We start from the raw sequence: 57,671 nt of genomic DNA, 5'->3' as shown, positions 1-57,671 counted from the left end.
TTGTCGCCGGAGCCGCCGTTGTCACCGCCGCCGGAGTTGTCGCCGCCGCCGGAGTTGTCGCCGCCGGTCGAGTCGCCGCCGCCGATGACGCCGCCGATGGACACGGTGCCGCCGCCGTCGGTGGAACCACCATCGGTGGTGCCGCCGTCGGTCGTGGTGCCGCCGTCCGTCGTCGAGCCGCCGTCCGTGGTGCCGCCGTCGGTCGTGGCGCCGCCATCGGTCGTCGAGCCGCCGTCGGTGGAACCGCCGTCGGTGGAACCACCGATCACGCCGACGGTGGCACCGCCGTCGCTGGTGCCGCCGTCGGTGGAGCCGCCGTCGGTGCCGACGTTGACGCCGACACCGATGTCCAGGGCGGAAGCGGCGCCTGCGGCGGTCAGCGAGGCACCCGCGGCGATCACGGCGCCCGCGGCTATCCGCGCGACGCGGATCCGCGTCTTCTTCGTCATATGTGTGCTACCCCCAGTAGCTGATCGTCAGTAGGGCGGCGCTCGGGGCCGTGATCGACGGAGACAGCTACGAAGCCCCCCGGTTCACATGCGCCCCAGAGATACGCATGCCACGCTTTACCCTTCCGATTTTTCAAAGCAACGTCAAGGCCGTTGCGTGCGCAATGTCCACTTGCGTCTCGTTTACAGCGACTTGGAACCTGTGAGTGTGATGTAAAACCCAGACAAACGACCAACTGCCGCCACAGGGGCGGCAGTTACCAAGTCGACAAATGCACTCGGGGAGGTTACTTCTCCTGCTGCTTGCGCCAGCGAATTCCGGCCTCCAGGAACCCGTCGATCTCGCCGTTGAACACGGCCTCCGGGTTGCCGACCTCGAACTCGGTGCGCAGGTCCTTGACCATCTGGTACGGGTGCAGGACGTACGAACGCATCTGGTTGCCCCAGGAGTTGCCGCCGTCGCCCTTGAGGGCGTCCATCTTGGCCTGCTCCTCCTGCCGGCGCCGCTCGAGCAGCTTGGCCTGGAGGACGTTCATCGCGGTGGCCTTGTTCTGGATCTGCGACCGCTCGTTCTGGCAGGAGACCACGATGCCGGTGGGCAGGTGGGTGATGCGCACCGCGGAGTCGGTGGTGTTGACGCCCTGGCCGCCGGGGCCGGAGGAACGGTAGACGTCGATGCGCAGTTCGGACTCGTCGATGTCGACGTGGTCGGACTGCTCGACGACGGGAAGGACCTCGACACCCGCGAAGGAGGTCTGGCGGCGGCCCTGGTTGTCGAAGGGCGAGATGCGCACGAGGCGGTGGGTGCCCTGCTCGACGGAGAGGGTGCCGTAGGCGTACGGCACGTGCACCGCGAAGGTGGTCGACTTGATGCCGGCCTCTTCCGCGTACGACGTCTCGATGAGCTCGGTCTTGTAGCCCTTGCCCTCCGCCCAGCGCAGGTACATCCGCTGGAGCTTCTCGGCGAAGTCGGCGGCGTCCACGCCACCCGCCTCGGCGCGGATGTTGACCAGCGCCTCCCGGGAGTCGTACTCACCGCTCAGCAGCGTCCGGACCTCCATCTCGTCCAGCGCCTTCTTGACGGCGGTGAGCTCGGACTCGGCCTCGGCACGGGTGTCCGGGTCGTCCTCCTCCTCGGCCATCTCGAAGAGCACGGCGAGATCGTCGATCCGCCCGCGCAGCGCCTCGGCCTTGCGGACCTCTGCCTGCAGGTGGCTCAGCTTGCTGGTGATCTTCTGCGCCTCGTCCGGGTTGTCCCACAGGGACGGCGCGGCCGCCTGCTCCTCGAGCACGGCGATGTCTGCCCTCAGCTTGTCGAGGTCCAGAACGGCCTCGATCGACTCCATGGTCGAGGAGAGGGACTTGAGCTCTTCGGATACATCGACGACTGCCACGCCCTCCAGCCTAACGGCTCCGCCGACGGACCGACGCCGGGTGACCGCGCCCCCCCCCAGGGCACCCGGCTCCGGTGCGGGCCACGCCGAACACCGGACCTCTACGTCACGGAGACGCCGGTGCCGAGTGCTTCGGGTCCTGCGGTGCCGCGCCCGCCCCGTCCCCCGAGGTCGCCCACCACGTCCCGACCCCGACCGCCGCGACCAGCGCCACCGCACCGGCCCCGAGCGCGATCCGCCTGCGTCGCGTCACCGCACGGTGCCGTGCCGATCCCGGCCTCGGCGCCCCGGCCGCCCGCGGCACCCGGGCCGTACCCCGGGCCCCGCCCGCCAGCTCGTCCGGCCCCGGCACCCGCATCGACGTGTGGGTGTCGCGGTTGGAGTCGGCCGGCTTCGCGCCCGGCACCAGGGGCACTGCCCCCCGTCGGCGCGCCGGCTCCCCGGCGCGCACCGCGGCCGGCGCCTCCTCGGTCTCCTCCGCGGGCTCCACGTCCGGCTCGTCGACGTCCAGGGGCGGCATCCCGGCGATCAGCGGCAGCAGCTCGCGCAGCCGCGCCCCCAGCTCGGAGGCCCGCAGCCGGGAGGCCGGTGCCTTGGCCAGACACTGGACGATCAGCTGCCACAGCTCGTCGGGGATGCCCGGCAGCGGGGCCACCGTCTCCGTGACATGGCGGCGCAGCACCGCGCCGGGGTGTCCGCCGCCGAACGGGGTGAAGCCCGCGAGCAGCTCGTAGAGGACGGTCGCGAGGGCGTAGATGTCGACCGCGGCCCGTGGCGGCAGACCCTCCACGATCTCCGGGGCCAGGTAGTCCGGCGTCCCGATGATCTTCGTGGCACGGGTCCGGCGGGGCGTGTCGATCAGCTTGGCGACACCGAAGTCGGTCAGCAGGGCCGGGTGCGCGCCGCCCGGGCCCAGCGGGCCCTGCATGTCGAGGAGGACGTTCTCCGGCTTGACGTCGCGGTGCACGACGCCCGCGGCGTGGGCGGCCGCCAGCCCGTCCGCGACGTCGGCGACGATCGCGACCGCGGCCTCGGGGGCGAGCCGCCGATCGCGGTCCAGGCGGGTGCGCAGATCGGTGCCGCGGACCAGGTCCATGACCAGCGCGAGGTCGTTGCCGTCCACGACCAGGTCGCGGACGGAGACGATGTTCGGGTGCTCGAGGCCGAGCAGCGCCGTGCGCTCCTGCACGAAGCGTCCGACGAGTTCCTGGTCGGAGGCGAGATCCTCGCGCAGCAACTTGATGGCGACGGGCCCTTCCGGCCCCTCGCCCAGCCACACCGTGCCGGCGCTGCCCCGCCCCAGGATCTGGTTCGCGGTGTACCGGCTGCCGATCTTCCGTCCCAAGACTGCTCCTACCGACGCGTGTTAGTCGCTAAAACTACGCGTCCGAGGAGCCAACCTTCACCGCGGAGACGGAAATCACCCGCCAGCTGTCGACAAATCCCCAAACTCGCGGACGGTGGTCAGTTGCTGCTGCCGGACTTGCTGTTCAGGTCGCCGATCCAGCCGCTGACGTTGTCGTACCAGTGCTTGAGCTCGGAGAAGTAGCCCCGGCCCGTGCCGATCCAGTCCTGCAGCGGGGTGAGCTCCCAGACCAGCCATCCGGCGACGAACAGGATGACGATCATGAACAGGCAGCCCTTGAGGCAGCCGAGCCCGGGGATCTTCATCCGGTTGGGGCTGGGCTGGCGGGGCTGCCGGGGCTCACGGACGGGCCGCTGCGGCTCCGGCGCGGGCGCGTACCGCTGGGGCTGCTGGTGCTGCGGGGCGTACTGCTGGGGCTGCTGCTGCGGATAGCCGTAACCCTGCTGCCCGCGCTGCGGCGGCCGCTGCTGCTGTTGGGGGCGGGGCTGCTGCTGCGGCCGGGCCACCTGGCGTTGCGGGCGCCGGCGCAGCGGATCCTCGTTCGGGTCGAGGTACTGCACCTGCGTCTGCTCGTTGCGGTCGCGGGCGGCGCGCAGCTGGCTCTGCCAGGGGTGTGGCTGCTCGGGCTGCTGCTGCCCCGGCTGCCCCTGGCCCACCGGCGGCATGACCGCGGTCGGGTCTGCGGCCGACGTGTTGGGCAGTACGGCGGTGGGGTCCGCGGCGCCGACGGGGCCCGGGCGGCCGGTGGTCGGCATGACGTTCGTCGCGGCGTTCGGGTCGAAGCCGACCGCGGTGTGCGGGAGGACCTGCGTGGGGTCGGCGGAGCCGGGGACCGCGGCCGGGGCCGGGTCGGGGGCCAGCAGGGCGGCGACGTTCTCCGCGGCGGCGATCTGCGCGGAGTTGGCGTGCACGCCGATGCCCTCGGCGACCACGCGCAGGGCGCGGGCGAGGTTCTCGGCGCTGGGCCGTTCCTCCGGGTTCTTGCGCAGGCAGCGCTCGATGACCGTCCACAGGGGGTCGGGCACCGTGGACGGGCGGCGCGGCTCGGCGCTGAGGTGCTGGTGGAGGACTTCGAGGGCGGAACCGCCGTTGAACGGCGGACGGCCGGTGACCAGCTCGTACAGCAGGATTCCGGCGCCGTAGACGTCGACCGCGGAGGTCTGCGGGCGGCCCTCGGCGGATTCCGGCGCCACGTACGCGGGCGTGCCGACGAACTCGTGGGTGCGGGTCAGCCCCGGGGAGTCGGCCAGACGGGCGATGCCGAAGTCCGTGAGCATCGGGTGCATCCGGTCGCCGTACCGGGCGAGCAGGACGTTGGCCGGCTTCAGGTCGCGGTGGACGACGCCGTCGGCGTGGCTGGCGGCGAGCGCGTCGGCGATCTGTGCGGTGAGCAGGGCGGCGCCGACGGGGCTGAAGGGGCCGTTCTCCCGCAGGTAGCGGTGCAGGTCGGGGCCCTCGACGAGGTCCATGACGAGCGCCAGCAGATCACCCTCCACGACCAGGTCGCGGACCCGGACGATGTTCGGGTGGGTCAGGCGCAGCAGGACGGAACGCTCTCTGAGGAACCGCATGACGATGTCGGCGTCGCTCGCGAGCTCCTCCTTGAGGACCTTGATCGCGACCGTCTCGCCGGGCTGACCGGGCACGGCCGCCTCGGCCCCCGCGGTCTCTCGCTGGCGGGCTCGCCAGACGGTGCCCGTGGCGCCGCGTCCGAGCGGCTCCTCGAGCAGGTATTTGCTGCCTACCGGCCGCACGTCATGCGCTCCCTGCTTGCTTGCCTGTGTTCCGGTCCACTGTAGTGCCGCCGCGCCCGGCGGCATCCTGTCCGCTTGCCCGGCTTGCGCCGCGCGTCGTCGTGTGCGCGGTTCTGTGCGCCGTCTGTGCCTCTTACGTTCCGGTTCCCGTCCGTGTTCGAAGGAAAGACGCTCGGTTCGAAGGAAAGACGCTCGCTCCGGTCGGCCGGTTGCCCGCGACCTGACGTGACCGATCTCAACTGATCGCCGACGCGCCGACGGTCAGGCACTTTTAGGGGCAGAGCTGACCAATCAAGATCACTTGGGACCGGGGCATGGGCGTGTTGTCAGTGGCAGGTGCGAGGATGCCTCCAGTACTGGCCGACGTGCTCGTGTGGGGTGGGGGGATTCCGCGCCGCCCGCGCAGAAGGGACCGCTGACGGCGATGCAGATCCGGCTGACCGTCGTAGACCCGCTGGGCCCGCCCGACAAGGCGCGGGGCCGCGCAGCGAGCCGCGACGTGCTGGTCACGGCACCCGCCGGCACGGCCCTGGCCGCGGTGGCGTCGGCACTGGCCTCGGCGGTCTCCGGTGACGCCGGCACGGCCTCCGGAAGCGGCGCGGTCGTGCTGTACGCGGACGCGCAGCGGCTGGACGACCAGCGGTGCACGCTGGGCGAGCCCCCGCTCATCGACGGCGCCGTGCTGTCCCTGGGCGCCCCCGCCGAGCCGGAAGCGCACCCCGAGCTCGACGACGCCCCGACCCAGCTGCACGTCGTCTCGGGCCCGGACGCGGGCGGCGTCCACCTCCTGCACGGCGGCGAGATCCGCATCGGCCGCTCCGCCGACGCCGACGTCCCGCTCGACGACCCGGACGTCTCCCGCCTGCACTGCGCGGTGACGGTCGCCGCCGACGGCCGTGTCTCGGTCGCCGACCTCGACTCCACGAACGGCACCACCCTGGACGGCACCCGCCTGACCACCCGCCCGGTCCGCTTCACCCCGGGCGCACTGCTGCGCATCGGCGAGTCGGCCCTGCGCCTGTCACCGGCCGGCGGGCCGGGCGCACGGGTGCCGACGGTCGCCGACGGTGAGGGCTGCGTGCGAGTCCCTGCCGGGGGCGAGGCGGCGGGAGCACGGCCCGACGCGGGTGCGGACGGACACGTGTCGGTTCGGTCCGCGGGCGCGGACGGGCCGACCGCCGTTCCCCACGCGCGCGTGGCCGACGGCGAGGACACCGTCTCCGGTTCCCGGGGGACGCCGCACACCCCGGGACGCGCCTCCGCCGAACCGCCGGTCGTGCCGGGGCAGGGCCGAGCACCGCGGATCGAGAGCCGGGGCGACGGAGCGGGCGACACACACGCGGGACGGTCCGGCGCGCCGGCGTGGAACCCGTCCGGCACCGAGCCGGTCGCGCACGCCCCGACGCCCGACGAGGAACCCTCCGGTGCGCGCACCCGAGGAGCCGCCGACGAGGAGACCACGGTCCCCGGCCCCGGAACCGGCCGCCGCAAGGGCACGCCCCTGCGCGGCACGGACGTTCCCCAGGGTGTGCGCAGGCGCGGCGGGCTGTCCTCGTGGGCGCGGAAGCTGACCGGCGGACGCGCGGAGCAGAGCACGTCGACGCCCGCGGCGTACGGCGACTCCCCCGCCCCGGCCGCCGCGCCCGCCCCGTACTCCGGTACGCAGATGCCGGAGACCTGGCCGGACCCCGCCGCCCTGCTGCTGACCGCGCTCGGACCGGGCCCACGGCTCTGGGAGCGCGGCCCAGGGCATCCGGAGGCGCTCACGGTACGGCTCGGCACGGCGGACCGGCCGGCGCCCGACGGCTCCGGTCTGCTGCCCGCGGTGCCGGTGACGGCGAATCTGCGCGAGGTCGGCGCGCTGGGCCTGGCCGGTCCGCGCGCGCGGCTGTCCGGACTGGCCCGCGCGGCCATCGCCCAGCTCGCCGCCCTGCACTCGCCCGAGACCCTGGAAATCGTGCTGATCAGCGCGGATCGCTCCCGCCCGGTGGAAGAGCGCACGGCGGAGTGGTCCTGGCTCGGCTGGCTCCCCCACCTGCGCCCCGCCCACGCCCAGGACTGCCGCCTCCTGCTGGCCTACGACCGCGAACAGGCGACGGCTCGCACGGAGGAACTGCTGCGCCGCCTGGAGGACCAGCAGACGGAGGCCACAAGCGGGACAGCGACTCGCACACCCCGCCTCGCGCCCGCCTTCACGTCCGCCGAGCACGGCACCTCTCCGGGAGCGGACGGCTCGGCAGCGACGTACCCGACCGACGGGGCTCGCACGGCACGCCCGGCCGGTGACGACCGCCGCCCCCCGGCGCGCGGCGCTCTCCACCGGCCCTCCTGGGCCCGGGACGACGACGGCGTTGACGGACCGGAGGGCTTCGCGGGGCCGTACACGGTGGTCGTCGTGGACGGCGACCCCGGCGGCGCCGACGTACGTGAGGCCGTGGCGCGGCTGGCGGTGGAGGGACCGGACGCCGGCATCCATGTCGTGTGCCTCGCCGAGACGGCCCCCGCGTCGCCCGCCTCGCCGCTGACGGAGACGTACGAGGCGGCGTGCGAGGCGGCGCCGACCTTCCGGGAGTGCGGCGCGGTCGCGCTGCTGAGCGGCGACGTGGCGACGGCGCTGCGGCTGATGCGGGTGGCGCGGGCCGGCACGGCGCCCGGAAACCCCACCGACACCTCAGGATCCACCCGGCCCGGCGCCGACGTCCGCCCTCCCGCCACCGGCACCAGCACCCGAAGCGCCCCCGCGCACGCGTCCACCGCGCCCAACCCCTCCCCCCAGAGCGCCACTTCCGCCGTCCACCCACCGCACGCCGGCCTCATAGCCCCCGGCACGGTCGCGGCCGTGGACGCCGTCTCGTCGGCCTGGGCCGAGCGGTTCGCGCGGGCGCTGGCGCCGCTGCGGCCCGACGGCTCCGGCGTCGACCGGCAGCCGCGGGTGTCCGTGCCGCTGCCCCAGACGGCGCGGCTGCTGGACGAGTTGGGTCTGGCCAGAGCCACTCCTGCGTCGCTGATGGCGCGCTGGGCGGACGCGGCGGACGACCCCGAGTCGCTCGGCGGCCGGGCCTGGGCCGTGCTCGGCACAGGGCCCCGCGGCCCGGTCAGCGCGGACCTCGCCGCCGACGGACCGCACCTGCTGATCGAGGGCCCGGCGGGCAGCGGCCGTACGGAGCTGCTGCGGGCCGTGGTCGCCTCGCTGGCCGCGGCCGAGCGCCCCGACCGGCTCGGCATCGTCCTGGTGGACGGCCGGGACGGCGTCGGCGCCGCGGCGGGCGCTCACGGCGAGGGCCTGCGCGTGTGCACGGACGTTCCGCACGTCACGACCCACCTGACCGCCAACGACCCCGTACGCATGCGGGAGTTCGCCCAGTCGCTGAGCGCCGAACTGAAGCGCAGGGCGGAGTTGCTGGGCCGCTCCGACTTCGCCGAGTGGCACACGGGCCGTGAGCTGTCGGGCCGGATGGTGTCCCAGCGGACCACGGCGGTACGCGGCGCCCCGGCCTCCGGTACGAACGGCGCCGGCGACCTGGACAGCCCGCCCAGTTCGACGATGCGGTTGCGTCCGGGGGCGTCCCGCCGGCGCACGGAGGCGGCGCCGCCGCTGCCCCGACTCGTGGTGGTCGTCGACGACTTGGACGCGCTGGTCTCCCCGGCGCTCGGCTCCCCCGGCCGCCCGGCGGCGGGCTCGGTCGTGCGGGCGCTGGAGGCGGTGGCCCGCGAGGGCTCGCGCCTCGGCGTCCACCTGGTCGCCGCGACGGGCCCGGGCGGCCGTACGGCCGAGACGGAACCGGCACGGCTGGCGACGATCCGAGTAACCCTGGAACCCCCGGGTTCCGGCCCGGAGGAGCCGTCCCCGGGCCGCGGACGCCTGACCGTGGCGGACGGCCGGACGACTCCGTTCCAAGGCGGCCGCGTCACGGGCCGCATCCCGAGAACGGCCACCCTGCGCCCCACGGTCGTCCCGCTGGACTGGCAGCGCATGGGCGACCCGCCGGCCCGCCGGCCCGTACGCGAACTGGGCAACGGACCGACGGACCTGGCTCTCCTGGCCAGCGCGCTGGAGCGGGCGGCACGCGAGGTCTCGGCATCGGAGGTGCCGTCACTGCTGTAGCCGACGGTTCGCTTCCGCTCGGAGCCGACACCTAGTCACGACGTGGTCACGATCCCTGGGTTGACACGGGACGCACACTTGCCGACCCCAGGCCTCAGGCGTAGACCAGATCACACGGGACAGCGCTCGACGTTCGACGAGAACCGAAGAACGGGGCAGTGATGCGCAGCACGAGCAGCAAGAACCGGAAACTCAGGGCCGCCAAACCGGCGGCCGCTCTCCTCGCGACCGCTCTCACGCTCGCGTTGGCGGGCTGTGGCGGCGGCGGCAACGACAACAAGAGCGGCGGCGGGGGCAGTTCGGAGAGCAGCAGTGGCCTCAAGCTCCCCAAGCTCAACGGCCAGACCCTGGAGGTCGCCGCCGTCTGGACCGGCGCGGAGCAGGCCAACTTCATGAAGGTCATGGACGAGTTCAAGAAGCGCACCGGCGCGAAAATCAACTTCGTCCCGACCGGCAACAACACCTCCACCTTCCTCGGTACCAAGATCCAGGGCGGCAAGCCGCCGGACGTCGCGTTCCTTCCCCAGGTGGGCGTGCTGCACCAGTTCGCGGACAAGGGCTGGCTCAAGCCGCTCGGCGCGGACGCCAAGGCCCAGTTGACGAAGAACTTCTCCAAGGGCTGGGTGGACCTGGGCGCCTCGAAGGGCACCCAGTACGGCGTCTACGCCAAGGCCGCCAACAAGTCCCTGGTCTGGTACAACACCCAGGCCTTCGACTCGGCCGGCATCAAGGACACCCCGAAGAGCTGGAAGGACTTCCTGACCACCGCGCAGACGCTGTCCGACGCCGGGTCCCCGGCCGTCTCGATCGGCGGCGCGGACGGCTGGACGCTGACCGACTGGTTCGAGAACGTCTATCTGTCGCAGGCCGGCCCGGACAAGTACGACCAGTTGGCCGCGCACAAGATCAAGTGGACGGACCCGTCCGTCAAGCAGGCCCTGACCACGCTCGCCCAACTCTGGGGCAAGAATGACCTGATCGCGGGCGGCACCAAGGGCGCGCTGAACACGGAGTTCCCGAAGTCGGTCACCCAGACCTTCTCCGGCTCCACCCCGGCGGGCATGGTCTTCGAGGGCGACTTCGTGGCCGCCAACATCAACGGCGACACGAAGGCGAAGCTGGGCACGGACGCCAAGGTCTTCCCGTTCCCGGCGGTCGGCAGCCAGGCCCCGGTGGTCAGCGGCGGCGACGTCGCCGTGGCGCTGAAGGGCGGCACCGGCGCCCAGGCGCTGCTGACGTTCCTGGCCTCGACGGACGCGGCGGAGATCTGGGCGGCGCAGGGCGGCATCCTGTCGCCCAACAAGGAGATGGACATGTCCAAGTACAAGGACGCCATCACCAAGCAGATCGCCCAGCAACTGCTCGCGGCCGGCGACAACTTCCGCTTCGACATGTCCGACCAGGCCCCGGCGGCCTTCGGCGGCACGGCGGGCACCGGCGAGTGGAAGGACCTGCAGGACTTCCTGCGCAACCCGAAGGACGTCGCCGGCGCCCAGCAGAAGCTGGAGGCCGACGCGGCCAAGGCGTACGGCTCGGGCTGACGGTCCGGCGATGACGTCAGTGGCGAACGCGACGGAGGGCGCCGGCGCACTGCCGACGCCCTCCGCCCAACCGCGCAAGGGTGTCACGGGCACACGGCTGTGGGTGGCGGGGCTGTTCCTGCTGCCCGCGTTCGTGCTGCTCGGGGCGCTCGTGGTCTACCCCATCGGGTACTCGGTCTGGCGCAGCCTCTACGACGCCGACGGGTCGGGCTTCGTCGGACTGAAGAACTACGGCGACATCTTCTCCGACGACGCCACGCTGACCGCCGTGCGCAACACGGCGATCTGGGTGGCGGTCGCGCCCGCGGTCGTCACCGCGCTCGGTCTGATCTTCGCGGTGCTGACCGAACGGGTGCGCTTCGGTACGGCGTTCAAGCTGATCGTCTTCATGCCGATGGCGATCTCGATGCTGGCGGCCGGGATCATCTTCCGTCTGGTCTACGAGCAGGACCCGAACCTGGGCGCCGCCAACGCGGTCGCCAAATCCATCCACGACACCTTCGTGTCGTCGTCCGTCTACCCCAACGCCCGCCCGAACGCGACCGTCAGCGACCTCAAGCCGTCCGGCGGCGGGTCGTTCACCAGCACGGGCACCGTCCACGCGGGCACCCCCGCCCTGCTCCCCCTGGTCGGCATCGCCCCCACCAAGCTGCCCGGCACCCCCGAGAACGCGAGGACGCCGTCCGGGTCCGGTATCACCGGCACCGTCTGGCTGGACTTCAAGCTCGGCGGCGGCGGGACGAAGGGCAAGGTCGACCCCGGTGAGAAGGCGCTGAAGGGCGTGAAGGTGGAGGCCGTCAAGGGCGGCAAGGTGGTCGCCTCCGCCAAGAGCGGCGCGGACGGCACCTTCACCCTCCCGGCGAAGGCCGAGGGGGCGCAGCTACGGCTGCCCGCCTCGAACTTCTCGGCGCCGTACAACGGCATCGACTGGCTCGGCCCGACCCTCGTCACCCCGGCCATCATCGGCTCGTATGTGTGGATGTGGGCGGGCTTCGCGATGGTGCTGATCGCGGCGGGCCTGGCGGGCGTGGACCGCAATCTGATCGAGGCCGCGCGGGTCGACGGCGCCAACGAGTGGCAGGTGTTCCGGCGGATCACCGTGCCCCTGCTCGCGCCGGTCCTGGTCGTCGTCCTCATCACGCTGATGATCAACGTGATGAAGATCTTCGACCTGGTCTACATCATCGCCCCGCAGCCCAGTCAGGACGACGCCAACGTCCTCGCCCTGCAGTTGTTCCTGTCGTCGTTCGGCGGTGGCGGCAACGAGGGCGTCGGCAGCGCGATCGGCGTGATCCTGCTGCTGCTCGTCCTGCCCGTGATGATCGTGAACATCCGGCGACTGCGAAGGGAGCGGCAGCGGTGACGACGCTCGACACGACCGTGCGCGCCAAGCGCTCCCTCGCCGCCAGGGTGGCGAGCGGCGCGGGCGGCGGCGCCCTGCGCGTCTTCCTCGTCCTGGTGGCGGTGTTCTGGCTGGTGCCGACCTTCGGCCTGCTGGTGTCCTCCTTCCGCGACCCGACCGACATCGCCACCTCGGGCTGGTGGAAGGTGTTCAGCGCGCCGGGTCAGCTGACGGCCAAGAGCTACAAGTCGCTCCTGGAGAACGACGCGATCACACACTCGCTGTTCAACACCATCTGGATCACGGTCCCGGCGACCCTGCTGGTGGTGTTCTTCGGCGCGATGGCCGGATACGCCTTCGCCTGGATGGACTTCAAGGGCCGCGACTGGTGGTTCCTGGTCGTGGTGGCGCTGCTCGTCGTCCCCGTCCAGGTGGCGCTGATCCCGCTCGCCGACCTCTTCGGCAAGATCGGGATCTTCGGCGACATCATCGGCGTGGTCCTCTTCCACGTCGGATTCGGCCTGCCGTTCGCCATCTTCCTGCTCAGGAACTTCTTCGCGGAGATCCCCCGCGAACTGCTGGAGGCGGCACGGCTGGACGGCGCCGGCGAGACCCGGCTGTTCCTGACGGTCGTCCTTCCGCTGGGCGCGCCGGCGATCGCCTCGCTGGGCATCTTCCAGTTCCTGTGGGTGTGGAACGACATGCTGGTCGCGCTGGTCTTCTCCGACTCGCAGTCGCAGCCGCTGACGGTCGCACTGCAGCAGCAGGTACGGCAGTTCGGCAACAACATCGACGTACTCGCGCCCGGCGCGTTCATCTCGATGGTGATCCCGCTGGTCGTGTTCTTCGCGTTCCAGCGGCAGTTCGTGTCCGGCGTGATGGCGGGCGCGGTCAAGTAGCCGCCGCGCCAAGCCCCCAGAGGGGGACACCCGTTCGCCCGGTGTCCCCCTTATGCCGTACGAAACCGTAACCAAGTCACTCCATCGGCCGTTCCCGGGCAAGGCCCCGTCGTCCGCGCCGACCCCATGGATGTGCCTTGCCCAGGTTCAGTGTCATCGTCCCCGCGTACAAGGTCCAGGCGTACCTGAGCGAATGCCTGGACTCGGTGCTGACGCAGTCGTGTCCCGACCTGGAGCTGATCGCGGTCGACGACTGCTCGCCCGACGGATCGGGCGCGATCATCGACGAGTTCGCGTCCCGCGACCCGCGCGTGCGCCCCCTGCACCTGCCCGAGAACCGGGGCCTGGGCGGCGCCCGCAACGCCGGCATGGAGCAGGCGAAGGGCGACTACCTGGTGTTCCTGGACGGCGACGACACCCTCACCCCGCACGCCCTGCGCGCGATCGCCGACCGCCTGAAGGAGACCGGCGAGCCGGAGGTCCTGGTCTACGACTACGCGCGCACCTACTGGTCGGGGGAGACCGTCCGCAACGTGGTCTCCGTCCAGCTGACCGAGCAGGGCCCGAAGCCCTTCCGTCTGGAGGACCGCCCGGGTCTGCTGCACCTGCTGATGGTGGCCTGGAACAAGGCCTACCGGCGGGAGTTCGTGGAGCGCGAGGGCTTCGCCTTCCCGCCCGGCTACTACGAGGACACCCCGTGGACGTTCCCGGTCCTGATGGCCGCCGAGTCGATCACCACCCTGGACCGGGTCTGCGTCCACTACCGCCAGCGCCGCCAGGGCAACATCCTCTCCACCACCAGCCGTAAGCACTTCGACGTCTTCGAGCAGTACGACCGGGTCTTCGCGTACGTCGACCAGCGGCCCGAACTGGCGCGCTGGCGGGCGGTGTTGTTCCGCCGCATGGTCGACCACCTGACGAAGATCCTCGCCCGCCGCGATCGCCTCCCGCGCGGGTCGCGCGCCGAGTTCCTGCGCAGGGCCCGCGTCCACTACCGCCGTTACCGGGTCCCCGGCTCGCCCGTCCCGTTCAGCGCCAGGCTGCGCCACGCCCTGATCCGCTGGGGCCTGCACCGCACGTACCGGGCCTTGCAGTCGGCGGCGGCCGCCCGCCGCCGTACGCTCAAGCTGACCGTCAAGCTGGTCCGCGCCCTCCGGGCAGGCGCCCTGCGCCTGCACTACCGCGTGCAGCTCCGGCTCCCCCTGCGTGCCGACCGCGCCGTCTTCGCCTCCTGCGAGGGCGGGAGGAACGGCGGCAACCCGGGCGCCCTGGCGGAGGCGTTCCGCACCTTCGCCCCGCACATCCGCACGGCCTGGCCGGCCCGGCCCGACACGGCCGGCTACTGGACGGCCCTGGCCCGCTCCAAGTACCTGGTCAGCGACACCGACTTCGAACCCCGCCTGCTCAAGCGCCCCGGACAGGTGCTGATCCAGACCCAACAGGGCACGCCTCTGGGGCACATGGGACTGGACCTCCAGGAACGCCCGGCCGCCGCACGGGACATGGACTTCGAGCGGCTGCTCAGGGGCGTGGACCAGTGGGACTACGTGCTGTCGGCCAACCGCCACTCCACCCTCGTCTGGGAACGCGTCCACCCGGGCACGTACACCACCCTCGAATACGGCCTGCCCCGCAACGACCGCTTCCAGAAGGCCACGTCCGCCGATGTCGCCCGGGTCCGCCAGTCGCTCGGCATCCCCGACGACGCGGTCGCGCTCCTGTACACGCCCGCCCGCCGCGACTACCGCCGCACCCAGCACTCCCCCCTCGACCTGGAGCGCGTCCTGCGCCGCCTGGGGCCCCGCTACGTCATCCTGGCCCGCCCGCACGGCCCCGTGCCGCAGGACGCCCGGATCATCGACGTCACCGGCCATCCGAGCGTCGAGGAACTCGCCCTCGCCTCGGACGCGTTGATCACCGACTACGCGCCCCTGATGTTCGACTACGCCAACCTCGACCGCCCGATCGTCATCCACGCCCACGACTGGGAGGCGTACGACGCGGCCCGCGGCACCTACTTCGACCTGCGCGCCTTCCCGCCGGGCGCGGTCGCCCGCAGCGAGGACGAGCTGATCGACATCTTCGCCACCGGCCACTGGTGCGGCTCCCGCTCCACCCAGCTGCGCACCGCGTTCCGCGAGCGCTTCTGCCCGTACGACGACGGGCGCGCCGGCGAACGGGTGGTGCGGCACGTGGTGCTGGGCGAACGGGGACTGCCGCCGGTCGTCCCGCCGGCCGACCGCCACCCCGTCCCATCGGCCGCCGCGACCCTCACGCGCTCCCCGCAGGCCACCGTGCCGCAACCCACCGGCCCCCTGACCGTCACCGACAGCCTCTGAACACCGTTCTCACTCCGGGGAGTTCGCATGCCCTCCAGCCCGTCGCGGCCCACGCCGAGCCGCCCGTCCACCTGGCGTCCCGCGGGGCGGCCCGGCCGCCTCGGCTGAGGCCCGCCCGCGGCTCCCGCCGACTCTCGAGAGAAAGAGCAGAATGCCCCGCTTCAGCATCATCGTCCCGTCCCATGGGGTGGCGGGCCGGCTGTCCCAGGCGCTGGACTCCGTCCTCGCGCAGTCCTACGGCGACTTCGAGCTGATCCCGGTCTGCGACGGTCCCGACGCGCCCGCCGCGGACGTCGCCGCCGGGTACGCCGAGCGGGACACCCGCGTGGCCCCCGTGCACTCGCCCCCGTCGGCAGGCCTCGCCGGGGCGCGCAACACCGGTACGCGGGCGGCGACGGGCACGTATCTGCTGTTCTTCGACGGCGACGACGTCCTGGTGCCGGGCGCGCTGGCGGCACTGGACGCCCGCCTCGCGGAGACGGGCGACGTCGACGTGCTGTACGCCGAGCACGAGCGCGTCCCCTGGTGGGAGGGCGAGCCGACCAACCCGGCCGCCCTGCTGCTGCCGAAGACCCCCGAGGGCGCCTTCGCCCCCGACCAGGTCCCCCGGCTGACCGGCGTACAGCTCCCGGCGTGGAGCGCGGCCTACCGTCGCGCCTTCCTCACCGACCACCGGATCGGCTTCCCCGACGGGCACTTCACGGACGTCGGCTTCGGCGGTCTGGTCGCGCTGCGGGCGGAGAAGGCGGCGGTGCTGCGCGAGGTCGTCGTACGGCATCTGGTGCGGCGGCAGGGCAGCCGGCTGAGCCTGCCCGGTGAGCACCAGCTCCAGCTGCTCGACCAGGTCGAGCTGGTCCTCACCCACGCCGCCAAACTCGGCGTGCACGACGAGCGATCGACGCCCCTCTTCGACCACCTCTTCGGCGCCGTCCTGAAGACGGCCGCCCACCCCAGGCGCCTGACGACCGGGCGCCGCGCCTTCTTCCGCCGGGCGAGCAGGCTGTACCGGCGGCACCGCCCGGCCGGTTTCCGCACCCCGGCCGGCAGCCTCGGCGTCCAGCACCGGCTCCTCGCGAGCGGTGCCTACACGGCCTTCCGTGCCCTGCGCGGCGCCAACCAGTCGGCCGTGCGCGTCCTGGAGGTCCTGCCACGCCCCCAGGGCCTGCGCACCCGGCTGCGCTACCGCCGTGCCCTGCTCCGCCCCATCGATCCCAACCTGGCCGTGTACTGTGCCTATTGGGGCCGCGGCTACGCCTGCAACCCGGCCGCGATCCACGCCAAGGCCCGCGAACTGGCCCCGCACATCCGCTCGGTGTTCCTGGTCGAGCCGGACCAGGCGCACACCGTGCCGAAGGACATCGAGTACGCGGTGATCGGCAGCGCGAAGTACTGGGACGTGCTGGCCCGCGCCAAGTACCTGGTCAACAACGCCAACTTCGCCGACGCCGTCGTCAAGCGCGAGGGCAGCGTGCACCTGTCCACCCAGCACGGCACCCCGCTGAAGAAGATGGGCGTCGACCAGGCCACGTACCCCGTGGTGGCCGCGGCGACCGGCAGTTTCGCCAAGCTGCTGGCCCGCGTCGACCGCTGGGACTACAACCTCACCTCCAACCGCCACTCGACCGAGATGTGGGAGCGGGCCTTCCCGGCCGCGCACGAGACGCTCGAGTACGGCTATCCGCGCAACGACGTCTACTACGCGGCGACGGCCGACGACGTCGCCCGTGTCCGGCGGGAGCTGGGCGTCCCGGAGGGCAAGACGGCCGTCCTGTACGCGCCCACGCACCGCGACTACCACACCGGTTTCGAGACCGGGCTGGACCTGGAGGCCTTCTGTGAGGAGGCCGGCGAGGACGTCGTCGTCCTGCTGCGCGCCCACTACTTCTACGACCAGGGCAGGGCGCGGAACACCGGCCGGATCATCGACGTCACCGCGCACCGCTCCGCCGAGGACGTGTGCCTGGCCGCGGACGCCCTGATCACCGACTACTCGTCGATCATGTTCGACTACGCCAACCTCGACCGGCCCATGGTCGTGTACGTCGACGACTGGGACGTCTACCGGGAGACCCGGGGTGTCTACTTCGACCTGATGGAGCTGCCGCCGGGTCCGGTGGCCCGCACGCCCGAGGAGCTGGCGCGGGTCTTCCGTGACGGCTCCTGGGCGGGCCCGGAGTCCAGGGCCGCGCGGACCGCGTTCCGGGAGCGGTTCTGCCAGTTCGACGACGGGCGCGCGAGCGAGCGGGTCGTACGCCGGGTGCTGCTGGGCGAACCACCGGAAGCGATCCCGCCGGTGATCCCCCTCGCCGAGCGCCTGCCCGCCCCCGCCGCGACTACCCTCGCAAGGAGCTGACGTGCCCCGCTTCAGCATCATCGTCCCCGTCTTCAAGGTGCAGGGCTACCTGCGCGAGTGCCTCGACTCCGTGCTCACGCAGTCGTACCCGGACTTCGAGGTGGTCGCCGTCGACGACCGCTCGCCCGACGGCTGCGGCGCGATCCTCGACGAGTACGCGGAGCGCGACGAACGGGTGCGCGTGCTGCACCTGCAGGAGAACGTCGGCCTCGGCCGCGCCCGCAACGCGGGCCTGGAGCAGGCGCGCGGCGACTACGTCCTCTTCCTCGACAGCGACGACTTCTACACGCCGGGCCTGCTGGCCGCCGTCGCCGACCGGCTGAAGTCGGCCGAGGACCCGGACATCCTGGTCTTCGACCACGTACGCACCCACTGGTGGGGCCGGGGCGGGCCGAGCGACGCCTCCGCGCTGCTGGCCGCGGCCGGGCAGGACGTCTTCAGCCTCCGCGAGAGCCCGCAGTACGTCCACCTGTTCCTGGTCGCCTGGAACAAGGCCTACCGCCGGGACTTCTTCCAGGAGCACGGGCTGCGGTACGCGCCGGGCCTCTACGAGGACGCCCCGGTCACCTACCGGTCGATGGTGCTCGCCGAGCGCATCGCCTGCCTGAACCGGATCGGCGTCGAGTACCGCCAGCGCCGGCAGGGTGCGATCACCAAGACGCCGGGGCGCAAGCACTTCGACATCTTCGCGCAGTACGAGGGGCTGTTCGCGTTCCTGGAGGAGCGCGAGGACCTCGCCTGGGCTCGTCCGCTGCTGTTCGAGCGGGCCATGGACCACATGTTGTACGTCATCGCCCGCGAGGACCGGGTGACCCCCTCCGACCGGGCCGCCTTCCACCGCGAGATCCGTGCCTTCCACCGCCGCCACTGCCCCGAGGACTTCACCCCGCCCGAGGGTCCGCGCGGCACCGAGATGCGGCTGCTGGCGAGCACGCCCTACGCCTCGTACGCGGCCCTGCGCGGGGCGCGCGGGGTGCGCAGGCTCGCCGGGGCGGGCAAGCGGCGGGTGGCGGCCAAGGTGTCGGCGTCGGCGCAGAGCGCCTGGTTCGCGGCCCAGTCGCGGCTGCCGCTGGATCCGCATCTCGTCGTCTACTCCTCCACGCACCACGCGGGTGTCTCGGGCGACCCGGCCGCGATCCACGCCAAGGCCCGCGAGATCGCGCCGCAGCTGCGCGGGGTGTGGGTGGTGCGCGAGGAGTCGGTGGCCGACGTGCCGCCCGGCATCGACTTCGTGACGCCCGGCTCCCGGCGCTACCACGCGGTCATGGCGCGGGCGAAATACTGGGTGAACAACGTCAACTGGCCCGGCAGCCTGGTCAAGCGGCCCGGCCAGGTGCACGTCCAGACCCATCAGGGCACCCCGCTCAAGTACATGGGCGCCGACCTGCTCGGCAAGCCCGGCGCCCGGCACGGCTTCAGCGTGCCGAAGATGCTGCACCGCGCCGACCGCTGGGACCTGAGCCTGGTCGCCAACCGGCACTCGGAGCTGGTGTGGGAGCGGGCCTACCCGTGCCATTTCACGTCACTGCGGACGGGCAGCCCGCGCAACGACGTCCTCGTCGGCGCCCCGGCGGACCGCGGCGCGGCCGTCCGCGCCCGCCTCGGCATCCCCGCCGGCGACACGGTCGTGCTGTACGCGCCGACCCGCCGGGAGTACCGCCGGGGCGGGCACGTCGACCGGATCGACCTGGCCCGGTTCGCCGCGGACCTGGGCCCCGGCCACACCCTCGTCGTACGCCTGCACCCCTCGCTCGCCTCCGGTACGGCGCGCGGGCTCGGGCTGGCCGATCTGCACGGGCGCGGCGTGCTGGTCGACGCGACGGACGAACCGCACGTCGAGGAGCTGCTGCTCGCCTCCGACGTGCTTGTCACCGACTACTCGGCCCTGATGTTCGACTACGCCAACCTCGACCGGCCGATCGTCGTCCACGCCGACGACTGGGGCGCGTACGCGGCGAGCCGGGGCGCCTACTTCGACATCACCGCCGAGGCGCCGGGCCATGTGTCGCGCTCCTACCGGGAGTTGGCCTGGCTGTTCGCCTCGGGCACCTGGCGTGACGAGGAGTCGGCGGGGCTGCGGGCCGCGTTCCGGGAGCGGTTCTGCGAGTTCGACGACGGGCGGGCCGCCGAGCGGGTCGTACGGCAGGTGCTGCTGGGCGAGTCGGCGGGCGACGGCGAGGGGGCGGCCGTGAGCATTCCCCGGGCGGCCGACGGCTCGGCCCGGCTGCCTCAGTACAGCTGACCTTCGGGCGCCGCGAGCCGGCGTTCCGCGCGAGGGGGGAGGACCGCGGTGTCCTGCCCCTTTCGCGCGCGGCGCCCGGCGTGGCTCTCGATCAGCAGCGGGATGCCGCACACGGGCAGCAGGCTCGCCATGACCAACAGCCGTGGCCCCATGGCCGTTTCGGGGTGCCCGGCCTGGTTGGCGAACCCGGCGACGGCGACGCCGACGACCAGCAGGGCGAACGGGCGGTGGTACCGCAGGGCTCCCCAGGCCCCGGCCGCGAGCAGCAGCAGGTTCAGGGGCTGTACCAGCGCGCCGCGCAGCCACTCCCGCCAGAAAGCGAGGCTCAGGCGGAGGAACTGGTGCAGGAGATGCGGGGGCACGGGCCTGCTGTAGTGGACGGCCAGGAGTTCCTGGAGGCTGGCCCGGGTGCCGGGCAGCGCGCATACGGCGATCACGAGCTGAAGCGCCACGGTGAACAGGCCCGTGACCGCGAGGAGCGTCCCTTCGGGCCGCGGGAGTTCCCGCGTTCGGCCCCATCGCACGCACAGGTACAGCGCGAGCACGCCGGCGATTCCGGCGACGGCGAGCAGGGTCTGCGCGTATTTCACGCAGGCGGCCGCGGCGAACGCGGCGACGGAGATCGCCGTACCCGACCTGATGCGGCCTTCGAGTACGCGGACGCAGCCGAGGATTCCGGCGAGGAGAAGGCACAGCAGCAGTCCCTCGCACATGGGCTGCATGGATTCCGTGCCGGTCGGCAGCGCGTAGTAGAGCACCTGCCCGAGCAGGGCGAGGGGGGCGGAGACGCCCAGGCGGCGCAGGATCAGCACCACGAAGCCGCTCCCGAGGACGGTCACCGCGATTTCGGCCGCCCACAGCCCGCGGACCAGGCCGAACGCGCGCACGAAGGGGATGGTGAAGGCCGGGTATCCGGGCCTGGTCGCGAAGATCTCGGAGACGCGCGGGTCGCTGAACAGCGCCCGGTAACCGGTGATGTCCGTGCGCCGGGCGGCGCCCGCGATGATGCGTTCCCCGCGTGCGAGGCAGTCCCGGTAGGCGGAGTCCCCGCCGTCGTGATTCCGGTACGTCGCGAGGTCCGCGCTCGCGTGCCGGGCGGCGGCCACGCGCGCGCTGTCGCAGAAGTACTCCAGCGCACGCCGGGAGGCCTCTTCCCGGCCGACCCCCTGCAACATGTACGCGTGCGCCACGTACTGGCGGGTGTCCATACGGGCGCGCCCCTGGATCTCGGCCGACTGGGCGGCGGCGAAAACCAGGGCGATGAGGGAGAACCAGAAGGGAAGCCGCCACATACTGAACTGGCCTATCACGCGAGATCGCGCGATTCGGCCAGGCCGGGACAAATGTCGCGTTTCGCTGAACGCGTCGACCCGCCCCGGCGGTGCCGGTGCGGGTCGGTCGGCGTGCGGAGGGACTTACTCGATGACGAGGTCGACCTCGACGTTGCCGCGCGTGGCGTTGGAGTACGGGCAGACCTGGTGGGCGGTCTCCACCAGCTTGCGGCCGGTCGCCTCGTCCAGGCTCTCCGGCAGCTCGATGCGCAGCGTCACCTTGAGGCCGAAGCCCTCGCCCTGCTTGCCTATGCCGACCTCGGCGGTGACGGCGGCGTCGCTGACGTCGACCTTGGCCTGGCGGCCGACGAGACCGAGGGCGCTGCCGAAACAGGCGGCGTAACCGGCGGCGAACAGCTGCTCGGGGTTGGTGCCCTCGCCGTTGCCGCCCAGCTCCACCGGCGGCGCGAGCTTGACGTCGATCTTGCCGTCGTTGGTGAAGGCGCGACCGTCGCGGCCGTGGGTGGCGGTGGCGACAGCGGTGTAGAGCGAGTCCATGGATGACCATCCCTCTCGAAGTCTTGTTCCGGCGGCTCTGGTGGCGGCCGCCTCACGACCACAAGTAGAGCACACAATTCAATTGTGCACAACTAAATGGCGGACAAGGGCTATCCTGGACCCATGAGCACCTCGCCGACTCCTGCACCCGCGGCCGACTGGCTCCGCCTCGACCAGCAGATCTGCTTCTCCCTGCACGCCGCCTCGCGCGCCTTCGGCGGCCTGTACCGCGTGGTCCTCAAGGACCTCGGGCTCACCTACCCGCAGTACCTGGTGATGCTGGTGCTGTGGGAGCACGGCGACCAGCCGGTCAAGAAGCTGGGCGAGCACCTGCGTCTGGACTCCGGCACCCTCTCCCCCCTGCTCAAACGGCTGGAGGCGGCGGGCCTGGTACGACGTGAGCGCAGCGCCCGCGACGAGCGCTCGGTGGAGGTACGGCTCACCGAGGAGGGCTCCGCCCTGCGTGAGCGGGCGCTGGAGGTGCCGCGGCGCATCGTCACGGCCACGAGCTTCGACGTGGACGAGATCCGCGCCCTGCGCGCCCGCCTCGACGAACTCACCACCGCCCTGGACGAGGCCGCCGTGGAGGCGGCACGGGACGGCTCATAGCCGCGGGCGGCGGACGTACAGCCCGAGGGTGATCCGGCCGCTCGCGAACCCCTCGACGTGGGTGAAGTGCTCCTCCACGGCGTCGAGCTTGAGCCGGTCGACCGGGTCGCTCGGCACCCAGCGCGACTTCAGGACGTATCCGGGGGCGACGACCCACACCCGGTCCACCGAGGCGAGCCTGCGCCGCAGCTCCCCGGGCGGCGCCTCCAGGCCGCTGAGCGTCCCGGACCGGGCCCCGGACTCCGCGAGCGCGACGTCGCGGGCCCGCCCGAAGCCCTTCGGGTACGCCTGCGCCCCGACCCGCCAGAACGACGGCAGGAAGAGCACCGCGTCCCCGGGGCGGGCCTGGCGGGCGACGGCTGCCGAGACGGCGGCGAAGTTCTCGGGACGGTGGTCCGGGGAACGGTTCTCCCGCTGCAGGGGAAGTGAGGCGACGAAGACGAACGCGACGGCCACGACGCCGCCGAGGGGGACGAGACGGCGCACCGGCCGGCGCGGCACGCGTGGCAGCAGGCGCCCGGCGACCGTCACGAGCCGGTCGGCACCGGCAGCCACCAGCAGGGGCGCCCCGGCGAGCGCGTAGAGGACGTACCGGTCGTCGTAGAGGGGCTGGATCTGCGAGACGAGCAGCAGGACCGCCGGCGGCAGCACCAGCAGAGGCAGCGCGACCGCCGCGAGCCGCCGGGCGGTCAGCCCCACGGCGGCCAGCAGCACGCACCCCCAGAACACAGGTCCATCCGGGGCGGCGGCGAAGGACCGGCCCAGGACCTCCACCTGCGGCCACCCGGGCGTCCGCAGCCACGACACCTGCCCCGACTGTCCCTCGGACACCCAGGCCAGCGGCAGCAGGACGACGACCACCGCGCCCGCGGCACGCCCCCAGCCGGACCACACCCGGCGCCCCACCCGCGCCAGGACCAGCGTCGCCGCGTGCGCGAGGAGCACCAGGACCGCCAGCTCGTGCAGCAGGCAGGTCACCGCGAGCAGGCTCGCGTACGGCCACCAGGGGTGCTCGCGCGGCTCCCGCAGGGCCCGCACCAGCAGCAGGGTCGCGCCCGCCACGCCGGCCGAGACGAGCGCGTACGAGCGGCCCTCCTGGGCGTAATGGCCGGTCATCGGGGTGACGGCGTAGAGCAGCCCGGCCCACAGACCGACGCGCGGCCGGACCAGCCGGGTGCCGAGCGCCGCCACCAGGCCGGCGGCCGCGGCGGCCCCGCACACCGAGGGCAGACGCAGGACGACCTCGCCGGGATGGACGGCGAGGACGAGGTGCATGAACAGGTAGTAGAGGCCGTGCACGGCGTCGACGGTGTGCAGCAGCTGCCAGATCTGCGGCACGGTACGACGCGCCACGAGATAGCTGACGCTCTCGTCGCCCCACATCCCGCCCCGGTCGACGCCCCACAGCCCGAGTACGAGCATCAGGGCCGCCGGCAGCGCCACGGCAGCGGTCTCCGCCCGCGTCCACCGGCGGGAGCGCGCCCGCCGCGAAACCTCGCTCTCCATACAGCAGCTAACGTTCGTCACGCAGCCGAGTTTGTGGTGTTGGCAAGCTCTTACCGACGATTGACGGTGTATTAGCACGCATACACCATTCGCCCGGCTTACCATCCGCGGTGATGAATGCCGCGCCGAACCCCCTCAGGAAGCACCCGCGCCTCGTCCTCGCCACCGGCTGGCTCGCCACCCGGGCCGCGATGCTGTGGCTCCTCACCCACGACCAACTGCCCGCCCTCGGCCGGGGAACGGTGGCCCGGGAGGTGTGGCGGCTGTACCACCACTGGTACGACGTCCTCACGCTGGGCACCTTCCCGACGCACGACCCGCTCTGGCAGTACCCGCCCGGCGCCGGCGCGGTCCTGCTCTCGCCCGCGCTGCTGCCGGGCCTGACGTACTTTCAGGCGTTCGTGGTCCTCACGCTGGCCGCCGACGCCGCGACAGCCCTGGCGCTGACCCACGCGGGCCGCCGCCGCAACCGCAGCTTCCTCGGCGCCTGGGTGTGGGTGGGCGGCCTGCCGCTGCTGCTGCACGTCCCGCTCGTCCGTTACGACGTCCAGGTCACGGCGCTCGCCGTCATCTCCCTGTTGACGATGTCGCGCTCCACGCGTGTGTGCGGAGTGTTCGCGGCGCTGGGCGCCGTGGTGAAGGTGTGGCCCGCGCTGGTGCTGCTGGGCACGCCCAAGGGGCCGACGACGCGCTCGGCGTGGTCGTGGGCCACCGGGGCGGGAGCCGTCGCGCTGGGCGTGTTCGCGGTGCTGTTCGCCCACCCGTTCTCGTTCCTGCGGGAACAGGGCGGCCGGGGCGTGCAGATCGAGTCGCTGGGCGGCACCGCGCTCTCCCTCGCCACGCACGCCGGGTGGCCGGGAAAGGTGCGCTACCAGTACGGCGCCATGGAGTTCACCGGCCCCTACGTCCGCAGCGTCGCGTACGCGTCCCTCGCGCTCACCGCGGTCGCCTTCGGGCTGCTGCTCCTGTGGCGGCTGCGGGCCCGGCGCTGGACGCCCGCCACGCCGTACGACGCCGCCTTCAGCGCCGTACTGCTCTTCACCGTCACCAGCCGCGTCATCAGCCCGCAGTACATGATCTGGCTGCTCGGGCTGGCCGCCGTGTGCCTGACCTCGCGGCACACCGTGCAACGCCCCGTGGCCGCCCTGGTCGTGGCGGCGACCGCGGTCAGCGCCGTCGCCTATCCGGCCCTCTACCACCAGGTGATGGCCTGCACCTGGACGGGCTGCGGGCTGATGCTCGTACGCAACGGCCTGCTCGCTGCGGCCGCCGTGCTGTCCTTCACGCGCGTGTGGCGCTCCACCACGCCCCCGGCGCCCGTCCCCGCACCCGTCGTGTCCCCCGACACCCAGGGCGTCGGCTCACCCGTCCCCGTGTGACGCTCCCGCCTGCTTCACTGATACGCGGGACAGGACCACGCACCGAGGGACGAGGGGACGACCGCACATGACCTGGCTGATCACCGGCGGCGCCGGGTACATCGGGGCGCACGTCGTCCGGGCGATGGCGGAGGCGGGCGAGCGGGCCGTCGTGTACGACGACCTGTCCACCGGCGTCGCCGCGCGCGTGCCGGAGGGGGTGCCGCTGGTGGTGGGCTCCACGCTGGACGGCGAGCGGCTGGCGCACGCCCTCGCCGAGCACGAGGTCACCGGTGTCGTGCACCTGGCGGCGAAGAAGCAGGTCGGCGAGTCGCTGGACCTGCCCCTGCACTACTACCGGCAGAACGTGGAGGGCCTGCGCGTCCTGCTGGAGGCGGTGACGACGGCGGGCGTCCCGTCCTTCGTGTTCTCCTCGTCCGCCGCGGTGTACGGCATGCCGGACGTGGACCTCGTCACCGAGGAGACGCCCTGCGTCCCGATGTCCCCGTACGGGGAGACCAAGCTGGCCGGCGAGTGGCTGGTCCGCGCGACGGGCCGGGCGACCGGCCTCGCCACGGCCTCGCTGCGCTACTTCAACGTGGCGGGCGCGGCGGCCCCGGAGCTGGCCGACATCGGCGTCTTCAACCTCATCCCGATGGTCTTCGAGAGGCTCACCGAGAACGCTCCCCCGCGCATCTTCGGCGACGACTATCCGACCCCCGACGGCACCTGCGTACGCGACTACATCCACGTCGTCGACCTCGCCGAGGCCCACGTGGCCGCCGCCCGCGCGCTGCGCGCCGCCCCCGGCCGCGACCTCACGCTCAACATCGGCCGCGGCGAAGGCGTGTCGGTGCGCGAGATGATCGACCGCATCAACGCCCTCACCGGCTACGACCGCCCCCCGACGGTCACCCCGCGCCGCCCCGGCGACCCGCCCCGCGTCGTCGCCTCCGCCGACCGCGCCGCCACCGACCTGGCCTGGAAGGCCAAGCACGACGTCCAGGACATGATCCTCTCGGCCTGGGAGGGCTGGGTACGCCTCCACCCGGAGGCGGCGCGAAGCTAGCGCGAAGCCGCAGGGGTACTGCTACCGGGCCACCGGCCGGCACCCGGCGGTGTTGAGGGACAGCAGCGTGCTCACAGCGCCTTGACGGCCTGCGCGGTGGCCCGGGCCAGGGCGTCCAGGTACCCCTTGGGGAGCTTGGGGCTGCGGATGACCACCGACCGCCAGTACAGGGGGCCGGAGATCACGTCGAGGGCCAGCTCGTCGTCGAAGCCCGCGCGGATCTCGCCGCGCTGCTCGGCCGCCACCAGGATCTTGAGCGCCACGCCCTCCTGGCCCTCCCGCAGCGTCTTCTGCATGGCCTCGGCGATCTCCGGGTTGCGGGCCGCCTCGGCCTGCAGGTCCGGGATGATCTGCGAGGCCACCGGGTGGCGCAGGGCGCGGGAGGTGACCTCGTACAGCAGGCGCAGGTCGCCCTCCAGGGAGCCGGTGTCGGGCGCCGGCAGGCCCATCACCGCGAGCGCCGAGACGACGTCGAGGACCAGGTGCAGCTTGGACTTCCAGCGGCGGTACACGGCCGTCTTGCCGACGCCCGCGCGGCGCGCGATGCCCTCGATCGACATGCGCGCGTAGCCGACGGCCGCGAGTTCCTCGAAGACGGCCGCCCGGATGGCCTCCGTCACGTCCTCCCGGAGCACGGCCGCTCCGGCGGGGGTCCGGCGGCGCGGACGCGTCTGGGGCTCGTCGGCGTTCGTCGTCATGCGGTCCAGCATAGGGCGTTGCGACGATACGGTCCCGTCCCCACGCAGAGCGTCACGACGGAACGGTCTCGTGGCGGCGGGCCGCGTCGCGACGAAACAGCCCCGTCCCGGCGCAACACGTCACGACGAAACGGTTGCGTTCCGACGCCCACTCGGCCTACGCTCACGTTGCGACGATACGGTCCCGTCCCGACGTAAGAGAACGTGAAGAGAAGCGTAAGGAAACGCGGGGCAAAGGGACACGGCGTCACAGAGCTTTCCAGCGCCACCCCCTCCCCCGAGCGAAAGCACCGGATGTGAGCCAGGTCCTCCACACACCGCCCTCGACGCCGGCCACGACCGACGTCGACCTCGCGGCCCTCGCCGCCCGCCACGGCCTCACGGTCAGCGGTGCCCGCCCCTCCCTGCCCGAGTACGTCCGGCAGCTGTGGGCCCGGCGCCACTTCATCACCGCGTTCGCCACCGCCAAGCTCACCGCGCAGTACAGCCAGGCGAAGCTCGGCCAGGTCTGGCAGGTCATGACACCGCTGCTGAACGCGGCCGTGTACTACTTCATCTTCGGCGTCCTGCTGCACACCAAGAAGGGCGTGCCGGACTACATCCCGTTCCTGGTCACGGGCGTGTTCATCTGGACGTTCACGCAGAGCTCGATCCTGACCGGCACCCGCGCGATCTCCGGCAACCTCGGCCTGGTGCGCGCCCTGCACTTCCCCCGGGCCGCCCTGCCGATCTCCTTCTGCCTGCAGCAGCTGCAGCAGCTGCTGTTCTCCATGGCCGCCCTGGTCGTGATCCTGCTCTGCTTCGGCGTCCCGGTCTCCGCCTCCTGGGTGCTGGCGATCCCGGCGCTGGTCCTGCAGTTCTGCTTCAACGCCGGCTTCGCGATGATCATGGCCCGGATGGGCGCCAAGACCCCGGACATCGCCCAGTTGATGCCGTTCGTGCTGCGCACCTGGATGTACGTCTCCGGTGTCATGTGGAACATCGACAAGCTGACCGGCCAGCACAGCGGCCTGCCGAGCTGGGTGAACCCGGTGCTCAAGGCCCAGCCCGCCGCCGTGTACATCGACCTGATGCGCTACGCCCTCATCGACAGCTTCCACGCCAGGCAGCTGCCGCCGCACGTGTGGCTGCTGGCGGCCGGGTGGGCCCTGGTCCTGGGCGTCGGTGGCTTCATCTACTTCTGGAAGGCTGAGGAGACCTACGGCCGTGGCTGAGCAGACCTTCGAGATCACCGACCGGATCCCCGCCGGCACCGTGCCCACCGACACCGTGCCCGGCGACCTGATCCCGACGATCGTCGTCGACGGCGTCGACATCGTCTACCGTGTCAACGGCACCGGCGCCGGCAGGGGCTCCGCCACCGCCGCCCTCAACCGCATGCTGCGCCGTCAGCAGGCCGAGCAGGCCTCCGGCGTGCGCAAGGTGCACGCCGTCAAGAAGGTGTCGTTCGTCGCCTACAAGGGCGAGGCGATCGGCCTCATCGGCACCAACGGCTCCGGCAAGTCGACCCTGCTGAAGGCGATCGCGGGTCTCCTGCCGGTGGAGAACGGCCATATCTACACCCACGGCCAGCCCTCCCTCCTCGGCGTCAACGCGGCCCTGATGGGCGATCTGACCGGCGAGAAGAACGTCTTCCTCGGCGGTCTGGCGATGGGCATGTCCCGCGAGGAGATCAAGGACCGCTACCAGTCGATCGTCGACTTCTCCGGCATCAACGAGAAGGGCGACTTCATCACCCTCCCCATGCGGACCTACTCCTCCGGCATGGGCGCCCGTCTGCGCTTCTCCATCGCCGCCGCCAAGGACCACGACGTCCTCCTCATCGACGAGGCGCTCGCCACCGGCGACCGGTCCTTCCAGAAGCGCTCCGAGGAACGCATCCGCGAACTGCGCCAGCAGGCGGGCACGGTGTTCCTCGTCAGCCACAACAACAAGTCGATCCGCGACACCTGCGAACGCGTGCTGTGGCTGGAGCGCGGCGAACTGCGCATGGACGGCCCGACCGAGGAGGTCATGGCGGCGTACGAGGAGTTCACCGGCGGCGCCGACAAGCCCAAGCCGAACAAGGCCGCCTGAGCCGCCGTACGAAGAAGGGGCGCCCGAGCCGAACCGGCCCGGGGCGCCCCTTCGTCGTGGAGGACCTGCCTCCGACTACGAGTGGGTCCGCAGCAGGGTGCGCATCGTCCGCATCGCCACCGACAGGTTGGCGAGGTCGAACGTCTCCGAACCCTGGATCTCCTCCAGCGTGGTGCGCGCCCGGCCGAGGATCGCCGCGTTCTTCTCCTCCCAGGCCTTGAAGCGCTGCTCGGGGGTCGAGGTGCCGTTGCCCACCGCCAGGACGTCCGCCGTCAGCGCCGCGTGCGCCGCGAAGAGGTCCTCGCGGATGGAGGCGCGGGCCATGGACTGCCAGCGGTCGGCGCGCGGCAGCTCGATGATGCGGTCCATGAGCTGGGCGATGTGCAGCCGGTCGGCGAGGTCGTAGTAGACCTCGGCGACGTCCATGGGGTCCCGGCCCATGCGGTCGCCGATCGAGACGATGTCCAGCGCCGGGAAGGCGGAGGAGAACCCGGCCACGCGCGTGGCCAGTTCGTCCGGAACGCCGGCGTCCGTCAGCTCGTCGTAGATCTTCTGCCACCACTCCAGGTCCGCGCCGCGCAGCAGCTTCGGCAGTTGCTGCCAGACCTGCTCGACCCGCTCGGCGAAGAACTCGACCGTCTCGGCGAGCTGCAGCGGCTGCGGCCGGTTGTTGAGCAGCCAGCGCGTACCGCGCTCGACCAGGCGGCGGGAGTGCAGACGGATACGGGTCTGCACGGCGGCCTCGACCCGGTTGTCCAGCTCCTCGACCGCGTCCCACACCGGGGCTGAGCAGAAGATCGCCCGCGCCGCGGTCTGCGCCCGCACGATCTCCTCCAGCGAGGCACCGGTCTCCTCCCGCAGACGGTGCAGATACGTCGTACCGCCCGTGTTGACCGTGTCGTTGACCAGCACGGTCGTGATGATCTCGCGGCGCAGCGGGTGACTGTCGATGAACTCGGGGAACTGCTCGCGCAGCGCCGTCGGGAAGTACGCGTGCAGCAGCCCGCGCAGGTACACGTCGTCCGGCAGGGACGTGTGCAGCAGCTCGTCGGCGACCGTGATCTTCGTGTACGCCAGCAGGACGGCCGTCTCCGGGCTCGTCAGCCCCTGCGCGGCGCCGAGGCGTTCGCGGATCTGGCGGTCGGTGGGCAGGAACTCCAGCGCCCGATCGAGGTGCCCCTCGCGCACCAGGTGGCGGATGAACCGCTGCTGGGCGTGGAGCATGTCCTTGGACTGGGCGAGGGCGTTGGCGAGCGCCGTGTTCTGCGCGTAGTTGTTGCGCAGGACCAGCCGGCCGACCTCGTCGGTCATCTCGGCGAGCAGCTTGTTGCGCTGCTTGACTGTCATGTCGCCCTCGGTGACCAGGCCGTTGAGCAGGATCTTGATGTTCACCTCGTGGTCGGAGGTGTCGACGCCCGCGCTGTTGTCGATCGCGTCCGTGTTGATCTTGCCGCCGTGCCGGGCGAACTCGATCCGGCCGAGCTGGGTCAGGCCCAGGTTGCCGCCCTCGCCGACGACCTTGACCTGCAGGTCGGCGCCGTCGACGCGGATCGGGTCGTTGGCCTTGTCGCCGGCGTCCGCGTGGGACTCGGTGGACGCCTTGACGTACGTACCGATACCGCCGTTCCACAGCAGGTCCACCGGCGCCTGCAGGATGGCGCGCATCAGGTCGGCCGGGGTCATCTTGGAGATCTTGCCCTCGATGCCCAGGGCCTCGCGGATGTGCGAGTTGAGCGGGATGGCCTTGGCGGTACGCGGGAACACGCCGCCGCCGGCCGAGATCAGCTCGGTGTCGTAGTCGGCCCAGCTGGAGCGCGGCAGCTCGAAGATGCGGCGGCGCTCGGCGTAGGAGGTGGCCGCGTCCGGGTTCGGGTCGATGAAGATGTGCCGGTGGTCGAAGGCGGCGACCAGGCGGATGTGCTCGCTGAGCAGCATGCCGTTGCCGAACACGTCGCCGGACATGTCGCCGATGCCGACGACCGTGAAGTCCTCGCTCTGCGTGTCGACGCCGAGCTCGCGGAAGTGCCGCTTGACGGACTCCCAGGCACCGCGGGCGGTGATGCCCATGCCCTTGTGGTCGTAGCCGGCCGAGCCGCCGGAGGCGAAGGCGTCGCCGAGCCAGAAGTTGTACTTCTCGGCGACCCCGTTGGCGATGTCGGAGAAGGTCGCGGTGCCCTTGTCGGCGGCGACGACGAGGTAGGTGTCATCCTCGTCGTGCCGGACGACATCCTGCGGGGGCACGACCTCGCCCGCGACCATGTTGTCGGTGATGTCGAGCAGGCCGGAGATGAACATCTTGTAGCTGGCGATGCCCTCGGCCAGCCACGCGTCCCGGTCCACCGCCGGGTCCGGCAGCTGCTTGGCGACGAAGCCGCCCTTGGCGCCGACCGGCACGATGACGGTGTTCTTCACCATCTGCGCCTTGACCAGGCCGAGGATCTCGGTGCGGAAGTCCTCACGCCGGTCGGACCAGCGCAGACCGCCGCGGGCGACCTTGCCGAAGCGCAGGTGCACGCCCTCGACGCGCGGCGAGTAGACCCAGATCTCGAACGCCGGGCGCGGCGCGGGCAGGTCGGGGATCGCCTGCGGGTCGAACTTCATGGAGACGTAGTCGTGCGGCCTGCCGCCCGCGGCCTCCTGGAAGAAGTTCGTCCGCAGGGTCGCCTTGATGACGGTCAGGAAGGACCGCAGGATCCGGTCCTCGTCGAGGCTCGCGACCTGGTCGAGCGCCGCGTCGACCTCTTCGAGGAGGGCGTCGACGATCTCGTGGCCCGCGCGCTGCCGGTCCGGCGACATCCGCGCCTCGAACAGGGAGACGAGCAGCCGGGTGGTGTGGACGTTGTTGCGGAGGGTGTCCTCCATGTAGTCCTGCGAGAACGTCGAGCCCGCCTGCCGCAGGTACTTGGCGTACGCCCGCAGCACCATCGCCTGCCGCCAGTTCAGGCCGGCGCTCAGCACGAGGGCGTTGAAGCCGTCGTTCTCGGCCTTGCCGGTCCAGGTGGCCGCGAAGGCGTCCTGGACGCGCTCGCGGGCATCGTCGCCGAGGTAGTCTCCGCTGCCGTTCTGCGTCCGGGGCATGCGCAGGCCGAAGTCGTAGATCCAGGCGGTGGTGCGGTCCGCGCAGCGCAGTTCGTACGGCCGCTCGTCCGTGACCTCGACGCCGAGCCGGCTGAGGACCGGCAGCACCGCGGACAGGGAGACGGCTTCGCCCCGGCGGTAGATCTTGAACCGGCGCTCCTCCGGCGCAGCGCCCACCGGCTCGTACAGGCTGAGCGAGAAGTCCTGGCCGCTCTGCTCCTGGGCCTCGCTGAGCTGCTCCAGGTGGACCAGGTCGGCGACCGCGGCCCGCGGGGTGTGGTCGGCCTTGTAGCCCTCGGGGAAGGCGTTGTTGTAGCGGCGCAGCAGCTCGGCGGCCTTCTCCTCGCCGCACTCGGCGTTCAGCGCCTCCGCGAAACCGTCGGCCCAGGAGCGTGCGGCCTCCACCAGGCGCGCCTCGATGCGCTCCTTGTCGGTGTCCGACAGCTCGGGCAGCTCGGTGCCCTGCGGGACGCGGACCACGAAGTGCAGCCGGGAGAGGATCGACTCGGTGTTCCAGGCCGTGAAGTCGACGCTGATGCCGCCGAGCTCCTCCTTGAGGATGTCGATGATCCGCAGGCGCACACCGGTGGTGTAGCGGTCGCGCGGGAGGTAGACGAGGGCCGAGTAGTAGCGGCCGTACTCGTCCTGGCGCAGGTAGAGGCGCAGTCGCCGGCGCTCCTGCAGGTACAGCACGGACGTGACGATGGACTGCAGTTCGTCGGCCGGCGTCTGGAAGAGCTCGTCGCGCGGGTAGGTCTCCAGGATCTGCAGCAGGTCGCGGCCGTCGTGGCTGTTGGGCGAGAACCCGGCGCGCTGCAGCACCTCGTCGACCTTGCGGCGGATGACGGGGACGCGGCGCACGGACTCGGTGTACGCGGCGGAGGAGAACAGGCCGAGGAAGCGGCGCTCACCGACGACGTTGCCCTGCTCGTCGAACTTCTTGACGCCGATGTAGTCCAGGTACGACGGCCGGTGCACGGTGGCGCGGCTGTTGGCCTTGGTGAGGATGAGGAGCTTGTGCTCGCGGGCCTTGGCGCGGGCGTCGGCGGGCAGCCGCTCGAAGGACGGGCTGACCGGGTGGCCCTCCTCGCCCGCGTGGTGCGGGTCGGAGCGCAGGATGCCGAGGCCGGTGCCGGGGACGGCGGCCAGCGAGTCGTCCTCGCGCAGCTGGTACTCGCGGTAGCCGAGGAAGGTGAAGTGGTCGGCGGCCAGCCAGCGCAGCAGCTCGCGGGCCTCCTCGATCTCCTGCTCGCGCAGGTCGGACGCGATGGGCTCGGCGGGCAGTTCCTCCGCCATGCGCAGCGCGGCGTCGCGCATCTTGTCCCAGTCCTCGACGGCCTCACGGACGTCGGACAGGACCCGCAGCAGGTCGGCGGTGATCTGCTTGAGGTCCCCGCGGTCGGTCTCGCGGTCGATCTCGACGTGGATCCAGGACTCGACGTGCGCGTCGTGCGGCAGAGCGCCGCCCGGCTTCGCGGGGAGCACCTCGATGAGTTTGCCGGCCACATCGCGGCGGACGAAGACCTGCGGGTGGATGACGACGTGGATGCCACGCCCCTGCCGGGTCAGCTCGTTCGTGACGGAGTCCACGAGGAAGGGCATGTCGTCGGTGACCACCTCGACGACCGAGTGGCTGCACGTCCACCCGTTCTCCTCGACCGTGGGCGTGTGGACCCGCACGCTGGCCGTGCCCTGGGGGCGGTTCTCGGCCAGCCGGTAGTGCGAGAGCGCGGCCCCGAAGACGTCGACCGGGTCGCGGCCGCTCAGGTCTTCCGGAGCGGTGTGCAGGTAGTAGCGCTGGAGGAACGCGAGCACGGTCTCCCGGTCGGGCGTGCTCCCGTCCGCCGTCCCGGTCGGTAGGTGCCCCCCGACCGGGCTGTTCTCAGCTACCCGAGCAGCCCTCTCCAGCAGCTCGGCCTTGGCTTCGTCCAGCTTGGTCTGCATTGTCCTCTGGCTCCTGTCGCGCGCCGTTGCGTGACGTAGAAGGAAGTACGGTCTCTTCCCCTGCGGCTCGTCGCCACGGCCCGGGTTCTCCGGTCTGCTCCGACGCTATGCCGCAAGGTGAGATGGGCGGGGGGTTATCAGCCATTCTCGACGCGCCCGTGGGATGTGACGCTGCTCTCGGCATCGCCTGTTCCAGGGGTGTGTACGGCGTCCTGGGGACCCTTGCGATCCCGTCCCGCCCGCGAAGACCAGCGACCGCCGCCCGGCCACGGAGGTGTTCCGTGCTCGTCGGGCGCAGGGCAGGGGCGACGTTGCCCCCGCGAGCTATCGCGCTGATCACGCCACCAAGGCTATCGCTCCTTACAGGGGGCCCGTCATGAGCCGTATGTGTACAAAACCCGGTGGGGAACTTTGACGTTCTGCACAGGGGCGAAACGCCTCACAAGACACTAGAGACCACCTTTCCCCTTCTTCCCGCACTGCCTCGCCTTCCCCGGTGCGGACCCCCTTGGCAAGCGCGCCCGACGGAGGCACGTTGCCGACATGACAGCCAAAATCCTCATCGTCACCGGCGACGCGGCCGAATCGCTCGAGGTCCTGTACCCCTACCAGCGCCTGCGCGAGGAGGGCTACGAGGTCCACATCGCGGCCCCGGCCCGCAAGAAGCTGCGGTTCGTCGTCCACGACTTCGAACCCGGCTTCGACACCTACACCGAGAAGCCCGGCTACACCTGGCCCGCCGACCTGGCCTTCTCCGAGGTCGAACCCGGCCAGTACGCGGCCCTGGTCATCCCCGGTGGCCGGGCCCCCGAGTACCTGCGCAACGACCCCGAGCTGCGCAAGATCCTCAAGTCCTTCTTCGACGCCGACAAGCCGATCGCCCAGATCTGCCACGGTCCCCTGCTCACCGCCGCGGTCGACGGCCTCCGCGGCCGCCGCGTCACGGCCTATCCGGCGCTGGAACCGGACATGCAGTCCGCCGGCGCCGACTTCCAGGACGCGGAGGCGGTGGTGGACGGCACCCTGGTGTCCGCACGGGCCTGGCCGGACCATTCGGCCTGGATGCGGGAGTTCCTGACGGTGCTGAGGGCCAAGGCACCGGTGACATGACCTCGGCACCGGTGGTGTGACATCGACGCCGGTGGCGTGTTCTCGGCGCCGGTGGCGTGTTCTCGGCGCCGGTGGTGTGACATCGACGCCGGTGGCGTGTCCTCGACGCCAGTGGCATGACCTCGGCCGTGGTGTCGTCGGCGGTCAGGCGGCCAGCCGCTCCGCCTCCACGACCGCCTCCGCCAGGGTGTCCACCACCGGCACGCCGACCTCCTCGAGGCTGGCCCGTCCGTGCGAGCCGCCGGTGTAGAGCACGGCCCGCGCGCCGACGTGCATCGCGGCCACCGCGTCGTCCGCGGCGTCGCCGATCACCACCGTCCGCCCGGGATCGACCCCGCGCAGCGACGCCAGGTGCCGCACCATGTGCTCGGCCTTGCTGCCGCCGGACGGGCCGGTGCGCCCGTCGACGCGTATGAAGTGGGCCTCGATCCCGAAGCCGCGCACCAGCGGCACCAGCTCGTCATGCACGTACATGCTCAGGATCGACTGGCTGCGCCCCGCCGACGTCCACCCGGCGAGCAGTTCCACCGCTCCCTCGGCCAGCCCGCATCTCACCCGGTGCTCGGCGTAGTACCGGTGGAAGACCTCGTCCATGAGCTCCCACTCGGCGTCCGTCGGCAGCCGTCCCAGCAGCCGCTCGTAGAACTTGGGCACCGGCACGCAGTACAGCGCCCGGTACTGCTCCATGGTGATCGGCTCCAGGCCAAGCTCGGCGAACGCGGCGTTGGTCGCCCCGATGATCGCGTCGTTGTCGTGGAACAGCGTCCCGTTCCAGTCCCACACGATGTGTGCCCCTGCTTGCTTCCCCATGCAGAAAACCTACCCGCCGCCACTGACAATCAAGAGGCCGCCCGGTCGAGGAGAGCGGAAGCGCTCAGTCCGCGAGCCCCACCAGGTTGGGGATCTCCTGCGTCGCGTACCACAGCAGCTCGTGGTCCTCGGCGCCGTCCACCACGAACTGCGCGTCGTCGTCCCCGCCGTCGGCCGCCTCCAGCGCCGCGGCCGCCGCGGCCACGTCCGCCTCCGCGTCGTCGAGGTCGACGTGCACGGCGGCCGCCTTGGCCAGCGCCACGGTTCCGGTGACCCGCACCTCGCCCAGCGCCGCCGGGTCGAGCCCGCGGTCGGGGTCGGCGGACGCGGCACCGTCCGGCACGTCGACGGCGACCACGACCCGGCGGCGCGCGGCGCCGGGGTCGGCGGCCAGCAGCCGCAGCGAGGCCAGCGCGGCACGGTTCAGCGCCGCGTACTCCAGTTCCTCGATGTCGTCGGACAGGTACCACTCGCGCAACGCGGGCGTGACGGCGTACGCGACGAACGGTCCACTGGCCAACTCACCCGTCTTGTACGCCTCGGCGAGCCCGGGGAGGGTCAGGGGGACGTAGACGCGCATGGTTGGCCGCTTTCCTGTTCGTCGGGGTCGGAGGACCTTCCGGAGGGCCTTCAGGATACGCGCGGGGGTCCCCTTTCGAGTTCCCCACCGTGACGCCCGGGCCGTCGACCCGCGTCCCGCGATTCACCCGCCGCCTCCGCGCGAACACGGGCCCGAGGGCCTCTCGATCACCCTGATAGGTGAAGTTTCCGCCCGCCCCGACGCGGACGAGACCTTCCTTGCCGCCGCCCACCGCGACCCCGTACAAGATCCCCAACGCCAAGTTACCGACCGGTACCGGCGGTCTCGCGAACCGAGGAAACGGGGACTTCCATGCACAAGGTCATGACCAGGACCGCCCAGCGCCGTCCGGGCTCCCGCCCGCCGGCCCGCCAGGACTCCCGCCGCCCCGCGGGCGCCCCGCCCCGCACTCCGGGCGGCAGTCCCGCGCGCACCGCACCGGGAGAGGGCCGCCCACCCCGCCCCCGCGCCACCGGCACCGGGCCGGGCGACTCCCGCCCACCCACGGCCCCGGCCACCGCCGCCGCCACCCTCACCCGCACCACGGCCGGCACCGCACCGGCCCCGAACTCCCTGTCGAACCCCATTGCCCAGGACCAGCCCGACACCGGCACCCCCTCCCCCACCGTCCCCGCCCAGGCGCGCCGCCTGCCCCCTGCCCAGCCCCGTCCCAGCGATGTCTTCGCCGACCTGCTCCTCGCCGTCCTGAGCGGTCAGCGGCCGGTTCACTCGATGCTCCGGCACACCGCGGGCCGTGCCTACGACGAACTGGCCTGGCTCGCCGAACGCGGTCCCCTGCGCGCCCGCGGCACACGCCCGGTCGTCCGCGACATCGGCTACTACGAAGCGCGTCCCGGCGCCGTCGAGGTCTTCGCCCGCATCGGCGCGGGCGACCAGCTGCGCGCCATGGCGTTCCGCCTGGAACGGGGCCGCGACCTGCGCTGGCGCTGCACGGCGGTGGAACTGGGCGGCGCCCGGCCGCCGCTCCCGGCCGACGACGCCTGACCCCGCGGGCACCGAGTACGCCGAAGGGCCGGGTCACCCTGGGGTGACCCGGCCCTTCAAGCCGCTACGGCGCCGCCGGCACCGTCAGGTGCCGCCGTACAGCCGCTTCGTGCCCTACTTCTTGCGGCGTCGGCCGCCACGCGACTGCTTGCGGCGCTCCGCGCGCGTGAGGCCGTCGGCCTCGGAGCGCACCGGCTCGTCGTCGCCGACGAAGTCGCCCTCGATGGTGCCTCCCTCGCCGTCCACGGTCGGCGCGGAGAAGTGGAGGTTGCGGCGCTGCGGCGCGTCCAGGCCCTTGGCGCGGATCTCCGGGCGGGCACCCGCCTGCGCCGGCACGACGTCCTGCTTCTGCATGTCGACCGGTGCCGCGTCCTCGACCGGGACCTCCTCGACCTGCTGCTCGACCTGGACCTCCAGGTTGAACAGGTAGCCGACGGACTCCTCCTTGATGCCCTCCATCATCGCGGTGAACATGTCGAAGCCCTCGCGCTGGTACTCGACCAGCGGGTCCTTCTGCGCCATCGCGCGCAGGCCGATGCCCTCCTGGAGGTAGTCCATCTCGTAGAGGTGCTCGCGCCACTTGCGGTCCAGGACCGACAGCACGACCCGGCGCTCCAGCTCACGCATGATCTCGGAGCCGAGCTGCGCCTCGCGCGACTCGTACTGCTCGTGGATGTCGTCCTTGATGGACTCGGAGATGAACTCGGCGGTCAGACCGGCCCGGTCACCGGCCGCCTCCTCCAGCTCCTCGATGGTGACCTTCACTGGGTAGAGCTGCTTGAAGGCGCCCCACAGCCGCTCCAGGTCCCAGTCCTCCGCGAAGCCCTCGGCGGTCTCCGCCGCGATGTACGCGTCGATCGTGTCGTCCATGAAGTGCACGACCTGCTCCTGCAGGTCCTCGCCCTCCAGGACGCGGCGCCGCTCGCCGTAGATGACCTCGCGCTGCCGGTTGAGGACCTCGTCGTACTTCAGGACGTTCTTACGGGTCTCGAAGTTCTGCTGCTCGACCTGCGACTGCGCGGACGCGATCGCGCGCGTGACCATCTTGTTCTCGATCGGGACGTCGTCCGGGACGTTCGCCATCGACATCACGCGCTCGACCATCTGGGCCTTGAACAGCCGCATCAGGTCGTCGCCGAGGGAGAGGTAGAAGCGGGACTCGCCGGGGTCGCCCTGACGGCCGGAACGGCCGCGCAGCTGGTTGTCGATACGGCGCGACTCGTGCCGCTCGGTGCCCAGCACGTACAGGCCGCCGAGCTCCTCGACCTCTTCCTTCTCCGCCTTGACCGCCTGCTCGGCCCGCTCCAGGGCGGCGGGCAGGGCGTGCGCCCACTCCTCGATGTGCTCCTCGGGGTCGAGGCCGCGCTGGCGCAGCTCCGCCTCGGCGAGGTCCTCGGGGTTGCCGCCGAGCTTGATGTCGGTACCACGGCCGGCCATGTTCGTGGCCACGGTGACGGCGCCCTTGCGGCCGGCCTGGGCGACGATCGTCGCCTCCCGGTCGTGCTGCTTGGCGTTGAGGACCTCGTGCTGGATGCCGCGCTTGGACAGCTGCTGCGAGAGGTACTCGGACTTCTCGACCGACGTCGTGCCGACGAGGATCGGCTGGCCCTTCTCGTGCTTCTCCGCGATGTCGTCGACGACCGCCTCGAACTTGGCGACCTCGGTGCGGTAGATGAGGTCCGACTGGTCCTTGCGGATCATCGGCTTGTTGGTGGGGATCGGGACCACGCCGAGCTTGTAGATCTGGTGGAACTCGGCGGCCTCGGTCATCGCCGTACCGGTCATGCCGGAGAGCTTGCTGTAGAGGCGGAAGAAGTTCTGCAGGGTGATCGTGGCGAGCGTCTGGTTCTCGTCCTTGATGTCCACCCCTTCCTTCGCCTCGATCGCCTGGTGCATGCCCTCGTTGTAGCGGCGGCCGGCGAGGATACGGCCGGTGTGCTCGTCGACGATCATGACCTCGCCGTCGATGACGACGTAGTCCTTGTCCTTCTTGAAGAGCTCCTTGGCCTTGATGGCGTTGTTCAGGTAGCCCACCAGAGGCGTGTTCACCGACTCGTAGAGGTTGTCGATGCCCAGCCAGTCCTCGACCTTGCTGACGCCGGACTCGTGGATGGCGACGGTGCGCTTCTTCTCGTCGACGTCGTAGTCGCCGGTCTCCTCCAGGCCCTTGAGGGGGTTGCCCGCCTCGCCCTTCTTCAGGCGCAGGACCAGTTTGGCGAAGTCGCCGTACCACTTGGTGGCCTGGTCGGCCGGGCCGGAGATGATCAGCGGCGTACGGGCCTCGTCGACGAGGATGGAGTCGACCTCGTCGACGATGGCGTAGTTGTGGCCGCGCTGGACGAGCTCGTCCTGGGACCACGCCATGTTGTCGCGGAGATAGTCGAAGCCGAACTCGTTGTTCGTGCCGTACGTGATGTCGCAGTTGTACTGCTCGCGGCGCTCGGCCGGCGTCATGTTGGCGAGGATGCAACCGACGGACAGACCGAGGAACTTGTGGACGCGGCCCATCATCTCGGAGTCGCGCTCGGCCAGGTAGTCGTTGACCGTGATGAGGTGGACGCCGCGGCCCGAGAGGGCGTTGAGGTAGGCGGGCAGGGTGCCGACGAGCGTCTTGCCCTCACCGGTCTTCATCTCGGCGACGTAGCCGAGGTGCAGGGCGGCGCCGCCCATCATCTGCACGTCGTAGTGACGCTGGCCCAGCACGCGCTTGGCGGCCTCGCGCACCGTGGCGAACGCCTCGGGCAGCAGGTCGTCGAGGACCTTGTCGATGATGTCGTCGTGCTTGGACTCGTCGGGCTCGTCTGCGAGAGCCTCGGCGATCCGCGCCTTGTAGTCATCGGTGAGGGCCCGCAGCTCGGCGTCGGAGAGGTCGACGAAGTCCTCTTCGATGGAGTTGACCTGGTCCGCGATGCGGTGCAGCTTGCGCAGGATCTTGCCTTCGCCTGCACGCATGATCTTCGAGAGGACGGACACGGGGGTTGGTCTCCTTGCCGGTCGGGCCTGGGACGGTCGGTTTCCATTTGCTCACTGAGCAACGGCCATCGTATGCGAGGACCCGGCCAAGCCGGGAGGCCCGCTGTGACGACGACCGCCCAGTGCTCTGCGCACCGCTTCAAATCTTGTTCAAAGCGGCCGACGGACGGGTTCAAAGGGGACAACGGACGGGCCCCGCGGATGGTGCCGGATCAGGCCCAGGAATTGCGCGAATTGTGATCACTCGCTCACGCACGGCAAAAGGATGGCGTCCGCGCACGGCCTCCGCGCAGAATCGGCCGATGGAACCCGTGACGCTCACGACCGCCCGTCTCCTTCTGCGCAGAGTCGGCCCGCAGGACACCGACGCGGTGTTCGCCGCCGTCCAGGACGCCGAAATCCAGCGCTGGACGATGGTCCCCTCGCCCTATCTCCCGGAACACGCGCGGACTTTCACCGAGGAGATCGCCCCCAAGGGCTGGGAGAGCGGTTCGTTGCTCACCTTCGGTCTGTTCCTCCCCGAAGGGGAGGAACTGGTCGGCATGCTGGACCTCGCCATGCGGTCTCTCAGCACCGCCGAGATCGGGTTCTGGGGTACGAGGGAACACCGCGGAAACGGTTATGTGACCGAGGCGGTCGTCGAGGTCTGCCGCTGGGCCTTCACCCGGTTGTCCGTCGACCGCGTGGAATGGCGCGCCGAAGTCGGCAACCACCCCTCGCGCGCGGTGGCGGAACGCGCGGGCTTCGTCATGGAGGGCGTCCTGCGCGCCGCGATCATCCACGGCGGCGTGCGCCGCGACGCGTGGGTGGGCGGCCTGCTGCCGTCGGACCTGGGACTGCCGTCGACGGCGCCGTACCTTCCGGCGCAGGTGTCGTCGACCTAGGGCCTGCCGTCCGGATCGGCTCGGCGTCGCGGGCCGTGATCCGCGGCCGGTCGTGCAGCCGGGCGGTGGGCACGACGAACGCCCAGCTCGAAGCCCATTGTCAGTGCCGCCCCCTATCGTGCCGACCATGACGACCCCGCGTCCCACCACCGACCTCTCGGCGGACGAGGCCCGCCGCATCGCCCTCCGCGCCCAGGGCTTCCTGGGCGCCCCCGACCGCAAGGGCGGTGTCCGCGGTGTCCTGCGCCATCTCGGCGCGGTCCAGCTGGACACGATCTCGGTCCTGGCCCGCTCCCACGAGCTCATCCCGTACGCCCGCCTGGGCGCGGTCGGCCGCAAGGCGGTGGAGGACGCCTACTGGAACACCGCCGCGTCCGGAGAGCCCCACGCCTTCGAGTACTGGTCCCACGCGGCGTGCATCCTCCCGGTCGAGGAGTGGCCCCACTTCGCGTTCCGCCGCCGCGCCTACCGGGCCCGCCCGCACTGGAACCACGACCTGCCCGACGGCGCCTACGACCAGGTCATCAAGCAGCTGCGCGCCGAAGGCCCGCTCACGGCCACGGAGTTGGGCGGGGCCAAGCGCACGAGCGAGTGGTGGGACTGGTCCGGCGCGAAGGTGGCCGTCGAGCGCGCCCTGATGTACGGCGAGGTGGTGTGCGTCCAGCGCCGCGGCTGGAAGCGCGTGTACGACCTGGCCGAGCGCGCGATCCCGGACACCCTGCTGCACGACGAGCTGGACGACGCGGAGTGCCTGCGCCGGCTCGTCGGCCTGGCGGGCCGGTCACTGGGCGTCGGCACGCGCGCGGACATCGCCGACTATCACCGTCTCAAGGGCGAGCAGGTGGACGCGGTGATCGCCGACTCGGGCCTGGTGCCGGTCACGGTCGAGGGCTGGGGCAAGCCGGCCTGGGCGGACCCCGCCGCCCTGGAGACACCTCCGCGCGGCCGCCACCGCACCACGCTGCTGTCCCCGTTCGACTCCCTCGTCTGGGAACGGGCGCGCGCGGAGCGGATCTTCGGCTTCACCCACCGCCTGGAGGCCTACGTCCCCAAGCCCAAGCGCGTGTACGGCTACTTCGCGATGCCGGTGCTGGCCGGCGGCCGTCTCGTCGGCCGGGTGGATCCTGCCCGCGAGGGCGCGACGCTGGTCGCCAAGCAGGTCACCCTGGACGGTCCGAAGGCGGTGCCGGCCGTGGCGGAGGCCCTGGTCGAGGCGGCGAGCTGGGTGAACTGCACGAGCGTACGCGTGGAGCGGGTCGACGCCCCCGAGCTGCACGCGCCCCTCACCAAGGAAGTGACGCGGGCCCTGGCCACGGCCCTGCGCTGACCGCGCCTGTCGCCTGTCGCCCGTCAGCGGATCTCGAGGATCTTCTCCCGCATCGCGTAGACCACCGCTTCCATCCTGGAGTGCAGCTGCAGCTTCTCCAGGATGTTGCGCACATGGTTCTTCACGGTGTTCTCGGAGATGAACAACTCCTTGGCGATGTCACGGTTGTTCATGCCCGTGGCGACGAGCTTGAGGACCTCCAGCTCGCGGTCGGTCAGCCGCGGCGCCGGCACCAGCCGGCGCTCGTCGGTCCGCTGGATCATCGACTTGAACTCGGTGAGGAGTTTCGACGCCATCGAGGGACTGATCTGCGACTGCCCGTCGGCGACGGCGCGGATGGCCGTGGCCACCTCGTCGGTGGAGATCTCCTTCAGCAGGTATCCGGTCGCGCCCGCCTTGATCGCGTCGTAGAGGTCGGCCTCCTCGTCGCTGATCGTCAGCATGATGATCTTGGCACTGGGTGCGACCTCCTTGATGGAGGTGCATGCCTCGATCCCGCCCCGCTTGGGCATCCGCACGTCCATCAGGACGATGTCGGGCAGCAGGTCGGCGGCCTTGTCGACGGCCTCGGCGCCGTCCCCGGCCTCCCCGACGACCTGGATGTCCTCCTCGGCCGCGAGCACGATCTCCAGGCCACGGCGGAAGAGGGCGTGGTCGTCCACGACAAGGACTCTGATCGGTTCCTTGCGTGGAGAGCCCGCATCCGGGCCCATGCCGACGACGCCGCCGTCGGCATCCTCGTCACGCATCGGTCCGAAGCTGTCCGCCATCGTTCCTCCCCCTGAAGGCTGTGGCCTGTGGTGCTGTGCCAACGCCAACCCAAGGCAACGACCCACCGGTTGGGCCATTGCGGCCATGATTCCATGCCCGGCCGACAACGCGGTGACAGAGCGGGGCGCGAAGTGGTCGCACACCGGTGCCCCTGGGGGCGCACAGGCGCTCCAGGGGCACCGGATCGACTGTCGGACGCGTGGATCAGCCGCCCAGCGTGCCGCCGGGCGCGGGGGAGTGCCCCTGGGCGACCATCGGGTCCGTGCTGAGGTGGATGACGCCGTAGTCATAGGCGTGCCGTCGGTAGACGACACTCGGTTCCTTCGTCTCGGAGTCGACGAAGAGATAGAAGTCGTGTCCGACCAGCTCCATCTCGTAGAGAGCCTGGTCGAGGGTCATCGGGGAGGCGACGTGCGTCTTCTCGCGGACGATGAGGGGCCCTTCGCCCTTCACCTCCAGCGAACCGATCTTCTTCGTGGGTACGCCGTCCGGCTCTTCCTCGTGAACGGCCTGGCCGTTGCCGTTGAGCGTCGCCGCGCCCGGAACGTGGTCGGGGACCTCGGCTGCCGAGATCCTGCGCGCACCACGGCGCGAGAACCGCTTGTCGTGCTGCTTGCGCAGCCGGGCGTCCAGCTTCTCCGCCGCCAGGTCGAGCGCCGCGTACGGATCGCTTGCCGCTGCCTCCGCCCGGATCACCGGCCCGCGGGAGCGGAGCGTGATCTCCACTCGGTCACAGCGGTCGGCCTGTCGGGGGTTGGGCTCCTTGGACACCTCGACGTCGAGGCTGATCACCTTGCCATCGAGCTTCTGGATCTTCTCCAGCTTCAGCTTCTCGGCCACGTGCTTCCGGAACCGCTCGGGCACCTCGGTCTTGCGGCCCTTGACGACGATGTCCACGCAGAACTCCGTTCCCGGATCGCTCCGCCTCGCTGCGGAGCATCTCCCTTTTGCACCAGGTTCCGGTGCTCCGGAACCTCGGACTCGGTGACTTCCACCTCCTCCCCCGCGGACAAGATCTCCACTCCACCACCACGGGTGATAGTTGAAAACCCGCAGCACGGCATTCGTCCATGAGAGGTGTGGCCTGCGCCTTTCTCTCACAACCGAACATATCTCGCCCGGACGGATGTCGTCACCCTCTACTCCCGCGTACCTCCGTTCAGGTGAATTGACCCTCTCATTACCTGCAACGATGCAAGTCAGCGGTCAGTTCCGGTTTATTTCGAAAGCATCCGGAGGCGCGGCCACCACGGCCGCGTGGACGACGTCGGCCGTGCCCGCCATTCCCGGCACTCCGGGCATCCCTCCGGCCTTCCGTTCCGCCGGTCCGGCCGCCTGTTCTCCTCTGACTTCCCGAGTCACGGCCGTATACACGGCCGTTGTCGCTCCGTCGTACGAAATCGGCCCCGCCGTCCGCACGGCCCGCGCCGCCTCCGCCAAGGAGGCACCGGTCGTCATCAGGTCGTCGACGAGCACCACCCGGCCCTCGCGCAGCAGCCGCGCGCCACCCGGCGCCACGGCGAGCGCGCCCGCCAGATTCCTTAGCCGCTGGCGGGAGTTGAGCCCCGCCTGGTCGGCCACGGCACGCCGCTGCCGCAGCACCGCGACCACCCGCGCGGGCAGCCCGTCGCGCCGCAACTGCCCCGCCGCGGCCAGCGCGATCCTCCTGGCCGGATCATGTCCCCGCGCCCGCACCGCCGCCCGCGCGGACGGCACCGGGACGAGCAGCACCGGAAGACCCGCGTCGGCGTCCGCCACCTGCCGCAGCCCCGCCCGCACGGCCTCCGCCAGGGCCGCGCCCAGGGGTGCCGCCAGGGCCAGGGCACCCCGTTCCTTGTGGGCCAGCAGCACGGCCCGTACCGCGTCCGCGTACCGGGCGGCCGCGTGCACCACGGGCAGCCCGTCCGGCTCCGGCACCGGTCGCACCCGGCTCGGCCCGGGCCCGCTCAGAGCGGCACGGCACTCCGGGCAGAGCACCGTGCGAGACCTCCCGCAGCCTCCGCACTCGGCCGGCAGCACCAGCTCGGTGAGGTCCTGCCACCACCCCCGCATGCCGTCCACTGTGCCAACGCACGGGCTGCCCTGCCAGCCCTGTGGAAAACTCCCTGTGGACAACTCACCGCCGCCTGCGCGCCCGGCGCGGCAGCGGCCGGTTCAGCCCGGATAGACGGGCGCCGACCCGTCCGTGACCAGCTTCTGCCACTGCCCGCCGGAGGGCAGCCGGACGATCCCGTCCTCCGAGTACGCCACCAGCGGCAGCCCGTCGTCGGACTCGGCCGCGGTGATCTCCTTGACGCCGGTGAGGGCCGCGGGCGCGGGTCCTTCCGGTGTGGAGCCGTCGACCTGGACGTACCGCATGGTCTGCACTCCGCCGTGCTCGCGCCCGACCACCACGAGCCGGCTGTCGCCCGCCCATGACATGGCCGTCACGTCCTCCAACTCCGGTGCCCCGGGACGCGGTTCGAGCACCGAGACCGTGGGCTTGCCGCCCTCCGTACCGCGCTCGATCCGCCCGATCATCAGCGACTTCTTGGTGCCCTTGGCCACGACCAGCGCGACCCGCACCCCGTCGGCGGCCACCCGGACCTCCTCGATCCGGCCGTCCAGCTCGGGCGTCTTCACCTCGACCGGCTCGCCCGCGCCGTGCTGGAGCACCAGCAGCCGTGCGTTGTCGGGATCACGGTCGGCCACCCAGAGGTCGCCCTGCGCGTCCCAGCTCGGCGCGGTCAGCCGGTCGTCGCTCGTCGCGCCGTGGCTCGTCAGCACGGGGTTGCCGAGCGGGTCGTCCGACACCAGCGACGCGACGTAGAGCCGGCTGCCGTCGGCGCCGACCGCCGCCGCGGTCCGCTCGTCGCGCGAGACGGCGACCGACCGCAGCTGCTTCTCGTTGTCGCCCAGCGGCCCGGGCACGGGCACCGGATCGGCCTTCGGGCCCCGGCTGCCCGCGGGGATCCGCACCAGCCGACTCTTGCCCTCGACGAAGTACAGGTTGCCGGGCGTCTGCGCCGAGCCTTGCGCGGCGACTTCATCGCTGCGGTCCTCGTTGAGCGAGCACAGCCTCTTTTTGCCGGACCGCAGGGCCACCGTGTCCACCGCGGGGGCGAAATTCTGCACCGTGAACAGCAGCTGGGCCGCCATCTCGTCGCATCGGTCCAGCCCGACCCGGGCCGCGTTCTTGTTCAGCGGCACTGTCAGCGTGTTCTGGTCGTCCGGCGCCAGCGAGGTGACGCCCTTCTGCAGCGCCGACCCGGTGGGGAAACTCGTCCGCACGACCTGGTCCAGCCAGTGCGTGGGGCCGCTGAGCAGCGAACGCACTATCTGCGTCGTGGGGTCCACCCGCCGGCGTACGAACACGGGGTCCGCCACGGCCGTCGGGTGCGTCGACCCCGCGGCGGCGTCGACGGCGAAGAAGTACTTGTTGACGGACATGTAGTTGCGCTGGAAGTCCGACTTCCCCATGACGACGCCCTGCGGCAGCCGGTCGATGCGCCACTGCTGGGTCTTCTTGTCCCGCACGAGATGCACCAGCGACGCGTAGGGCCCACTGTCCGGCGAGTACGACTGCTGCGTGTCCACCCTGGCGACCCTGGTGCCCTTCAGCGTGTACGACACCTCGTCGGAGTCGTCCCTGGCGTCCGATCGCCGGTTGCTGGCGGTGCCCGGACCGTCCGCGAGGACCGTGATGGAAAGCTCCGGCTGCCAGGTCCGCGACGCCGTACCGGTCAGGTACTGCCGCGCCGTCGAATAGTTCGGATCATCGCTGGTCAGCGCCTCCAGGAAGCCCGACACGATCTCCTGGGGCTGTGCGTTCTCCTGCGGCGGCATGGCGAACACCCGCACCTGGGTGTCCTGCTGCGGCGTGGAGTCGACCCCGCGCAGATCCCCGTTGTCGGGCATCGACGCGCACCCGGCCAGCACTACGACGCCCAGGGCGCCGTACGCCATCGCGCGCAGCGGTCTGCGCCGGGCGCCCCCCTCGCGGTCAGCGCCCACGGAATGCCTCCCCCTGCTTCTGCGAGTCCTCCGGCCCGGAGACGTCCGGGCGGTTCGGGGCCTCATTCCGTGCCCCCTCCGCCGGGGGCGTGTCGTCCTGCTGGGCCCGTGCGCCCGATGCGGGCCGGGGCACCACGCGCGCGCCGTTGCCGGGCAACGCCGTGGGATCGGCCGTGGCGGTCACACCGTTCCGCCTCGGGGTTATCGCCTGTATCTGGTCTCCCGCGGCCTGTACGGGCACGGTGGCGGCCTTCTCGGCCCCTCCGCGCGGCAGACCGGCGTCGTCGAGGCCGCGGTTGCGCCGCGAGTCCTTCGGTTCCAGCGGTATCGGCGAGCCCCGCAGCGGCTCGTCCGCGGTGCGCGGCAGCGTCAGCCGGAACTGTGATCCGCCGCCCGGCTCGCCCCAGGCCTGCAGCCAGCCGCCGTGCAGCCGCGCGTCCTCCAGGGCGATCGACAGGCCCAGACCCGTACCGCCGGTGGTACGCGCGCGTGCCGGGTCGGCCCGCCAGAAGCGGCTGAACACGCGCGTGGCCTCGCCGGGCTTGAGTCCGACGCCGTAGTCGCGCACCGCGACGGCGACCGCGCCGCCCGCCGAGGCGAGCTTGACGACGACGTCCTTGCCCTCGCCGTGCTCCACGGCGTTGACGACGAGGTTGCGCAGCACCCGCTCCACCCGGCGGGCGTCCGCCTCGGCGACGACGGGCTGCTGGTCGCCGACGACCCGTATCGTCGTCCCCTTGCGCTCGGCGAGCGGCTCGGACCCGCTGACGACCCTGCGCACGACCTCCCGCAGGTCTATCGGCTCCGCCTCCAGTGCCGCCGCGCCGGCGTCGAACCGGCTGATCTCCAGCAGATCGGCGAGCAGCGACTCGAACCGGTCCAGCTGGTCGGCGAGCAGCTCCGCCGACCGCGCGGTCACCGGATCGAAGTCCTCGCGGGCCTCGTGGATGACGTCCGCGGCCATCCGTACGGTCGTCAGCGGTGTCCGCAGCTCGTGCGACACGTCGGACACGAACCGCCGCTGCATCCGCGACAGGTCCTCCAGCTGCTGGATCTTCAGCTGCAGGTTCTGCGCCATCTTGTTGAAGGCCTCGCCCAGTCGTGCGATGTCGTCCTCGCCGGTGACCTTCATACGCTCCTGCAGCCGCCCGGCGGACAGCCGTTCGGCGATGCCGGCGGCCATCCGCACCGGCGTGACCACCTGCCGCACCACGAGCCACGCGATGGCCCCGAGCAGCACCACGACGAACAGTCCGGCGGTCGCGAGCGTGCCCTTGACCAGGCTGAGCGACTTCTCCTCCTGCGTGAGCGGGAAGAGGTAGTAGAGCTGGTACGGGTCGCCGTTCGGGTCGTTGACCTGCTTGCCGATGACCAGCGCCGGCTGGGACTCCTTGTTGTTGTTGTAGATGATGCGGGTGTAGCTCTGGGCGGCCGTCGGGTTGTCGTTGATCCGCGCACGCAGGTCCTCGGGCACGCTGGCGGAGGGGTCGACGTAGCCGGAGGCCCGCGGTCCGCGGCCACCGCCGCTGTCGTCTCCGGCGGGCAGCGTCACCACGTCGAAGGCGCCCTGCCCGCCGCTGGACAGCGACGACACGAGGTTGCTCATCCAGGAGATGAGGCTCTGCGCGGAACGTCCGTCCCCGGCCGTGCCGTCGTCGCCGGTTCCGGCCTCGGCCTCGTCGGCCTTCTGCTTGGCCACCGCGAATCCACCGGCGGCCTGGCTCTGCGAGGCCTTCACCTTGGCGTCCAGCAGCCCGTTGCGGACCTGCCCGATCACGACGAAGCCAAGCAGCAGTACCACGCCCAGCGACATCAGCAAGGTGGTGGCGACGACCTTGAGTTGGATGTTGCGCCGCCACAGCCGCATGACGGGCAGCAGCGGCCGCCGCACCCAGCGCATGAACAGCCGCAGCACGGGGCTGCCTTGGACACCGCCCTGCAGCAGCCCGCCCTCGAACAGGCGCCTCCAGCGGGAGCCCGCCGCCTTCCGGCCGACAGGCCGCCCCGCGCGGGCCCCTGCCGACCCGGTCGCCGAAGCGGCACTGTCACCGGTCATGTCAGCTCGGTCCTGCCTTGTACCCCACGCCACGGACGGTCACCACGATCTCCGGCCGCTCCGGGTCCTTCTCGACCTTGGAGCGCAGCCGCTGCACGTGAACATTCACCAGCCGGGTGTCAGCGGCATGGCGGTATCCCCACACCTGCTCGAGCAGCACCTCACGGGTGAACACCTGCCAGGGCTTGCGGGCCAGGGCGACCAGCAGGTCGAACTCCAGCGGCGTCAGCGCGATCGACTGCCCGTCCCGCTTCACGGAGTGACCGGCCACGTCGATCACCAGATCGCCGATGGCCAACTGCTCCGGCGCCGGTTCCTCGGACCTCCTGAGCCGCGCCCGGATCCGGGCCACGAGCTCCTTCGGCTTGAACGGCTTGACGATGTAGTCGTCAGCCCCCGACTCCAGCCCGACCACCACGTCGACGGTGTCGCTCTTGGCCGTGAGCATCACGATCGGCACACCCGACTCGGCCCTGATCAGACGGCAGACCTCGATGCCGTCCCGGCCGGGCAGCATCAGGTCGAGCAGCACCAGATCGGGCTTGCTCTCCCGGAACGCGGCCAGCGCCTTGTCGCCGTCGGCTACGAAAGACGGCTCAAAACCTTCACCACGCAGCACGATGCCGAGCATCTCGGCAAGTGCGGTGTCGTCGTCGACGACAAGGACTCGTCCCTTCATAAACGACATCATCCCATTCTCATAACGGTGGCGAAGGTGCAGGTGAGCAGCGTCACTGGCCCGTGACGATAGTCGTATCCGGGCGTCACTGTCTGCCCCTGTCCCCTGACGTCGACATCGGCGACGTGTGTCGCTACCCAGAGTAGGCGGAGGCAGCGACACCTCTTCGCCGACGGCGTCGGGACAGAGCCTCCGTTCCGGCGAAGGCCACGCCACCCCATGAGCTACGTCGAGACCGGGCGGGACCTCGCGCACAGTCCTGCGAGAGCCTCGGCGGTCACGGGAGAGACCGCGCCCTCTTCCGTGACGATCGCGGTGACCAGCTCGGGCGGCGTGATGTCGAACGCCGGGTTGTACGCCTGAGTTCCCAGGGGAGCCACCGGAATACCGCCGCCCGCCTCCGCTCCCATCGTCGGCACCTGGGGCGCTGTGAGCTCGGTCACCTCATGCCCGGGACGCTGCTCCACTTCGATGGACGCCCCGTCGGGAGTGTCCAGATCGATCGTCGTCGTCGGCGCCACCACGATGAACGGCACATGGTGGTACCGCGCGAGCACCGCGAGCGGATAGCTCCCCACCTTGTTCGCCACCGAGCCGTCGGCCGCGATGCGGTCGGCCCCGATCAGCACCGCGTCCACCTCACCTGCGGCGAACAGCGAGCCCGCCGCGTTGTCCGTGAGCAAGGTGTACGCCATCCCGTTGCGCGCCGCCTCGTACGCCGTCAGCCGAGCGCCTTGCAGCAACGGACGCGTCTCGTCGACCCAGAGCCGCCGCAACTGGCCCGTCCGGTGCGCCGCGAGTGCCACGGCGAACGCCGTCCCCTCACCGCCCGACACCAGCGCACCGGTGTTGCAGTGGGTGAGGATCCGGTACCCGCCGCCGGGCAGCAGCTCGTCGAGCAGCGCCAGCCCGCGCTCGGCCATCCGCGCGCTGGCCTCGGCGTCCTCCTCGTGCAGTGCCCGCGCCGCGGTCAGCGCGGCCGTCGCGGCCTGCTCGGGGTCGCCGCTCCTGGCGTACTCCGCCCGGTAGGCGGCCTGCGCCCTGCGCACCCCGACGGCGAGGTTCACCGCGGTCGGCCGGGCTCCCGCCAGCGTGTTCGCGGCGTCGTCCACGTCGAAGCCACGTACGGCGGCGAGCGCGACGCCGTAGGCCCCCGCGATGCCGAGCAGCGGCGCCCCGCGCACGGCGAGCGACCGGATCGCCTCCACCAGCGCGGACGCGTCCGTACAGACCAGCTCGACCTCCTCGGCCGGCAGCCTTGTCTGGTCGAGAAGCACCACCACGGGGCCCTCGGGTGGCTCCTCCCAACGGATCGCCGGGGTCTCGGTCGGTTTGCTGTCCTCGCCGTATTGCGCGTACTGATCAGCCATGCCGTCAGTCTGCCCCTTTTTCCGCAGACAATTGAAGGTGCGCAGCCCATACCGCGGCCGGTACCAGGGCGACCACCCCATGGCACGATGGCAGCCAACCTGCCGCCGCGACCGCGGACGGGCACCGTGAAGGAGCGACGATGAAAGACACTCCGGGCTGGGCCTCGCCCGGATCTGCCCCGTCCGACGGCCAGGAACCCGGCGCCTCCGGCCCTGCCGAGCCCCACGACCGACCCGGCACGACGGACTCCGCCGGCCGGCCGGGCACCGATGCGCAGGACCAGGGCGTGAAGTGGTCCAAGGAGCAGCCTCCGGCCGGGCAGTGGTCCGCGCCCACCGGACCCGCGAGCCCGGGCCAGACCCCGCCGCCCCCACCGCCCGGCCCCGGCTGGGGCGGCCGGCCTCCCGGCGGCAGCGGCGGTCCGGGCGGCCAAGGGGGGTACGGCGGCTACGGGTCCCCCGGCGGCTGGAGCGGCGGTTGGGGTGGCGCCTGGGGCGGCCCTCCGCCCGCGGCCAAGCCCGGCGTGATCCCGCTCCGCCCGCTCGGCGTGGGCGAGATCCTCGACGGCGCGGTCTCCACCATGCGCACCTACTGGCGCACGGTCCTCGGCATCTCGCTGACCGTCGCCGTCGTCACCCAGATCGCCGTCATCCTGCTGCAGGGCTTCGCCCTCAACGACAACGCCACCGCGGACACCCTGAGCGATCCGAGCGCCAGCCTCAGCGAGGTCACCCGCGCCATGGGCGACACCATGGCGAACACCGCCGTGGTCTTCCTGATCTCCCTGATCGGCACGATCACGGCGACCGCCCTGCTCACGACGGTCACCAGCCGGGCCGTGCTCGGCAAGCCCGTCGCCATCGGCGAGGCCTGGCGCGACGCCCGCCCGCAGGTACTCAAGCTGTTCGGTCTGATCTTCCTGCTGATGCTCATCACGTTCGGCATCGTCTTCGGCGGCACACTGCCCGGCATCCTCGTCGCCCTCTCCGGCTCGAGCACCGCGGGCGCCGCGCTGGCCGTCCTCGGCGGACTCGGCGCGGGCGTCGTCGCCCTGTGGCTGATGATCCGCTTCTCGCTCGCCTCCCCCGCGCTGATGCTGGAGAAGCAGAGCATCACCAAGTCGATGGGCCGCTCCGTGAAGCTGGTCCGCGGCTCCTGGTGGCGGATCTTCGGCATCCAGCTGCTCGCCACGGTCATCGCGAACATCGTCGCCTCGATCGTGGTCATCCCCTTCACCTTCATCGGCGCGGCCCTCGGCGGCGACGGCATCGTCGGCTTCCTCAACAGCGGGGGCCACGTCGGCTGGACGTTCCTGATCATCAGCGGGATCGGCTCGGTGATCGGCTCCATGATCACGTTCCCGATCACGGCCGGCGTCACCGTGCTGCTCTACATCGACCAGCGCATCCGCCGAGAAGCCCTCGACCTCGACCTGGCCCGCGCCGCCGGCGTCCAGGGGTACGGCACCGGCACCCGCTCGGGGAGCTGATGCGGTGAGTCCGACGGGGGGAGTTCTCACCACGGCGCCGGCACTGCCACGCGCCGCCGGATCGGCCGTACGGGCCCTGCTGCGCGCCGGCGACACATCTCTGCTGTCGTCGGTGCGCTCCGGCGACGAACCACCGGTGACGATCCCGCGCGACCCCGCGCGGGAAGCGGCCCGGCGCGAGCTGTCCAAGCGCATGTACCACGAGAACGACCCCAGCCTGTTCCAGCGAGCCCTCAACGCCTTCTGGGACTGGATCGACAAACTGTTCGGCTCGGCCGCCGCCGCGACCCCCGGAGGCGCGCTCGGCCTGGTGGTCATCATCGTGGCGGTCCTCCTGGTACTGGGCGCGCTGTGGTGGCGCCTGGGCACCCCAGGCCGCCAACCCACCTCCTCCGCCGCCCTGTTCGACGACCGCCCCCGCAGCGCCGCCGACCACCGTGCCGCCGCCGAGGCACACGCCGCCCAGGGCCACTGGAACCAGGCCGTCCAGGAACGCATGCGCGCCATCGTCCGCTCCCTCGAGGAACGCGCACTCCTCGACGTCCGCCCCGGCCGCACCGCCGACGAGGCCGCCGCCGAAGCGGGCCGCGCCCTGCCGTCCCACACGGACCGACTGCGCACGGCGGCCCGGGACTTCGACGACGTCACGTACGGCGGCCGCAGGGCGAGCGAGATGTCGTACAGCCGCATCGCCGAACTCGACCGCGACCTCGAACGCGCCAAGCCCCAACTCGCGAACAGCACCCTCAGCACGGCGCCCAACACCCGCCAGGGAGAGGACGGATGACCGCCGAGGCCACCACGCTCCCCTCCACCTCGGTCTCGCCCACCGCCCGCCAGGTGTGGACCCGCGCGCGAGGCATCGCCCTCGCCGTGATCCTCATCCTGGCCGCGGCCGTCGTCATCGCCGTGGTCCGCTCCGACGTCCGGCACGGCGAACTCGACCCGCGCTCGGTCGACCCCTACGGCAGCCGCGCGGTCGCCGAGATCCTCGCCGACCACGGCGTCACCACGCGCGTGGTCACCACGCTGACCGAGGCGCGCGCCGCGGCCTCCCCGAACACCACTCTCCTGGTCGCCGTCCCGGACCGGCTGACGCAGCGTCAACAGACCGCGCTGCACACCGCGATCGCCGACTCCGGCGGCCGCACCGTCCTGGTCGCACCCGGCAGCTCCTCCGTCGAGAGGCTCGTCCCCGGCGTGACGGCGGACCCCGCCACGAGCTTCGGCTCCACACTCGCCCCCGACTGCGGACTGCCCGCCGCCCAGCGCGCCGGCCGCGCCGACACCGGCGGCATCCGCTACACCACCACCCACCTCGACGCCGCCAAGTGCTACCCCAGCGAGCGCCTGGCCACCCTCCTGCGCATTCCGCAGACCTCCGGAGACGGCGACACCATCGTCCTCGGCGCGCCCGACATCCTCCTGAACGACCGTCTCGACGAGCAGGGCAACGCCTCGCTCGCCCTGCAACTCCTCGGCTCCCGCCCCCATCTGGTCTGGTACCTCCCCTCGCTCTCCGACTCCTCGGCCACCGACGGCGGCGAGAAGAGCTTCCTGGACCTGCTCCCCTCCGGCTGGCTCTGGGGCACCCTGCAGCTCTTCATCGCCGCAGCCCTCGCCGCCCTCTGGCGGGCACGCCGGTTCGGCCCCCTCGTGCCCGAGAAACTGCCGGTGGCGATCCGCGCCTCCGAGACCGTCGAAGGCCGCGCCCGCCTCTACCGCAAGGCCAACGCCCGCGACCGTGCGGCCGCCGCTCTTCGCTCCACCACCCGCACCCGCCTCGCCCCCCTCGTAGGCGTCCCCGTCTCCCAGGCGCACGCGCCCGAGACCCTGCTCCCCGCGCTGTCCGCCCACCTCCGCGGCGACGGACAGTCCCTGCACTCCCTGCTCTTCGGCCCGCCGCCCAGTGACGACGCGGCCCTCATCGCCCTCGCCGACCAACTCGACGCCCTCGAAAGAGAGGTACGCCGTCCATGATGGACCCGACCACTGACAACGCCGGGATCACCGGGGACCCGGGCAGGGCCCGAGCCTCCCTGGAGGCCCTGCGCGCCGAGATCGCCAAAGCCGTGGTCGGCCAGGACCCCGCCGTGACCGGCCTCGTCGTCGCCCTCCTCTGCCGTGGACATGTGCTACTTGAAGGAGTCCCCGGGGTCGCCAAAACGTTGCTCGTCCGCGCTCTCGCATCGGCACTCGAACTCGACACCAAGCGCGTCCAGTTCACCCCCGACCTCATGCCGAGCGACGTCACCGGCTCCCTCGTCTACGACGCCCGAACCGCCGAGTTCTCCTTCCAGCCCGGTCCGGTCTTCACCAACCTCCTCCTGGCCGACGAGATCAACCGCACCCCGCCCAAGACCCAGTCCTCCCTCCTGGAGGCCATGGAGGAACGCCAGGTCACGGTCGACGGCACCCCCCGCCCGCTCCCGGACCCGTTCCTGGTCGCCGCGACCCAGAACCCGGTCGAGTACGAGGGCACCTACCCCCTCCCCGAGGCCCAGCTGGACCGTTTCCTCCTCAAGCTGACGATCCCGCTCCCCTCCCGCCAGGACGAGATCGACGTCCTCACCCGTCACGCCGAGGGCTTCAACCCGCGCGACCTGCGCGCCGCCGGCGTACGCCCGGTCGCCGGCCCCGCCGACCTGGAGGCGGCCCGCGCGGCCGTCGCCAAGACCACGATCTCCCCGGAGATCACCGCTTACGTGGTGGACATCTGCCGCGCCACACGCGAGTCCCCGTCCCTCACCCTGGGCGTCTCCCCGCGCGGCGCGACAGCTCTCCTGGCCACTTCACGCGCCTGGGCATGGCTGACAGGCCGCGACTACGTCATCCCCGACGATGTCAAGGCACTCGCCCTCCCCACTCTCCGCCACCGCGTGCAACTCCGCCCCGAGGCCGAGATGGAGGGCGTGACGGCCGACTCCGTCATCAACGCGATCCTCGCTCACGTCCCCGTCCCCCGCTGATGGCCCTCACCGGACGCGCCGCACTCCTCGCGGCACTCGGCTCCCTCCCCGTCGGCATCTGGGACCCAGGCTGGGCCGGCATCCTCGCCGTGAACGCCCCGCTGGCGGTGGCCTGCGCCTGCGACTTCGCCCTGGCAGCACCGGTACGACGACTCGGCCTGACGCGCTCAGGCGACACCAACGTGCGCCTGGGTGAGACCGCCGACGTCACCCTCACGGTCACCAACCCGTCCGGTCGCCTGCTCCGGGCACGCCTGCGCGACGCCTGGCCGCCGAGCAGCTGGCAGCCCGGCACCGAAGTCGAAGCATCCCGCCACCGCTTGACGGTCCCCGCGGGCGAACGCCGCCGCATCACCACCCGCCTGCGCCCGACCCGCCGCGGCGACCGGCAGGCCGACCGCGTCACGATCCGCTCCTACGGCCCACTCGGCCTGTTCACCCGCCAGGGCACCCACAGAGTCCCCTGGACGGTCCGCGTCCTACCGCCTTTCACCAGCCGCAAGCACCTTCCGTCCAAGCTGGCCCGCCTACGGGAACTGGACGGCCGCACCAGCGTGCTCATCCGCGGTGAGGGAACGGAATTCGACAGCCTCCGCGAATACGTCCCCGGCGACGACACCCGCTCCATCGACTGGCGTGCGACAGCCCGCCAGTCCACCGTCGCCGTACGCACCTGGCGCCCGGAGCGCGACCGCCACATCCTCCTGGTCCTGGACACCGGCCGCACCGCGGCAGGCCGCGTCGGCGATGCCCCGCGCCTCGATGCCTCCATGGACGCGGCCCTGCTCCTGGCAGCCCTCGCATCCCGTGCCGGCGACCGCGTGGACCTGCTGGCGTACGACCGCCGAGTCCGCTCCCTCGTTCAAGGCCGCACAGTTCGAGACGTCCTTCCGTCCCTCGTGAACGCCATGGCCACGGTAGAACCCGAGCTGGTCGAACTGGACGCTCGCGGCCTGACGGCCACAGCCCTTCGTACGGCCCCTCGCCGCTCCCTGATCGTCCTGCTGACCAGTCTCGACGCAGCCCCCGTGGAGGAGGGCCTGCTCCCCGTCCTGTCGCAACTCACCCAGCGGCACACGGTCCTCGTTGCCTCCGTGGCGGACCCGTACATCGCACGCATGGCGACAGCACGTGGAAACGCGGACGCGGTCTACGAGGCCGCGGCCGCCGCCCAGGCCCAGAGCGAACGCCACCGCACGGCGGAGCAACTCCGCCGGCATGGCGTCACCGTCGTCGACGAGACGCCGGACGACCTGGCGCCGGCGCTGGCGGACGCGTACCTGGCCTTGAAGACCGCAGGTCGTTTGTAGTTCAAGGGGGTCATCCAGCATGGAAACCCCCTTGAACCAGAGCGGGAGTTGCCCTAATTACCCCGAACGCAGAAAACCCCCGGACCGGTATCCCCGGCCGGGGGTTTTCTCAAAAATTGTTCGGCGGCGTCCTACTCTCCCACAGGGTCCCCCCTGCAGTACCATCGGCGCTGTAAGGCTTAGCTTCCGGGTTCGAAATGTAACCGGGCGTTTCCCTCACGCTATAACCACCGAAACACTATGAAACTGTCGAACTATGCCGCACCGTCGAAACGGGGCCGTTCGTGGTTTCAGAACCAACACAGTGGACGCGAGCAACTGAGGACAAGCCCTCGGCCTATTAGTACCGGTCACCTCCACACGTTACCGTGCTTCCAGATCCGGCCTATCAAC

The 57,671-nt window shown here is 71.5% G+C and carries 40 protein-coding genes and 2 rRNA genes (1 of these 42 running past the window's edge); 21 read left to right on the top strand and 21 right to left on the bottom strand.

What is annotated here, in order from left to right; all coding sequences use genetic code 11:
• The 4 genes from ACIGDI_RS00210 to ACIGDI_RS00195 all read right to left on the bottom strand — a co-directional run.
• A protein-coding gene (locus ACIGDI_RS00210) for a hypothetical protein (protein ID WP_399888310.1) crosses the window boundary here: on the bottom strand, nt 1–449 show its 5' portion. 406 nt of this gene lie to the left of the window's left edge; 449 of the gene's 855 nt are visible here — the first part of the coding sequence; the start codon lies at nt 447–449; its stop codon lies beyond the left edge, outside the window.
• Between the two features lie 287 nt (nt 450–736).
• Complete coding sequence (prfB, locus tag ACIGDI_RS00205) at nt 737–1,843, bottom strand: peptide chain release factor 2 (RefSeq protein WP_200703129.1); 1,107 nt, start codon at nt 1,841–1,843, stop codon at nt 737–739.
• 106 nt (nt 1,844–1,949) lie between these two features.
• Entirely contained in the window at nt 1,950–3,188 is a 1,239-nt protein-coding gene (locus tag ACIGDI_RS00200; RefSeq protein ID WP_399888306.1) for a serine/threonine-protein kinase, read from the bottom strand.
• 119 nt (nt 3,189–3,307) lie between these two features.
• The gene (locus ACIGDI_RS00195; protein WP_399888303.1) at nt 3,308–4,963 is read right to left on the bottom strand and encodes a serine/threonine-protein kinase; all 1,656 of its coding nucleotides are present in this window, start codon (nt 4,961–4,963) and stop codon (nt 3,308–3,310) included.
• Nucleotides 4,964–5,387: 424 nt separating this feature from the next.
• On the opposite strand from ACIGDI_RS00195, the gene ACIGDI_RS00190 reads away from it, so the two are divergent.
• The 7 genes from ACIGDI_RS00190 (at nt 5,388) to ACIGDI_RS00160 (ending at nt 19,784) form a co-directional block, all read left to right on the top strand.
• Entirely contained in the window at nt 5,388–9,068 is a 3,681-nt protein-coding gene (locus ACIGDI_RS00190; RefSeq protein WP_399890429.1) for an FHA domain-containing protein, read from the top strand.
• A gap of 161 nt (nt 9,069–9,229) precedes the next feature.
• Nucleotides 9,230–10,609, top strand: a complete 1,380-nt coding sequence (locus ACIGDI_RS00185) for an ABC transporter substrate-binding protein (RefSeq protein ID WP_399888301.1) — start codon at nt 9,230–9,232, stop codon at nt 10,607–10,609.
• Nucleotides 10,610–10,619: 10 nt separating this feature from the next.
• Nucleotides 10,620–11,972 carry a carbohydrate ABC transporter permease gene (locus tag ACIGDI_RS00180; RefSeq protein WP_399888298.1) on the top strand — a complete coding sequence of 451 codons (1,353 nt, stop codon included), beginning with the start codon at nt 10,620–10,622 and terminating at the stop codon, nt 11,970–11,972.
• The gene (locus ACIGDI_RS00175) at nt 11,969–12,850 is read left to right on the top strand and encodes a carbohydrate ABC transporter permease (protein ID WP_399888296.1); all 882 of its coding nucleotides are present in this window, start codon (nt 11,969–11,971) and stop codon (nt 12,848–12,850) included. Before ACIGDI_RS00180 ends, ACIGDI_RS00175 begins: the two co-directional genes overlap by 4 nt.
• Nucleotides 12,851–12,987: 137 nt before the next feature.
• Entirely contained in the window at nt 12,988–15,189 is a 2,202-nt protein-coding gene (locus tag ACIGDI_RS00170) for a CDP-glycerol glycerophosphotransferase family protein (RefSeq protein ID WP_399888293.1), read from the top strand.
• Nucleotides 15,190–15,340: 151 nt separating this feature from the next.
• Nucleotides 15,341–17,542, top strand: coding sequence for a bifunctional glycosyltransferase family 2 protein/CDP-glycerol:glycerophosphate glycerophosphotransferase (locus tag ACIGDI_RS00165; RefSeq protein ID WP_399888290.1), 2,202 nt, complete (start codon nt 15,341–15,343; stop codon nt 17,540–17,542).
• A 1-nt stretch (nt 17,543) separates the two neighbouring features.
• Entirely contained in the window at nt 17,544–19,784 is a 2,241-nt protein-coding gene (locus tag ACIGDI_RS00160) for a CDP-glycerol glycerophosphotransferase family protein (protein WP_399888287.1), read from the top strand.
• Here ACIGDI_RS00160 and ACIGDI_RS00155 read toward each other — a convergent pair.
• A complete protein-coding gene (locus ACIGDI_RS00155) occupies nt 19,772–21,076 on the bottom strand; it encodes a hypothetical protein (RefSeq protein ID WP_399888284.1) in 1,305 nt (434 codons plus the stop codon). The two genes, ACIGDI_RS00160 and ACIGDI_RS00155, sit on opposite strands and share 13 nt — an antisense overlap.
• 123 nt (nt 21,077–21,199) lie before the next feature.
• On the bottom strand, nt 21,200–21,613 hold the full coding sequence (locus ACIGDI_RS00150; RefSeq protein ID WP_399888281.1) for an organic hydroperoxide resistance protein: 414 nt from the start codon (nt 21,611–21,613) through the stop codon (nt 21,200–21,202).
• Between the two features lie 96 nt (nt 21,614–21,709).
• On the opposite strand from ACIGDI_RS00150, the gene ACIGDI_RS00145 reads away from it, so the two are divergent.
• Nucleotides 21,710–22,222, top strand: coding sequence for a MarR family winged helix-turn-helix transcriptional regulator (locus tag ACIGDI_RS00145; RefSeq protein ID WP_399888278.1), 513 nt, complete (start codon nt 21,710–21,712; stop codon nt 22,220–22,222).
• On the opposite strand, the gene ACIGDI_RS00140 is transcribed toward ACIGDI_RS00145, so the two are convergent.
• Nucleotides 22,217–23,728, bottom strand: coding sequence for a glycosyltransferase family 39 protein (locus tag ACIGDI_RS00140; protein ID WP_399888275.1), 1,512 nt, complete (start codon nt 23,726–23,728; stop codon nt 22,217–22,219). The genes ACIGDI_RS00145 and ACIGDI_RS00140 overlap by 6 nt on opposite strands.
• 113 nt (nt 23,729–23,841) lie before the next feature.
• Between ACIGDI_RS00140 and ACIGDI_RS00135 the strand changes: the two genes are divergently transcribed.
• Together ACIGDI_RS00135 and galE are read left to right on the top strand one after the other, a co-directional pair.
• Nucleotides 23,842–25,107, top strand: a complete 1,266-nt coding sequence (locus ACIGDI_RS00135) for a glycosyltransferase 87 family protein (protein ID WP_399888272.1) — start codon at nt 23,842–23,844, stop codon at nt 25,105–25,107.
• A gap of 67 nt (nt 25,108–25,174) precedes the next feature.
• The gene (gene galE / locus ACIGDI_RS00130; RefSeq protein ID WP_399888269.1) at nt 25,175–26,155 is read left to right on the top strand and encodes a UDP-glucose 4-epimerase GalE; all 981 of its coding nucleotides are present in this window, start codon (nt 25,175–25,177) and stop codon (nt 26,153–26,155) included.
• Between the two features lie 71 nt (nt 26,156–26,226).
• Here galE and ACIGDI_RS00125 read toward each other — a convergent pair whose 3' ends face one another.
• Nucleotides 26,227–26,853, bottom strand: coding sequence for a TetR/AcrR family transcriptional regulator (locus tag ACIGDI_RS00125; RefSeq protein WP_399888266.1), 627 nt, complete (start codon nt 26,851–26,853; stop codon nt 26,227–26,229).
• A 296-nt stretch (nt 26,854–27,149) separates the two neighbouring features.
• On the opposite strand from ACIGDI_RS00125, the gene ACIGDI_RS00120 reads away from it, so the two are divergent.
• Entirely contained in the window at nt 27,150–28,067 is a 918-nt protein-coding gene (locus ACIGDI_RS00120) for an ABC transporter permease (protein ID WP_399888263.1), read from the top strand.
• Nucleotides 28,068–28,092: 25 nt separating this feature from the next.
• Nucleotides 28,093–28,929: an ABC transporter ATP-binding protein gene (locus tag ACIGDI_RS00115; protein WP_399890426.1), complete on the top strand. Its 837-nt coding sequence runs from the start codon at nt 28,093–28,095 to the stop codon at nt 28,927–28,929.
• Between the two features lie 75 nt (nt 28,930–29,004).
• On the opposite strand, the gene ACIGDI_RS00110 is transcribed toward ACIGDI_RS00115, so the two are convergent.
• A complete protein-coding gene (locus tag ACIGDI_RS00110; RefSeq protein WP_399888260.1) occupies nt 29,005–33,951 on the bottom strand; it encodes an NAD-glutamate dehydrogenase in 4,947 nt (1,648 codons plus the stop codon).
• A 543-nt stretch (nt 33,952–34,494) separates the two neighbouring features.
• Between ACIGDI_RS00110 and ACIGDI_RS00105 the strand changes: the two genes are divergently transcribed.
• Nucleotides 34,495–35,061 carry a DJ-1/PfpI family protein gene (locus ACIGDI_RS00105; RefSeq protein WP_399888257.1) on the top strand — a complete coding sequence of 189 codons (567 nt, stop codon included), beginning with the start codon at nt 34,495–34,497 and terminating at the stop codon, nt 35,059–35,061.
• A 144-nt stretch (nt 35,062–35,205) separates the two neighbouring features.
• Here ACIGDI_RS00105 and ACIGDI_RS00100 read toward each other — a convergent pair whose 3' ends face one another.
• Nucleotides 35,206–35,871, bottom strand: a complete 666-nt coding sequence (locus ACIGDI_RS00100; RefSeq protein ID WP_351800112.1) for an HAD hydrolase-like protein — start codon at nt 35,869–35,871, stop codon at nt 35,206–35,208.
• 64 nt (nt 35,872–35,935) lie between these two features.
• Nucleotides 35,936–36,451, bottom strand: coding sequence for a DUF6912 family protein (locus ACIGDI_RS00095; protein ID WP_272174234.1), 516 nt, complete (start codon nt 36,449–36,451; stop codon nt 35,936–35,938).
• Between the two features lie 312 nt (nt 36,452–36,763).
• Here ACIGDI_RS00095 and ACIGDI_RS00090 point away from each other — a divergent pair, with 312 nt between their 5' ends.
• Complete coding sequence (locus tag ACIGDI_RS00090; protein WP_399888253.1) at nt 36,764–37,456, top strand: Rv3235 family protein; 693 nt, start codon at nt 36,764–36,766, stop codon at nt 37,454–37,456.
• Between the two features lie 114 nt (nt 37,457–37,570).
• On the opposite strand, the gene secA is transcribed toward ACIGDI_RS00090, so the two are convergent.
• The gene (gene secA, locus ACIGDI_RS00085) at nt 37,571–40,429 is read right to left on the bottom strand and encodes a preprotein translocase subunit SecA (protein WP_399888250.1); all 2,859 of its coding nucleotides are present in this window, start codon (nt 40,427–40,429) and stop codon (nt 37,571–37,573) included.
• A 302-nt stretch (nt 40,430–40,731) separates the two neighbouring features.
• On the opposite strand from secA, the gene ACIGDI_RS00080 reads away from it, so the two are divergent.
• Nucleotides 40,732–41,313, top strand: coding sequence for a GNAT family N-acetyltransferase (locus tag ACIGDI_RS00080; protein WP_399888247.1), 582 nt, complete (start codon nt 40,732–40,734; stop codon nt 41,311–41,313).
• A 127-nt stretch (nt 41,314–41,440) separates the two neighbouring features.
• On the top strand, nt 41,441–42,640 hold the full coding sequence (locus ACIGDI_RS00075; protein WP_399888244.1) for a winged helix-turn-helix domain-containing protein: 1,200 nt from the start codon (nt 41,441–41,443) through the stop codon (nt 42,638–42,640).
• A gap of 23 nt (nt 42,641–42,663) precedes the next feature.
• Here the strand turns inward: ACIGDI_RS00075 and ACIGDI_RS00070 are convergent, their stop codons facing one another.
• From ACIGDI_RS00070 to mtnA, 7 genes are all read right to left on the bottom strand, one after another.
• Nucleotides 42,664–43,410 carry a response regulator transcription factor gene (locus tag ACIGDI_RS00070; protein WP_030943352.1) on the bottom strand — a complete coding sequence of 249 codons (747 nt, stop codon included), beginning with the start codon at nt 43,408–43,410 and terminating at the stop codon, nt 42,664–42,666.
• A gap of 205 nt (nt 43,411–43,615) precedes the next feature.
• Nucleotides 43,616–44,308: a ribosome hibernation-promoting factor, HPF/YfiA family gene (hpf, locus tag ACIGDI_RS00065; protein WP_200704725.1), complete on the bottom strand. Its 693-nt coding sequence runs from the start codon at nt 44,306–44,308 to the stop codon at nt 43,616–43,618.
• A gap of 309 nt (nt 44,309–44,617) precedes the next feature.
• Entirely contained in the window at nt 44,618–45,463 is an 846-nt protein-coding gene (locus ACIGDI_RS00060; RefSeq protein WP_399888239.1) for a ComF family protein, read from the bottom strand.
• Between the two features lie 102 nt (nt 45,464–45,565).
• Nucleotides 45,566–47,404, bottom strand: coding sequence for an LpqB family beta-propeller domain-containing protein (locus tag ACIGDI_RS00055; RefSeq protein ID WP_399888237.1), 1,839 nt, complete (start codon nt 47,402–47,404; stop codon nt 45,566–45,568).
• Nucleotides 47,394–49,460, bottom strand: a complete 2,067-nt coding sequence (gene mtrB / locus ACIGDI_RS00050) for an MtrAB system histidine kinase MtrB (RefSeq protein WP_399888234.1) — start codon at nt 49,458–49,460, stop codon at nt 47,394–47,396. The genes ACIGDI_RS00055 and mtrB overlap by 11 nt, the downstream gene beginning before the upstream one ends.
• 1 nt (nt 49,461) lies before the next feature.
• Nucleotides 49,462–50,151, bottom strand: a complete 690-nt coding sequence (gene mtrA, locus ACIGDI_RS00045; RefSeq protein ID WP_187284748.1) for a two-component system response regulator MtrA — start codon at nt 50,149–50,151, stop codon at nt 49,462–49,464.
• A gap of 212 nt (nt 50,152–50,363) precedes the next feature.
• On the bottom strand, nt 50,364–51,509 hold the full coding sequence (mtnA, locus tag ACIGDI_RS00040) for an S-methyl-5-thioribose-1-phosphate isomerase (RefSeq protein WP_399888230.1): 1,146 nt from the start codon (nt 51,507–51,509) through the stop codon (nt 50,364–50,366).
• Nucleotides 51,510–51,649: 140 nt separating this feature from the next.
• On the opposite strand from mtnA, the gene ACIGDI_RS00035 reads away from it, so the two are divergent.
• Genes ACIGDI_RS00035 through ACIGDI_RS00015 form a run of 5 tightly spaced genes read left to right on the top strand, consistent with a single transcriptional unit; the run spans nt 51,650 to nt 57,278 of the window.
• Entirely contained in the window at nt 51,650–52,999 is a 1,350-nt protein-coding gene (locus ACIGDI_RS00035; RefSeq protein WP_399888228.1) for a hypothetical protein, read from the top strand.
• A 4-nt stretch (nt 53,000–53,003) separates the two neighbouring features.
• Nucleotides 53,004–53,786, top strand: coding sequence for a DUF4129 domain-containing protein (locus ACIGDI_RS00030; RefSeq protein WP_399888226.1), 783 nt, complete (start codon nt 53,004–53,006; stop codon nt 53,784–53,786).
• Nucleotides 53,783–54,979: a DUF4350 domain-containing protein gene (locus ACIGDI_RS00025; protein ID WP_399888223.1), complete on the top strand. Its 1,197-nt coding sequence runs from the start codon at nt 53,783–53,785 to the stop codon at nt 54,977–54,979. The genes ACIGDI_RS00030 and ACIGDI_RS00025 overlap by 4 nt, the downstream gene beginning before the upstream one ends.
• The gene (locus ACIGDI_RS00020) at nt 54,979–55,968 is read left to right on the top strand and encodes an AAA family ATPase (RefSeq protein ID WP_399890423.1); all 990 of its coding nucleotides are present in this window, start codon (nt 54,979–54,981) and stop codon (nt 55,966–55,968) included. The genes ACIGDI_RS00025 and ACIGDI_RS00020 overlap by 1 nt, the downstream gene beginning before the upstream one ends.
• Entirely contained in the window at nt 55,968–57,278 is a 1,311-nt protein-coding gene (locus ACIGDI_RS00015; RefSeq protein ID WP_399888220.1) for a DUF58 domain-containing protein, read from the top strand. The genes ACIGDI_RS00020 and ACIGDI_RS00015 overlap by 1 nt, the downstream gene beginning before the upstream one ends.
• Nucleotides 57,279–57,396: 118 nt before the next feature.
• Here the strand turns inward: ACIGDI_RS00015 and rrf are convergent.
• Nucleotides 57,397–57,513: ribosomal RNA gene (gene rrf, locus ACIGDI_RS00010) — 5S ribosomal RNA — on the bottom strand.
• Between the two features lie 85 nt (nt 57,514–57,598).
• A 23S ribosomal RNA gene (locus tag ACIGDI_RS00005) occupies nt 57,599–57,671 on the bottom strand; the annotation flags it as partial.

It is taken from the genome of Streptomyces sp. NPDC085900 (genome assembly GCF_044540925.1).
GTDB lineage: Bacteria > Actinomycetota > Actinomycetes > Streptomycetales > Streptomycetaceae > Streptomyces > Streptomyces gilvifuscus.
The sequence above is the reverse complement of the archived record's forward strand: the minus strand, read 5'-3'. Positions and strand labels throughout refer to the sequence as shown.

Coding starts and splice junctions, on each gene's coding strand:
- mtrB (WP_399888234.1), bottom strand. CDS start 49,460: ATGACCGGTGACAGTGCCGCTTCGGCGACCGGGTCGGCAGGGGCCCGC.
- ACIGDI_RS00095 (WP_272174234.1), bottom strand. CDS start 36,451: ATGCGCGTCTACGTCCCCCTGACCCTCCCCGGGCTCGCCGAGGCGTAC.
- mtrA (WP_187284748.1), bottom strand. CDS start 50,151: ATGATGTCGTTTATGAAGGGACGAGTCCTTGTCGTCGACGACGACACC.
- ACIGDI_RS00090 (WP_399888253.1), top strand. CDS start 36,764: ATGCACAAGGTCATGACCAGGACCGCCCAGCGCCGTCCGGGCTCCCGC.
- ACIGDI_RS00100 (WP_351800112.1), bottom strand. CDS start 35,871: ATGGGGAAGCAAGCAGGGGCACACATCGTGTGGGACTGGAACGGGACG.
- ACIGDI_RS00125 (WP_399888266.1), bottom strand. CDS start 26,853: ATGACGACGAACGCCGACGAGCCCCAGACGCGTCCGCGCCGCCGGACC.
- ACIGDI_RS00190 (WP_399890429.1), top strand. CDS start 5,388: ATGCAGATCCGGCTGACCGTCGTAGACCCGCTGGGCCCGCCCGACAAG.
- ACIGDI_RS00035 (WP_399888228.1), top strand. CDS start 51,650: ATGAAAGACACTCCGGGCTGGGCCTCGCCCGGATCTGCCCCGTCCGAC.
- ACIGDI_RS00180 (WP_399888298.1), top strand. CDS start 10,620: ATGACGTCAGTGGCGAACGCGACGGAGGGCGCCGGCGCACTGCCGACG.
- mtnA (WP_399888230.1), bottom strand. CDS start 51,509: ATGGCTGATCAGTACGCGCAATACGGCGAGGACAGCAAACCGACCGAG.
- ACIGDI_RS00150 (WP_399888281.1), bottom strand. CDS start 21,613: ATGGACTCGCTCTACACCGCTGTCGCCACCGCCACCCACGGCCGCGAC.
- ACIGDI_RS00155 (WP_399888284.1), bottom strand. CDS start 21,076: ATGTGGCGGCTTCCCTTCTGGTTCTCCCTCATCGCCCTGGTTTTCGCC.
- ACIGDI_RS00145 (WP_399888278.1), top strand. CDS start 21,710: ATGGCGGACAAGGGCTATCCTGGACCCATGAGCACCTCGCCGACTCCT.
- ACIGDI_RS00185 (WP_399888301.1), top strand. CDS start 9,230: ATGCGCAGCACGAGCAGCAAGAACCGGAAACTCAGGGCCGCCAAACCG.
- ACIGDI_RS00025 (WP_399888223.1), top strand. CDS start 53,783: ATGACCGCCGAGGCCACCACGCTCCCCTCCACCTCGGTCTCGCCCACC.
- ACIGDI_RS00105 (WP_399888257.1), top strand. CDS start 34,495: ATGACAGCCAAAATCCTCATCGTCACCGGCGACGCGGCCGAATCGCTC.
- ACIGDI_RS00060 (WP_399888239.1), bottom strand. CDS start 45,463: ATGCGGGGGTGGTGGCAGGACCTCACCGAGCTGGTGCTGCCGGCCGAG.
- ACIGDI_RS00165 (WP_399888290.1), top strand. CDS start 15,341: ATGCCCCGCTTCAGCATCATCGTCCCGTCCCATGGGGTGGCGGGCCGG.
- ACIGDI_RS00140 (WP_399888275.1), bottom strand. CDS start 23,728: ATGGAGAGCGAGGTTTCGCGGCGGGCGCGCTCCCGCCGGTGGACGCGG.
- ACIGDI_RS00110 (WP_399888260.1), bottom strand. CDS start 33,951: ATGCAGACCAAGCTGGACGAAGCCAAGGCCGAGCTGCTGGAGAGGGCT.
- ACIGDI_RS00135 (WP_399888272.1), top strand. CDS start 23,842: ATGAATGCCGCGCCGAACCCCCTCAGGAAGCACCCGCGCCTCGTCCTC.
- ACIGDI_RS00080 (WP_399888247.1), top strand. CDS start 40,732: ATGGAACCCGTGACGCTCACGACCGCCCGTCTCCTTCTGCGCAGAGTC.
- ACIGDI_RS00015 (WP_399888220.1), top strand. CDS start 55,968: ATGGCCCTCACCGGACGCGCCGCACTCCTCGCGGCACTCGGCTCCCTC.
- ACIGDI_RS00075 (WP_399888244.1), top strand. CDS start 41,441: ATGACGACCCCGCGTCCCACCACCGACCTCTCGGCGGACGAGGCCCGC.
- ACIGDI_RS00020 (WP_399890423.1), top strand. CDS start 54,979: ATGGACCCGACCACTGACAACGCCGGGATCACCGGGGACCCGGGCAGG.
- ACIGDI_RS00070 (WP_030943352.1), bottom strand. CDS start 43,410: ATGGCGGACAGCTTCGGACCGATGCGTGACGAGGATGCCGACGGCGGC.
- galE (WP_399888269.1), top strand. CDS start 25,175: ATGACCTGGCTGATCACCGGCGGCGCCGGGTACATCGGGGCGCACGTC.